The organism is Mangrovimonas xylaniphaga, from assembly GCF_001280435.1.
Taxonomy (GTDB): Bacteria; Bacteroidota; Bacteroidia; order Flavobacteriales; family Flavobacteriaceae; genus Mangrovimonas_A; species Mangrovimonas_A xylaniphaga.
This window is the reverse complement of record NZ_LBIP01000021.1, coordinates 1-57,671: the sequence shown is the minus strand read 5'-3', so window position 1 is coordinate 57,671 and position 57,671 is coordinate 1. Positions and strand designations below refer to the sequence as shown.

General features: G+C 40.3%; 50 protein-coding genes and 1 pseudogene (1 of these 51 running past the window's edge). 34 read left to right on the top strand and 17 right to left on the bottom strand.

Features of this window, described 5'->3' with window-relative positions:
* Nucleotides 1–212 carry the 3' end of a cytochrome d ubiquinol oxidase subunit II gene (gene cydB, locus ZA06_RS14970; RefSeq protein ID WP_053978310.1) on the top strand. The gene continues 826 nt to the left of window position 1, outside the view, so the window shows 212 of its 1,038 coding nt (coding positions 827–1,038); its start codon lies beyond the left edge, outside the window; its stop codon occupies nt 210–212.
* Between the two features lie 74 nt (nt 213–286).
* Here the strand turns inward: cydB and ccsA are convergent, their stop codons facing one another.
* From ccsA to nrfH, 3 genes are all read right to left on the bottom strand, one after another.
* A complete protein-coding gene (ccsA, locus tag ZA06_RS14965; protein WP_053978309.1) occupies nt 287–3,406 on the bottom strand; it encodes a cytochrome c biogenesis protein in 3,120 nt (1,039 codons plus the stop codon).
* A gap of 63 nt (nt 3,407–3,469) precedes the next feature.
* On the bottom strand, nt 3,470–4,966 hold the full coding sequence (gene nrfA / locus ZA06_RS14960) for an ammonia-forming cytochrome c nitrite reductase (RefSeq protein ID WP_053978308.1): 1,497 nt from the start codon (nt 4,964–4,966) through the stop codon (nt 3,470–3,472).
* Nucleotide 4,967: 1 nt separating this feature from the next.
* A complete protein-coding gene (gene nrfH, locus ZA06_RS14955; protein WP_053978307.1) occupies nt 4,968–5,576 on the bottom strand; it encodes a cytochrome c nitrite reductase small subunit in 609 nt (202 codons plus the stop codon).
* A 309-nt stretch (nt 5,577–5,885) separates the two neighbouring features.
* Between nrfH and ZA06_RS14950 the strand changes: the two genes are divergently transcribed.
* From ZA06_RS14950 to ZA06_RS14920, 7 genes are all read left to right on the top strand, one after another.
* The gene (locus tag ZA06_RS14950) at nt 5,886–7,655 is read left to right on the top strand and encodes an AMP-dependent synthetase/ligase (RefSeq protein WP_053978306.1); all 1,770 of its coding nucleotides are present in this window, start codon (nt 5,886–5,888) and stop codon (nt 7,653–7,655) included.
* Between the two features lie 112 nt (nt 7,656–7,767).
* On the top strand, nt 7,768–8,217 hold the full coding sequence (locus ZA06_RS14945; RefSeq protein ID WP_053978305.1) for a MarR family winged helix-turn-helix transcriptional regulator: 450 nt from the start codon (nt 7,768–7,770) through the stop codon (nt 8,215–8,217).
* A 6-nt stretch (nt 8,218–8,223) separates the two neighbouring features.
* Entirely contained in the window at nt 8,224–10,632 is a 2,409-nt protein-coding gene (locus ZA06_RS14940) for a 3-hydroxyacyl-CoA dehydrogenase/enoyl-CoA hydratase family protein (protein WP_053978304.1), read from the top strand.
* Nucleotides 10,633–10,670: 38 nt separating this feature from the next.
* Complete coding sequence (locus ZA06_RS14935; RefSeq protein WP_053978303.1) at nt 10,671–11,018, top strand: four helix bundle protein; 348 nt, start codon at nt 10,671–10,673, stop codon at nt 11,016–11,018.
* Nucleotides 11,019–11,056: 38 nt separating this feature from the next.
* Complete coding sequence (locus ZA06_RS14930; RefSeq protein ID WP_053978302.1) at nt 11,057–12,247, top strand: acetyl-CoA C-acyltransferase; 1,191 nt, start codon at nt 11,057–11,059, stop codon at nt 12,245–12,247.
* 50 nt (nt 12,248–12,297) lie between these two features.
* Nucleotides 12,298–12,666, top strand: a complete 369-nt coding sequence (locus ZA06_RS14925; protein WP_053978301.1) for a four helix bundle protein — start codon at nt 12,298–12,300, stop codon at nt 12,664–12,666.
* Between the two features lie 46 nt (nt 12,667–12,712).
* Complete coding sequence (locus ZA06_RS14920) at nt 12,713–14,521, top strand: acyl-CoA dehydrogenase family protein (protein WP_053978300.1); 1,809 nt, start codon at nt 12,713–12,715, stop codon at nt 14,519–14,521.
* A gap of 95 nt (nt 14,522–14,616) precedes the next feature.
* Here ZA06_RS14920 and ZA06_RS14915 read toward each other — a convergent pair whose 3' ends face one another.
* Together ZA06_RS14915 and ZA06_RS14910 are read right to left on the bottom strand one after the other, a co-directional pair.
* Nucleotides 14,617–15,921: an N-acetylmuramoyl-L-alanine amidase gene (locus ZA06_RS14915; protein WP_168155237.1), complete on the bottom strand. Its 1,305-nt coding sequence runs from the start codon at nt 15,919–15,921 to the stop codon at nt 14,617–14,619.
* Between the two features lie 109 nt (nt 15,922–16,030).
* Nucleotides 16,031–16,405 (bottom strand): BlaI/MecI/CopY family transcriptional regulator, encoded by a 375-nt coding sequence (locus ZA06_RS14910; protein ID WP_053978392.1) that lies wholly within the window; start codon nt 16,403–16,405, stop codon nt 16,031–16,033.
* A 108-nt stretch (nt 16,406–16,513) separates the two neighbouring features.
* Here ZA06_RS14910 and ZA06_RS16955 point away from each other — a divergent pair, with 108 nt between their 5' ends.
* Nucleotides 16,514–17,791, top strand: coding sequence for a DUF6265 family protein (locus ZA06_RS16955; protein ID WP_053978298.1), 1,278 nt, complete (start codon nt 16,514–16,516; stop codon nt 17,789–17,791).
* Nucleotides 17,792–17,794: 3 nt separating this feature from the next.
* Here ZA06_RS16955 and ZA06_RS14900 read toward each other — a convergent pair whose 3' ends face one another.
* A complete protein-coding gene (locus tag ZA06_RS14900; protein WP_053978297.1) occupies nt 17,795–19,594 on the bottom strand; it encodes a glycoside hydrolase family 15 protein in 1,800 nt (599 codons plus the stop codon).
* Nucleotides 19,595–19,686: 92 nt separating this feature from the next.
* On the opposite strand from ZA06_RS14900, the gene ZA06_RS14895 reads away from it, so the two are divergent.
* Nucleotides 19,687–21,897, top strand: coding sequence for a bifunctional alpha,alpha-trehalose-phosphate synthase (UDP-forming)/trehalose-phosphatase (locus ZA06_RS14895; protein WP_053978296.1), 2,211 nt, complete (start codon nt 19,687–19,689; stop codon nt 21,895–21,897).
* A gap of 11 nt (nt 21,898–21,908) precedes the next feature.
* Complete coding sequence (locus tag ZA06_RS14890) at nt 21,909–22,484, top strand: YdeI/OmpD-associated family protein (RefSeq protein ID WP_053978295.1); 576 nt, start codon at nt 21,909–21,911, stop codon at nt 22,482–22,484.
* Here ZA06_RS14890 and ZA06_RS14885 read toward each other — a convergent pair.
* Together ZA06_RS14885 and ZA06_RS14880 are read right to left on the bottom strand one after the other, a co-directional pair.
* The gene (locus tag ZA06_RS14885) at nt 22,481–23,947 is read right to left on the bottom strand and encodes a sigma 54-interacting transcriptional regulator (protein ID WP_053978294.1); all 1,467 of its coding nucleotides are present in this window, start codon (nt 23,945–23,947) and stop codon (nt 22,481–22,483) included. The genes ZA06_RS14890 and ZA06_RS14885 overlap by 4 nt on opposite strands.
* A gap of 39 nt (nt 23,948–23,986) precedes the next feature.
* Nucleotides 23,987–25,114, bottom strand: a complete 1,128-nt coding sequence (locus ZA06_RS14880) for a vWA domain-containing protein (RefSeq protein WP_053978293.1) — start codon at nt 25,112–25,114, stop codon at nt 23,987–23,989.
* 232 nt (nt 25,115–25,346) lie between these two features.
* On the opposite strand from ZA06_RS14880, the gene ZA06_RS14875 reads away from it, so the two are divergent.
* From ZA06_RS14875 to ZA06_RS14840, 8 genes are all read left to right on the top strand, one after another.
* Nucleotides 25,347–27,719 carry a heavy metal translocating P-type ATPase gene (locus ZA06_RS14875; RefSeq protein ID WP_053978292.1) on the top strand — a complete coding sequence of 791 codons (2,373 nt, stop codon included), beginning with the start codon at nt 25,347–25,349 and terminating at the stop codon, nt 27,717–27,719.
* Between the two features lie 63 nt (nt 27,720–27,782).
* Nucleotides 27,783–27,971, top strand: a complete 189-nt coding sequence (gene ccoS / locus ZA06_RS14870; RefSeq protein WP_053978291.1) for a cbb3-type cytochrome oxidase assembly protein CcoS — start codon at nt 27,783–27,785, stop codon at nt 27,969–27,971.
* A gap of 3 nt (nt 27,972–27,974) precedes the next feature.
* Entirely contained in the window at nt 27,975–30,164 is a 2,190-nt protein-coding gene (gene ccoN, locus ZA06_RS14865; RefSeq protein WP_053978290.1) for a cytochrome-c oxidase, cbb3-type subunit I, read from the top strand.
* A 6-nt stretch (nt 30,165–30,170) separates the two neighbouring features.
* A complete protein-coding gene (locus ZA06_RS14860) occupies nt 30,171–30,350 on the top strand; it encodes a cytochrome c oxidase subunit IV (RefSeq protein WP_053978289.1) in 180 nt (59 codons plus the stop codon).
* A gap of 2 nt (nt 30,351–30,352) precedes the next feature.
* Nucleotides 30,353–31,330 (top strand): cbb3-type cytochrome c oxidase N-terminal domain-containing protein, encoded by a 978-nt coding sequence (locus ZA06_RS14855; protein WP_053978288.1) that lies wholly within the window; start codon nt 30,353–30,355, stop codon nt 31,328–31,330.
* 8 nt (nt 31,331–31,338) lie between these two features.
* A complete protein-coding gene (gene ccoG, locus ZA06_RS14850) occupies nt 31,339–32,763 on the top strand; it encodes a cytochrome c oxidase accessory protein CcoG (RefSeq protein ID WP_053978287.1) in 1,425 nt (474 codons plus the stop codon).
* Nucleotides 32,764–32,780: 17 nt separating this feature from the next.
* Nucleotides 32,781–33,224, top strand: a complete 444-nt coding sequence (locus tag ZA06_RS14845) for a FixH family protein (RefSeq protein WP_053978286.1) — start codon at nt 32,781–32,783, stop codon at nt 33,222–33,224.
* Between the two features lies 1 nt (nt 33,225).
* Nucleotides 33,226–33,927: a sulfite exporter TauE/SafE family protein gene (locus ZA06_RS14840; protein WP_053978285.1), complete on the top strand. Its 702-nt coding sequence runs from the start codon at nt 33,226–33,228 to the stop codon at nt 33,925–33,927.
* Between the two features lie 53 nt (nt 33,928–33,980).
* On the opposite strand, the gene ZA06_RS14835 is transcribed toward ZA06_RS14840, so the two are convergent.
* Nucleotides 33,981–34,814 carry a universal stress protein gene (locus tag ZA06_RS14835; RefSeq protein ID WP_053978284.1) on the bottom strand — a complete coding sequence of 278 codons (834 nt, stop codon included), beginning with the start codon at nt 34,812–34,814 and terminating at the stop codon, nt 33,981–33,983.
* A 198-nt stretch (nt 34,815–35,012) separates the two neighbouring features.
* Here ZA06_RS14835 and ZA06_RS14830 point away from each other — a divergent pair, with 198 nt between their 5' ends.
* The 5 genes from ZA06_RS14830 (at nt 35,013) to ZA06_RS14810 (ending at nt 40,836) form a co-directional block, all read left to right on the top strand.
* On the top strand, nt 35,013–35,621 hold the full coding sequence (locus ZA06_RS14830; protein ID WP_053978283.1) for a superoxide dismutase family protein: 609 nt from the start codon (nt 35,013–35,015) through the stop codon (nt 35,619–35,621).
* 316 nt (nt 35,622–35,937) lie between these two features.
* Nucleotides 35,938–37,389 (top strand): MFS transporter, encoded by a 1,452-nt coding sequence (locus ZA06_RS14825; protein WP_053978282.1) that lies wholly within the window; start codon nt 35,938–35,940, stop codon nt 37,387–37,389.
* A 22-nt stretch (nt 37,390–37,411) separates the two neighbouring features.
* Nucleotides 37,412–38,566: an endo-1,4-beta-xylanase gene (locus ZA06_RS14820; protein ID WP_053978281.1), complete on the top strand. Its 1,155-nt coding sequence runs from the start codon at nt 37,412–37,414 to the stop codon at nt 38,564–38,566.
* On the top strand, nt 38,559–39,551 hold the full coding sequence (locus ZA06_RS14815; RefSeq protein WP_053978280.1) for a glycoside hydrolase family 43 protein: 993 nt from the start codon (nt 38,559–38,561) through the stop codon (nt 39,549–39,551). The genes ZA06_RS14820 and ZA06_RS14815 overlap by 8 nt, the downstream gene beginning before the upstream one ends.
* 109 nt (nt 39,552–39,660) lie before the next feature.
* Nucleotides 39,661–40,836 carry an LETM1-related biofilm-associated protein gene (locus ZA06_RS14810; protein ID WP_053978279.1) on the top strand — a complete coding sequence of 392 codons (1,176 nt, stop codon included), beginning with the start codon at nt 39,661–39,663 and terminating at the stop codon, nt 40,834–40,836.
* Nucleotides 40,837–40,845: 9 nt separating this feature from the next.
* On the opposite strand, the gene ZA06_RS14805 is transcribed toward ZA06_RS14810, so the two are convergent.
* Genes ZA06_RS14805 through ZA06_RS14790 form a run of 4 tightly spaced genes read right to left on the bottom strand, consistent with a single transcriptional unit; the run spans nt 40,846 to nt 43,933 of the window.
* Complete coding sequence (locus ZA06_RS14805; RefSeq protein ID WP_053978278.1) at nt 40,846–41,601, bottom strand: LytR/AlgR family response regulator transcription factor; 756 nt, start codon at nt 41,599–41,601, stop codon at nt 40,846–40,848.
* Entirely contained in the window at nt 41,598–41,957 is a 360-nt protein-coding gene (locus ZA06_RS14800; protein ID WP_240472305.1) for a 2TM domain-containing protein, read from the bottom strand. The genes ZA06_RS14805 and ZA06_RS14800 overlap by 4 nt, the downstream gene beginning before the upstream one ends.
* Complete coding sequence (locus tag ZA06_RS14795) at nt 41,948–43,291, bottom strand: histidine kinase (protein WP_053978277.1); 1,344 nt, start codon at nt 43,289–43,291, stop codon at nt 41,948–41,950. The genes ZA06_RS14800 and ZA06_RS14795 overlap by 10 nt, the downstream gene beginning before the upstream one ends.
* A 9-nt stretch (nt 43,292–43,300) precedes the next feature.
* Nucleotides 43,301–43,933 carry a tetratricopeptide repeat protein gene (locus ZA06_RS14790; RefSeq protein WP_053978276.1) on the bottom strand — a complete coding sequence of 211 codons (633 nt, stop codon included), beginning with the start codon at nt 43,931–43,933 and terminating at the stop codon, nt 43,301–43,303.
* Between the two features lie 164 nt (nt 43,934–44,097).
* Between ZA06_RS14790 and ZA06_RS14785 the strand changes: the two genes are divergently transcribed.
* Both ZA06_RS14785 and ZA06_RS14780 read left to right on the top strand, forming a co-directional pair.
* Complete coding sequence (locus ZA06_RS14785) at nt 44,098–44,976, top strand: DUF1684 domain-containing protein (protein ID WP_082332046.1); 879 nt, start codon at nt 44,098–44,100, stop codon at nt 44,974–44,976.
* An 88-nt stretch (nt 44,977–45,064) separates the two neighbouring features.
* Nucleotides 45,065–45,436 carry a protease complex subunit PrcB family protein gene (locus ZA06_RS14780; protein ID WP_168155236.1) on the top strand — a complete coding sequence of 124 codons (372 nt, stop codon included), beginning with the start codon at nt 45,065–45,067 and terminating at the stop codon, nt 45,434–45,436.
* Nucleotides 45,437–45,484: 48 nt separating this feature from the next.
* Here ZA06_RS14780 and ZA06_RS14775 read toward each other — a convergent pair whose 3' ends face one another.
* Complete coding sequence (locus ZA06_RS14775; protein ID WP_053978273.1) at nt 45,485–46,417, bottom strand: peptidylprolyl isomerase; 933 nt, start codon at nt 46,415–46,417, stop codon at nt 45,485–45,487.
* Between the two features lie 185 nt (nt 46,418–46,602).
* Here ZA06_RS14775 and ZA06_RS14770 point away from each other — a divergent pair, with 185 nt between their 5' ends.
* Nucleotides 46,603–47,058 carry a hypothetical protein gene (locus ZA06_RS14770; protein WP_053978272.1) on the top strand — a complete coding sequence of 152 codons (456 nt, stop codon included), beginning with the start codon at nt 46,603–46,605 and terminating at the stop codon, nt 47,056–47,058.
* A gap of 115 nt (nt 47,059–47,173) precedes the next feature.
* On the opposite strand, the gene recQ is transcribed toward ZA06_RS14770, so the two are convergent.
* Nucleotides 47,174–49,375: a DNA helicase RecQ gene (gene recQ / locus ZA06_RS14765; protein WP_053978271.1), complete on the bottom strand. Its 2,202-nt coding sequence runs from the start codon at nt 49,373–49,375 to the stop codon at nt 47,174–47,176.
* 86 nt (nt 49,376–49,461) lie between these two features.
* Here recQ and ZA06_RS14760 point away from each other — a divergent pair, with 86 nt between their 5' ends.
* From ZA06_RS14760 to lptB, 4 genes are all read left to right on the top strand, one after another.
* Entirely contained in the window at nt 49,462–50,427 is a 966-nt protein-coding gene (locus ZA06_RS14760) for a KpsF/GutQ family sugar-phosphate isomerase (RefSeq protein ID WP_053978270.1), read from the top strand.
* Nucleotides 50,427–51,251, top strand: coding sequence for a twin-arginine translocase subunit TatC (gene tatC, locus ZA06_RS14755; RefSeq protein ID WP_053978269.1), 825 nt, complete (start codon nt 50,427–50,429; stop codon nt 51,249–51,251). Before ZA06_RS14760 ends, tatC begins: the two co-directional genes overlap by 1 nt.
* Nucleotides 51,244–51,591 (top strand): carboxymuconolactone decarboxylase family protein, encoded by a 348-nt coding sequence (locus tag ZA06_RS14750; protein WP_053978268.1) that lies wholly within the window; start codon nt 51,244–51,246, stop codon nt 51,589–51,591. Before tatC ends, ZA06_RS14750 begins: the two co-directional genes overlap by 8 nt.
* A 122-nt stretch (nt 51,592–51,713) precedes the next feature.
* A complete protein-coding gene (gene lptB / locus ZA06_RS14745; protein ID WP_053978267.1) occupies nt 51,714–52,454 on the top strand; it encodes an LPS export ABC transporter ATP-binding protein in 741 nt (246 codons plus the stop codon).
* Nucleotides 52,455–52,566: 112 nt separating this feature from the next.
* Here lptB and ZA06_RS14740 read toward each other — a convergent pair whose 3' ends face one another.
* Nucleotides 52,567–53,442 carry a DUF808 domain-containing protein gene (locus ZA06_RS14740; protein ID WP_053978266.1) on the bottom strand — a complete coding sequence of 292 codons (876 nt, stop codon included), beginning with the start codon at nt 53,440–53,442 and terminating at the stop codon, nt 52,567–52,569.
* A gap of 21 nt (nt 53,443–53,463) precedes the next feature.
* Complete coding sequence (locus tag ZA06_RS14735; RefSeq protein WP_053978265.1) at nt 53,464–54,198, bottom strand: CDP-alcohol phosphatidyltransferase family protein; 735 nt, start codon at nt 54,196–54,198, stop codon at nt 53,464–53,466.
* Between the two features lie 350 nt (nt 54,199–54,548).
* On the opposite strand from ZA06_RS14735, the gene ZA06_RS14730 reads away from it, so the two are divergent.
* From ZA06_RS14730 to ZA06_RS14720, 3 genes and pseudogenes are all read left to right on the top strand, one after another.
* Nucleotides 54,549–55,592, top strand: coding sequence for a putative type IX sorting system protein PorV2 (locus ZA06_RS14730; RefSeq protein WP_053978264.1), 1,044 nt, complete (start codon nt 54,549–54,551; stop codon nt 55,590–55,592).
* On the top strand, nt 55,592–57,175 hold the full coding sequence (lnt, locus tag ZA06_RS14725) for an apolipoprotein N-acyltransferase (protein ID WP_053978263.1): 1,584 nt from the start codon (nt 55,592–55,594) through the stop codon (nt 57,173–57,175). The genes ZA06_RS14730 and lnt overlap by 1 nt, the downstream gene beginning before the upstream one ends.
* 275 nt (nt 57,176–57,450) lie before the next feature.
* Nucleotides 57,451–57,671 (top strand): annotated as a pseudogene (locus ZA06_RS14720) (universal stress protein); the annotation flags it as partial.

Sequence of the window (57,671 nt, the reverse complement as noted above, 5' to 3'; positions counted from 1 at the left end):
TTTTGGTGGCCATTGAATTATATCCTAATTTGTTGATGTCCTCCATAGACGACAAATACCATATTGATATTTACAATGCGGCATCCTCTACCAAATCCATGCAAATTATGCTCACCATTGTAGCCATTGGAACTCCTTTGGTGTTGGGATATACCTTATTTGTCTATAGAACATTTAGAGGGAAAGTGACCTTGGATGAGACCAGTTATTGAAACTTTTAATGGGCCCTTCATTTTCTTTACATTTATGTCCCCCCACAGCACTAACCTACTTTATCAATGGAATCCTATGTTAACATGCTACTCTTTTTTCTAGTTTTAAAATACGCTAAACCAGCAACAATAAACATGGAAGCAGCCACCCAAAACACAAACTTTGGAATGGGCAGCGGATCACCTGCGGCGTAACTATGTAATCCCGACAGGTAATAATTCACTCCAAAAGAAGTCATTATAATTGACCAAAATGCAAACATACTAGCTACATTTAGAATATAACTGTTATTGAGTTTTGGAATAAATCTAAGATGCAACACCACTGCGTATACAATGATACTGATGAGTGCCCAAGTTTCCTTGGCGTCCCAAGCCCAATACCGCCCCCAACTTTCATTGGCCCAAATCCCACCTAAAAAAGTCCCCACTGCCAAAACAAACAAACCAATGGTCATGGCCATTTCATTGATGTAGGTAAGTTCCAAAATACGCACATTTACAACTTCAGCGGTTTTCGAGTTTTTAAAAATCATTAGCAATAAGGCCATACAGCCTAATACTGCCGAAAGGGCCAAAGGAGCATAACTACTCACAATAGTAGCCACATGCACCTTAAGCCAATACGATTTTAACACGGGCATAAGGTTTGTAATTTCAGGATTGAGCCAATCTAGATAGCTTACAAATAATAAGGCTCCTGAAAACAAAGTTGCCAAGGGCAATGCAAAATCCGATTTTCGAAACGTCAACAAGCCACACAATAAAAGTACACATGCTACAAACACCATCATTTCGTAACCGTTACTCCAAGGTGCGTGCTGTGCCACGTACCATCTTAAGATGATATTCCCCACAAATATCAAGAAGGCAACCAAAGTCAGGACTACTCCAATATCCCACATCAGGTTGCTCAACTTATTTTGAACAAAAATCCGTACTATGGCCATAACCAAAAGGTAGGCTCCCAAAGTAAAAAACACCTGAAACAGCCAAAAATTCAAATTCAGTTTATTATACCATATTTCTGCATTGATACGTTTTTCCGAAGGAATGATCTCCTTAGCCAATACATTTTGATATGTATCTATATATGACCATTTTTCCACCGCCTCATTTTCATCACCCGTAACCACATCATTAAAGTAAATGGGCAGAATGTTTTTAGCAAACACAGCATCTTCTTCCGGAAAATCAATAAAATTATGATTGGGAGGAAACCATGTATTATTGGGGTCGTTCTTATTGGGGAAAATTTTCAAATAACTTCCTGAAAGCACATTGAACAACACATTGAAACGCTCATCTACTTTCAACACTTCCTTATCCTGTTCATTACGTTCGGCTGGCTTTTTTTGATTAGCCACTTCAACAGCTTCAGAAAGTAAATAATTTCCATTGACATCTACCAAAGACTTGAATGTTACCAAATTTTCGGCATTAGGCTCTAAAAAATGAAATAACCCACCTCCCTTTTCCCTATCAATTTTAATTACAGGAATGTCCTGCCAATCGTTTGGATACACATGCATGGCCATAAAGGCTTGATCGGCCGTTAATACAAAGTCTCCATTTTTGAAATAAGGCTTTCTTGACAATTTCCTCAAAAACTCGGAAGCCAAGGTATTAATTGGTTTGATTCTTCCGTCCAGATCCTGCACCAATAATCGCCCAAACAATTCGGCCTGTTCCTTATCCAGCTGTTGCCGTTCCAAAAGATCCTCTAGATTACTGTTTTTGTTTTCTTGAGCAATTCCGAAACTACATGCTAACAATAACAGCACTAAGACTACCGCTTGCTTTAATTTTTTCAATTTTTGACCAATCACTCTAAAACGTGAATACTTTCCAAACAGGGTAAAACACATTCCCAATCCCATTAACAAGTATCCCAAATAGCTTACCATAGTTCCTGTTCGGTCTTTATTAACCGACAAAACGGTACCTTGCTCATCTGTATCATAACTAGCTTGAAAAAACCGATATCCTTTATGGTCCAGCACATTATTCATAAAAATGCGATACGGAATGACAGCTTCTCCATCCAAAATGGTCAGTTCGCTGGCATAGGCCGATGGACTTGTGGAGCCTGGATAGCGCTCCAATTGAAAATCCTCCAATCGCAAAGCGAAAGGTATTTCCATCGCTCTGGATCCATAAGACAATGAAAGGGATACATCTCCAATTTGCAACGGATGATTGGTTGGCAAAAATCCCTCCCTAAATAATAGGGACGTAGATTTTACCTCATCTCCACTTTTTACTGTTACAAGTACTGCGTCATCTTTATTCTTGTCATTATTCTTTCCTGAAGCAGAACTCTCCAAAACAAATTCTCCGTTTGAATGGAATGTAAGCGGTACAAAAGAAAATCCTTGAGCTCGGTGCAACGTTCTAAAACTTACTTCCTGTAAACTGTCTTTTGGCAATACTCCTGCCTGTTGGCTAGCCATTACAAAAGTGCTCAATTCTTCCTGACTCTTTATTTTCAAACCCTCACCTTCTAAAGAAAACTGAATGGTCGTTGGTTTAGGACTCTCAAACCCAATTGTTTCTTGGTTTGGACCTACCGTTTCTATTTCCCCCTTATGTAGAATAATAGTATTGCGTCCCGATTGTTCATTGGCTACAACAAGTTCCAAAAGAGGCTTTCCTGTATCGGAAGACACAATCTTGGGTTGGGCATCTATCAAAAACTCATCTATTTCCAAACTAAACGGCTGGCCTTCAAAATCGGTTTCAAAAACCTTGATATTTTTTTCCAAGGGGGCAAACTGCACTTGCTTTTCAACCACTTTGGAAGTTATTCCTTCACTGAACTGTACCCTCACAAAATTATTTGTAGAAATGATTGTAGAAGAACTAGCACCTTCCCTAATACGCATAATGCCAGATTCAGAAGTATAACGGGTAATCGCGGCTCCACAAATAATGACAATAAAAGCCAAATGAAATAACAAAATAGCCCATTTCTTTCGATTCCAAAGCTTGTACTTAAAAATGTTAAATACAAAGCAAATGCTCAAACCCAACATTACTAACTCAAACCAATAGGCATCATAAATCAAGTGCCATGCAGTTGGTGTACCAAAATCATTTTCGACAAAGGTGGCTGCAGCCATTGCAACAGCAAACACCAATAACAATATAACCGATACAATTGAAGACGAAAAAAAGCGGTAGAGTTTGTTCATAACAAGAATAAGGCCCATGTCTCACTGTCAAGGCATGGGCCATTTGGAATTTTATTGATTCAATTAATTTTGTGTCACAGCTTGGACCACATCCATTTTGGCCTCACGTTCCTTAGCTTCCTTAAGCCATTGTGGTAACAAATTTTTCTTAAATGTTTCTTTTTCCGCATGCAGTTTTTCCATGTCCAAACCAATGTACTCTTGAGCTTTTTCCTTAGAAGAAATATCCGGCATTTCCACTGGTGAATTATGTCCTAATTCTGCCAATAGTCTTGCCAATTTAACCCTGGCATCTTGCGCTTTCACCAAACCTCCCGAAATCACCCTTGCAGTTTCTACAGGCGAATGGAAAGGTGCTCCATGCGAGGCTGCTGCATAATCCCAACGCCATTGGGCATGGCGAATGTCTGATAAAATGGCTTTCATTTGGTCTTCCGTGGCTCCCAATTCCCAGCACTTACCTGCTTCCACATGAGCTTTAACCAACAAATCTTCCAACTGCAATCTGCTTTGTGCCGATTTTTCTTGGCGCTCATAGACATTGCGAATCAACTTATCCGATTCTTCCCTGTGGCATACTTGACAAGCATTGGCCGTATTGTTTAAAGGCGATTGAATATGATGGTCTGTAAATTTCTGACCTCCTTCACTTTTATAAGGCATGTGGCAATCTGCACAGGAAACCCCTCTATCGTAATGTACTCCTGTAGAAAAAACCTCATACCCTGGATGCTGTGCTTTTAACATGGGGGCCTTGCTAATTTGATGCGTCCAATCGCTAAACTCTATATCGTCATAATACCGTTCCATGTCCTCAACAGCAAAGCCATTTTTCCAAGGAAACACCAAATAGGGTACACCTTCCTTACCCGGAAGATTTTTATTAAAGTAATACTCTACATGGCATTGGGCACATACCAAAGAGCGCATTTCTTGATGAGTAGCCTTGGTGATATCCTGCCCCATGGCATCAAAAGCCTCCACCAAGGCAGGTCTGGAAATTTGCAGTTTCATGGTATTGGGTTCATGGCAATCGGCGCAACCAATAGGATTGACAATTTCAGCACCTTTATCGGCCCACTTTCCAGAATAAAACTCTGCAATACCTTTTTCATTCATCAACCTCGGGACATCTGGACTTTTACAGGTCCAACAAGTTGCAGGCATAGGACCATCACCAGCCCCCTTCGGCCCTCCAGTCCTTAACGTATTATAAATGTCCTCTACGGAATAAAAATGTCCGCGCCCTTGATTGTAATCCTTTGAAAACCCGTATCCGGCCCAAAGCACCACCAATCTTGGATCTTCCTCCAACATATCCCTCATTTTGGAGCCTCCTTGATAAGATGCAAATGAGGTGTCTGATGTTTGAAGAAACGATTGGTACTCCTGTGGATAGTTCTTTCCCCAAACGGCATTTCTAGGCTCATTCTGCCCAATGACCACTTGCGGAACATACTTGTACCTAGCCTCACTTTTTCTATTGATAATACTGGATGCCAATAGCCCCAATAAAAACACCACGATTATTGTTATCACAAAAAGCACCTTGTTTTTCATATCATTTTACTTTTGATTCGTTAATTTCATCAGCAAGCCAAGTAGGAATAATGTTAGTTTCCCTGTCTGTTGGTAAGGGGGCAATATTATATCGTATCGTTGAGTTTCCATGTACTCTGCCGTGTGGGACCTCGCGATGGCAGCTCCAACATTTCCGGTCGGTTCTGTTTCCATTGTGCATTTCTAGCCAACCGTTATATTTTACCTGGGTAACTTGCTGAATGTGACAGCGCAAACAATTGTCCTGCACCACTTCTTCAGATTCTTCTCGCATTTTAATAACTTCAGGTTCGGCACGAGCAGTAAATACCGAAGCATGGTAAAGACCGTCTTTCGCCTTAAAAAAGTAGGCATTGGCCAAATTGTTATGAGGAACATGACAATCATTACAGGAAGCCCATTCGCGATGGGAACTGTGCATCCAACTATTGTACACAGGTGTCATGACATGACAATTCACACAGGCTTGAGGGTCATCAGAAAGGTAGGATACCAATTCAGCCTCTTTGGCCATGAACAAACCCATGCCCAAAACTACCGCAATTAACACCACCGAAAGTGTTCTCCACCTAGAGGATTTCGAAGGTAATATACTGAACTTCTGACTCATACCTAAAATTAGAACAATTTTCTATCATCAACAAACAATCCATTAAATTTAGAAAACTAACCGTGGTTAATTGTTATTTCAGGAAAAATCATAGCCCTTAACCTATTGTAAATAAATAACTAGTAGATATTTACCTTTTAAAGAGCAACAATCCTCTAGCAACTTAACAGGATGTCAAGATTTTTATTAAGTTTGAAAATAAATAGCTTAATTATTGTAAAATTCAAAAATAAAGCAGCGCAAAAGGTTCAATTTGAAAATCTGCATTTATTTTTTATTTTGCGACACTTCAATTTTCTTAAACATTAAATGACAGAAATAACACGACTTTTTGATTTTCCATATTACCAATTGGAACAATACAATCTTGAGGATGCCCTCATTACCAAATATGACGGTACATGGGAGGCCACGTCTACTAAGGATTATTTAGATAAGGCCAATGCAATAAGTAGAGCCCTACTTCGCTTGGGAGTGCAAAAAAATGACAAGATTGCGGTTATTTCCTCCAACAATAGAACCGAATGGAACATTATGGATATTGGTGTGCTACAAGTGGGAGCGCAAAACATCCCCATATATCCTACCATTTCCCCTGAAGATTATGAATATGTATTGAACCATAGTGAAGCCATCTATTGCTTTGTGTCCGATGAAGAGGTTTTGGACAAGGTCAATACTATTAAGCATAACACCAAGGTAAAAAAGGTCTACTCCTTTAACCGAATTAAGGGCTGTAAACACTATTCCGAGTTATTGAAATTAGGTGAGGACGATAGCAACCAAGCTGAAGTTGAGGAACGAAAAAAGGCGGTCCAACCTAATGACTTGGCAACCATAATCTATACTTCCGGTACTACTGGAAGACCTAAAGGCGTCATGCTTTCCCACCATAATATTGTAAGCAATGCCCTAGACTCCATTCCCCGTTTGCCTATATCGGGTAAAGGGACTAAAGTACTGAGCTTTTTACCTATTTGCCACATTTTTGAGCGTGTCTTGATATATATCTACCAATATATGGGAGCCAGCATTTATTATGCGGAAAGTATTGAAAAGATGAGCGACAATATGAAAGAAGTAAAACCTCATTTAATGAGTGTAGTGCCAAGACTTCTGGAAAAAGTGTATGATAAAATCTATGCCAAGGGTCAAGAATTGTCTGGTATCAAGCAAAAGCTCTTTTATTGGGCTATTGAACTGGGAGAACAATGGGAGCCTTACGAAAAAAATGGTGCTTGGTACGAATTTAAGTTAGGCATTGCCCGAAAACTTATTTTCAGTAAGTGGAAAGAAGCCTTGGGAGGTGAACTTGACACCATGGTATCTGGTAGTGCACCTTTGCAACCAAGATTGGCACGTATATTTTGTGCAGCAGGCCTACAGGTTATGGAAGGGTATGGCCTTACTGAAACTTCTCCTGTTATTGCCGTTGGAAAATATGAAGGCCATATGTTTAAAATTGGAACCGTGGGTAAACCAATTGAAAATGTAGAGGTAAAAATTGCTGAAGACGGAGAGATTCTTGTCAAAGGTCCAAATGTTATGATGGGCTACTATAAAGATCCCGAAAAAACGGCCTCTGTAATGACCGGTGACTATTTCCATACGGGAGATAAAGGTGAAATTGATGCAGAAGGCTTCCTGAAAATTACTGGACGTAAAAAAGAAATGTTCAAGACCTCAGGAGGGAAATATGTAATTCCAACCCTTTTGGAAAACGAATTGAAACAATCCCGTTTTGTAGAACAAGTAATGGTGATTGGAGAAGGCGAAAAAATGCCAGCTGCCTTAATTCAATTGAACTTTGATTTTGTGAAAGAATGGGCCAGACGTAAACATAAATCCATTGGAACCACCAATGCTGAAATATGCAGCAACCAAGAGGTTATTGATCGCATTCAAAAAGTGGTTGACCAAAGCAACGAGCAATTTGGGAAATGGGAACAAATTAAACGTTTTGAACTCACTCCAGATGTATGGTCTATCGATGGTGGCCAACTCACCCCTACCCTTAAAATGAAACGGGACGTTATCAAGGACATTTACCAAGACTTATACGATAAAATCTATAATTAATTTCTTACAATTAAAGACACCTTACCACAAGGTGTTTTTTTATGTTAATTTTTTCATTTATTATGCATGCATAATAAATAATTATTATATTTGAGAGAACGAAACACTATTCATGAAAGACAAAACCATAGACTATGTCCTGAGAACCACTTGGTTGGCAGTAAACAAAATGTATAATGATGAAGCTGCAAAATTTGAGACAACTATGGCCACTGGTTTTACCCTATTAAGTATAGACCCAGAAAAAGGAACACCATCTACCTCATTGGGCCCAAAAATGGGTATGGAGGCCACTAGTTTGTCACGCATTTTAAAAACCATGGAAACTCGTGGACTCATAGAACGAAAACCTAACCCCGACGATGGTCGTGGGGTGTTGATTCACCTTACCCCCTTCGGGAAAGAAAAAAGAGAACTGTCCAAAGATCGCGTACTCACATTTAACGACGCCGTAAAAAAACATGTCTCTCCAGAAAAAATGGCCCATTTCTATGAGGTGGCCGAAACGATCAACGACTTAATTTCCAATAAAAAAATATTTAACCAAAACGAAAGATCATAATTTAAAATGAGCAAACGTATCATAAAAAAAGTGGCCGTTATCGGCTCTGGAATTATGGGAAGCGGCATTGCTTGCCACTTCGCCAATATTGGCGTTGAAGTCCTGCTTTTGGACATCGTGCCCAGAGAACTTAACGACACCGAAAAAGCCAAAGGTTTGACGCTAAACGATGCTGTCGTTCGCAACCGTTTGGTAAACGATGCCTTAAGGGCTGCCCTAAAATCGAAGCCATCCCCTATATATCACCAAAGTTTTGCAAACCGCATCCAAACGGGAAATCTTGAAGACGACATTGCTAAAGTGGCCAATGTCGATTGGATTATTGAAGTGGTTGTAGAACGTTTGGACATTAAAAAATCGGTTTTTGAAAACCTTGAAAAACACAGAACTCCTGGAACCTTAATCACGTCCAATACCTCTGGGATTCCTATTCATTTTATGAGTGAAGGCCGAAGTGAAGACTTCCAAAAAAACTTTTGCGGAACGCATTTCTTCAATCCTGCACGCTACCTAAAATTGTTCGAAATCATTCCTGGACCAAAAACTTCGCCTGAAGTCTTGGAATTCCTAAATGGTTATGGAGAACAATACCTAGGAAAAACTTCGGTGATTGCTAAAGATACACCTGCCTTTATAGGTAACCGAATCGGGATTTTTGGCATCATGAGTTTGTTCCACCAAGTTAAGGAACTTGGTTTGACGATTGAAGAAGTTGATAAACTTACCGGACCTGTGATAGGAAGACCTAAATCGGCCACTTTCCGTACGGTAGATGTGGTTGGCCTGGATACCTTAGTACACGTAGCCAATGGTCTTTACGAGAATTGTCCAAATGACGAAGCCCATGAGCTATTCAAACTTCCGGGCTTTATCAGTACCATGATGGAAAACAAATGGTTGGGCAGCAAAACAGGCCAAGGGTTCTACAAAAAAGTAAAAGCCGATGATGGCTCGAGTGAAATCCTTTCCTTGGATTTGGACACTTTGGAATACCGTTCTAAAAAATCGGCAAAATTTGCCACTTTAGAACTTACCAAAACGGTTGATAAAGTTATAGACCGCTTCCCTATTCTGGTATCTGGTAAAGATAAGGCAGGTGAATTCTACAGAAAGAACTTTGCGGCCATGTTTGCCTACGTATCCCATAGAATCCCCGAAATCACCAATGAACTCTATAAAATAGATGACGCCATGAAAGCCGGCTTTGGCTGGGAACATGGTCCGTTTCAAATTTGGGATGCCATAGGCCTTGCCAAGGGAATTGAATTGATGCAACAAGAAGGTTTGGAACCAGCACCTTGGGTTAGCGACATGCTTTCCTCAGGAAGCACTTCCTTCTACACAGTGAAAGATGGTGCCACCTATTGTTACGATATTCCAACCAAATCACAACTCAAGGTTCCTGGTCAGGATGCCTTTATCATTTTGGATAACATCCGGAAATCCAATGAAGTCTTTAAAAACTCGGGCGTGGTGATTGAAGATTTGGGTGACGGTATTTTGAACTGTGAATTCCAAAGTAAAATGAACACCATTGGTGGTGATGTGTTGGCAGGAATCAACAAGGCTATTGATCTAGCAGAAAAGGATTTTGATGGTTTGGTAATTGGTAACCAAGGAGCCAATTTCTCTGTAGGCGCCAACATTGGTATGATTTTTATGATGGCGGTAGAACAGGAATACGACGAATTAAACATGGCCATCAAGTATTTTCAGGATACCATGATGCGCATGCGCTATTCTTCCATTCCAACCATTTCAGCCCCTCACGGCATGACTTTAGGTGGAGGCTGTGAGCTGTCACTTCATGCCGATAAAGTGGTAGCTGCTGCTGAAACTTATATGGGACTTGTAGAATTTGGTGTAGGTGTCATCCCTGGTGGTGGTGGTTCCAAGGAAATGACTTTGAGAGCTTCGGATACCTTCAGAAAAAATGATGTGGAATTGAATGTGCTACAAGAATATTTCATGGCTATTGGTATGGCAAAAGTATCTACTTCTGCCTATGAAGCCTTTGATTTTGGCGTGCTACAAAAAGGTAAAGATGTAGTCGTGGTAAATAAAGACCGACAAATTGCTACTGCTAAAGCCTACGCCCGACTTATGGCAGATCAAGGTTACACGCAACCTATCAAACGCAATGATGTGAAGGTGCTAGGAAAACAAGCTTTGGGTATGTTCTTGGTAGGAATTGACTCCATGCAGGCTGGTCATTACATTTCGGAACACGACAAAAAGATTGCCACCAAACTAGCCTATGTGATGGCAGGAGGCGATTTATCAGAAGCGTCATTGGTTAGCGAACAATATTTATTGGATCTAGAACGTGAAGCCTTCTTAAGTCTTTGTACCGAACGTAAAACGTTAGAACGCATTCAGCATATGCTGAAAACAGGAAAACCATTGCGCAATTAATTGCTCAGTATTGAGATATTAGAATTAAGTAGTTAGACATGCATAACATTCAAGAATTAAAAATTTGGCAGAAAGCAATGGAATTGTCCAAGGCCTCTTACATGCTTTGCTTGGATATGCCTACTGACGAAAAATTTGGATTGACATCTCAAATAAAGCGAAGTGCTATTTCTATTCCTTCAAATATTGCTGAAGGTGCAGGAAGAAATTCCAATAATGAATTTAAACACTTCTTAAGTATTGCGAACGGTTCAACATATGAATTGCAGACACAATTACTTTTAATATCAGAATTAAATTTACTCAACAAGAATAACGTACAACCCCTTATTGAGTTATGTATTGAAATTCAAAAAATGAATTATTCATTTCAGCAAAAGCTCTGAATCTTAATATTAAAATCTCAATACTCAATACTAAAAACATGAAAACCGCATATATAGTAAAAGGATATAGAACCGCTGTAGGGAAAGCCCCTAAAGGAGTTTTCCGTTTTAAAAGGCCCGATGAATTGGCTGCGGAAACCATACAGTACATGATGGACCAACTCCCTGAATTTGACAAAACCCGTATTGACGATGTAATTGTTGGAAACGCTATGCCTGAGGCCGAACAAGGTCTTAATATGGGTCGCTTGATTTCCCTCATGGGATTGAAAATTGAAGACGTACCGGGTGTGACTGTCAACCGCTATTGTGCCTCTGGTATAGAAACCATTGGTATTGCCACGGCAAAAATACAAGCTGGCATGGCCGACTGTATTATTGCCGGTGGAGCCGAAAGTATGAGCTACATCCCTATGGGAGGTTACAAACCGGTACCGGATTATGCTGCTGCCAAAGCTGGACATGAAGATTATTATTGGGGTATGGGGTTAACCGCTGAAGCCGTTGCAAAGCAGTTTAAAGTCTCCAGAACAGATCAGGATGAATTTGCCTTTAACTCCCATATGAAAGCCTTAAAAGCGCAGGCAGAAGACCGCTTTCAGGATCAAATTGTCCCCATTAATGTAGAACAGGTTTATATCGATGAAAATGGCAAAAAGGCCTCAAAAACCTATACTGTTACCAAAGATGAAGGACCAAGAAAGGACACCAATCTAGACGCTTTATCTAGGTTAAGACCTGTATTTGCTGCCGATGGTAGCGTAACAGCAGGGAACTCTTCACAAATGAGCGATGGCGCTGCTTTTGTAATGGTAATGAGTGAAGATTTGGTAAAGGAACTCAACTTGGAGCCTATTGCCCGTTTGGTCAATTACGCCGCTGCCGGTGTCGAACCACGTATTATGGGAATTGGCCCAGTAAAAGCCATTCCAAAAGCGTTGAAACAAGCCGGTCTGAAACAAAAAGACCTCAGCCTTATAGAGCTTAACGAAGCCTTTGCTTCTCAATCCATAGCCGTAATCCGCGAATTGGAATTGAACCCAAACATCGTTAATGTCAATGGTGGAGCCATTGCACTAGGACACCCACTGGGATGTACAGGAGCCAAACTTTCCGTGCAATTGTTTGACGAAATGCGCAAACGTGATATGAAAGGCAAATACGGTGCTGTAACCATGTGTGTGGGAACAGGGCAAGGTGCCTGTGGAATTTTTGAGTTTCTTTCTTAATTAGAAATAAGATTAAAGAGAAAAGACCAAAGAAGACAAAAAATGTGATAATGGAATCAAGAAAAAGGCATAACTATAAAAACCTTAAAATTTGGCAATTAGGATTGGAAATCGCTCAAGACATTTCTGATTTACTTTTAACATTTCCAAATCATGAGCGTTATGATTTATCCTCACAAATGAGTCGCTGTTCTGTATCGATGTCTAGCAATATAGCAGAAGGTTCGGCCAGAACAGATAAATCCTTCAACAATTTCATAGACATTTCATTGGGCTCCTCCTTTGAGTTAGGCACTCAACTCTTAATAGCACATCATAGAAACTATATAAATCAACAAACTTTAATAAACCTAGAAGAAAAAATAGCAGAATTTCAAAAAATGACCATGGGATTTCAAAACGGACTCAACAATCAATAATTCTTGATTCTATATTCTTTTTTCTCTTTTCAAAACATATAAAACTATGGACACACAAACTCAAAACAAAGATATTTTAAGAGGTGGTCAGTTTTTGGTTAAGGAAACCAACTGTGACGACGTGTTTACTCCTGAAGATTTTTCAGAGGAACAACTAATGATGAAGGAAGCGGTTATGGAATTCAACGACCGTGAAATCATTCCCAACAAACCTCGTTTTGAGGCCAAGGATTACGCCCTAACCGAAGAGGTTATGAAAAAAGCTGGAGAACTTGGCTTTTTAGGGGTTGCCGTTCCCGAAGAATATGGTGGACTTGGTATGGGCTTTGTCTCTACCATGCTAACCTGCGATTATATTTCCAGTGGAACAGGTTCCTTCAGTACGGCCTTTGGAGCTCATACTGGGATAGGTACCATGCCTATCACGCTTTATGGAACCGAAGAACAAAAACAAAAATATGTTCCAAGGTTGGCCACTGGGGAATGGTTTGGAGCTTATGCCCTTACGGAACCTGGGGCCGGTAGTGATGCCAATTCAGGAAAAACGACGGCCCAACTTTCAGAAGACGGGAAAAGTTATAAGATCAACGGACAAAAAATGTGGATCTCCAATGCGGGGTTCTGTAATATGTTCATTGTATTTGCACGTATAGAGGACGACAAATACATTACCGGATTTATTGTTGAAAACGACCCTAATAATGGAATTTCCCTAGGGGAAGAAGAGCACAAATTGGGCATCCACGCTTCTTCTACACGTCAAGTGTTTTTTAGTGATACGGTAGTGCCTGTAGAAAATATGCTTGCTGGACGTGGGGAAGGTTTTAAAATCGCCATGAATGCCTTAAACATTGGTCGTATTAAATTGGCTGCCGCTTGTTTGGATTCACAGCGACGCATTACCACCACTGCAGTAAAATATGCCACCGAGCGTAAACAGTTCAAAACGCCTATTGCTAATTTTGGCGCTATTAAATTGAAAATAGCTGAAATGGCCACAAATGCCTATGTAGGCGAATCGGCCTGTTACAGAGCTGCTAAAAATATTGAGGATCGTATTGCCTTAAGAATGGAAGCCGGAAATTCACACCAAGAAGCCGAGCTTAAAGGTGTCGAGGAATATGCCATAGAATGTTCTATTTTAAAGGTTTCCGTATCGGAAGATGTGCAAAACTGTGCCGATGAAGGGATCCAAATTTTTGGAGGTATGGGATTCTCTAAAGACACGCCAATGGAAGCTGCTTGGAGAGATGCCCGTATTGCCCGCATTTATGAAGGAACCAACGAAATCAACCGAATGTTATCGGTGGGTATGCTGATTAAAAAAGCCATGAAAGGCCATGTGGACTTATTAGGACCTGCTATGAAGGTACAAGAGGAACTTATGGGTATTCCTTCGTTTGACACACCAGATTATTCAGAATTGCTTTCAGAAGAAAAGGCCATGATTGCCAAACTGAAAAAGGTATTCTTGATGGTTGCTGGAGCTGCGGTTCAAAAATTTGGGCCAGATTTGGAAGCACATCAACAATTGCTGTTGGCGGCATCTGATATTTTGATTGAAATCTATATGGCGGAATCGGCTATTTTAAGAGCTGAGAAAAATGCCAAACGCTTTGGCGAAGAAGCCCAAGCTTCACAAATTGCCATGGCCAAACTGTATTTGTACCACGCCGTAACAACGATAGAGCAAAATGGCCGTGAAGGTATTATATCCTTTGCACAAGGAGATGAGCAACGCATGATGTTAATGGGACTGAAACGTTTCACCAAATACGCAAACTACCCAGACATTGTTACGTTACGCAATAGCATCGCCGAAAAGGTAACTGCCGAAAATAAATACTGCTTCTAAATATAATCTGACTAATTCAAAATTTTAAGTTTACAGAAGCAGAAAAGCCAATTCATTAATTTGAATTGGCTTTTTTATTCTCTGTTGTTCAGAACCTATTTTTCGTCCCTAATTTCAAGCAACCCTTCATATAAGGATGCTGCAATGTGTTCTTGATTATCTGAATCCAACAACATAGCCTTATCTCCTTCATTGCTTAAAAAGCCCAGCTCAAAAAGTACACCTGGATGATTGATATTTTTTAGAATAAGAATACTCCCTGTCTGTATATCACCTTTATCGAACAACGCTCCCAACTGATGTTCCAATAAGGTCTTCCCATATTTATGAGACGCCTCTGCATATTTACTATTTCGGTCAAAAATGACTCCGACCCCATTCTTGGAAGGATCACTAGCAGAATTACAATGTAAACTTATAACCAAATCTGGTTGTTGTTCATTGATAAATTGGGCTCTTTCCCCTAGCGTTAAAAATTCATCTGAATTCCTAGTTTCAATAATTTTCACTTTACTACTGCTTTTAGAAGCCAGCAATTGTGAAATTTTGAGCACTACGTCCTTTTCCATTAAAGTCCCAGGATCATGTCCGCCATGACCTGCGTCTACAACAACTACTAATTGGTCCTTTCTTTCTGTAAATGAACTGAACACAAATAATCCTGTGGATAGCACTATGGCTAAGGCAATTTTAACTGTTCGATTTGCGATTGATGATTTTGATTGATGTAACATATGAAGTCTATTTTTGGTTTGATTAAAATTAAAGCCGCTCGCGAAGGGATGCCCTTTCAATGCGCTGTTAAAATGAATAATTGCCTGAGAATAGTTAAGAGTATCAATCCCCGATTCAACTACACTCCTATCTGCCAAGTATTCGTGGTTTTGGATAATAGCCTTTTTGTACAACCATACAAATGGGTTGAACCAAAAAAAGCAGAGCACTATTTCGGTAAAGAGTACATCCAAAGTGTGTAGCTGCTTCCAATGGGCCATTTCATGCTTTACAACACTACTCTTGTAAATGTCATCTTCTAAACTTTTAGCATCAACAAACAAATAATTAAAAAAACTAAAAGCTTCATCCTGCCCTGCAGTGGGCACCAACTTTAAATCCTCTATAAGGCCAGAATGCTGTTTTGTAAGCTTCAGAATATGCCTTAAATTTTTTAGAAACCTAAAAACAAAACATCCCGTAATGAGTATATATACAACCAAGAGTCCTTTAATAGCCGTATTTGGTTTTAGCGTAATGTGTTCAACTGTCTGAACAGAAAGAATTTCGTTGGTCTGCAAACTATAATTTGAAGGTTCCAAAGTAACCTCAGCTAAATTAGGCACACTATCAAACATCTCAATTTCAAGTAAAGGCGCCAACAAGCAAAGTGACAAGGAGCTCAAAAGGAAAAAGCGGTTAAACACAAAGCTTTTATGATACTTCAATAGCAATGAAAAAATGCAAAATGAAGCTCCTAAACCTACTATTGAATAGAGTACATAATACAACATCCTATTGTTTTTTTTGATTGATTTTCTCTTGAAGCATCTCTTGCAACTCTTCTAATTCCTGAATACTCAAATCAGTATTTTTTGTAAAGAACGAAGCAAACTGCGAAGAAGAATTATTAAAAAAGTGCTTGATCATGCCTTTCATCTGCCCGGAAAAATAGTCGTTCTTTTGAAGTATGGGATAATACTCCTTATCACGTCCCAACCTATTGAAACCTATATAATCCTTATCGCACATACGTTTCAACAGGGTTGAAATGGTTGTATAGGCAGGGCGAGGTTCTGGAAATTGCTCTACGATATCTTTCATGAAGCCCTTTTTGAGGCTCCATAGATATTTCATGATTTGCAATTCCGATTTGTTCAATTGTTTTATATCCACAATTATAGTTTTAATACTACAAATGTAGTAATATAATTTACACTTGCAAGTTTTCACCTACTTAATTCATAAACTTTATATCTTTAGCCTAAATACAAAGTCATGAAGCGCTATTCTATATTATCCCTTTTATTGTGTATTACAACCACAATTTATGCACAACCCAATACCGATGTATTTCTGTTTGATCTTGACCAATCCTCGGGTAAATTGGAACTTTCCAATATCCAAAATATTTCCAACAAAGAAGGTTATGACAACCAACCGTCGTTTCTAGATAACTACACCCTAGTCTTTTCGTCCACTAGAAATGGTCAAACCGATATAGCCCAATACAATTTGAAAACAGGTGAGACAACTTGGCTTTGTAACACCGAAGGCAGTAAATACTCCCCCATTAAAATCCCTGGTCAAAAGGCCGTATCGGCCATCAATTTGGGATTGGATAACAGCCAAAAACTGTATAGTTACAACTTGAATGATGACTCCTCGGAAGTTCTTATAGATAATTTACTGATTGGCTATCATGTATGGAAAGACAAAAACACCTTGGTTTTAGCTGTTTTAGAGCCAGACATGCTTTCGTTGGTGGAATACAACCTAAAACATCACAAAGCAGATACTATCCAAAGGAATATTGGACGTTCCCTACTCAACATTCCCAACTCCAATTTAATAAGTTACATTTCCAAAGAAACTCCACAATGGGAAATCCGTTCGTTTAATCCAAAAACAAACAAATCCTCTCTTATTGTCCAAACTCTTCCCGAAAGTGAAGATCTTGTTTGGTTAGAAGATGGTAGTATCCTAATGGCCAAAAACGAGGACATCTATCTCCTAAATCCTAAACAAGGAAAAGAATGGGTTCAAATTGCAAGTTTAAAAGAGTTAAACCTTCACAACATTACCAGAATGGCGGTTAGTCCAGACGGTACAAAGCTGGCGGTTGTAGCAGAAAATGCTGCCACACTTCTCGAACCCAAACTAGATAATATTGCATGGATTTCTGGCAACTGGAAAGGCGAAGCCCTTGGTGGACAAACTGAAGAAAACTGGAGCGAACCCTCGGGAGGCTCCATGATGGCCACTTTCAAGCTTATCAACGAAGGTAAAGTCTCCTTTTATGAAATTGAAATCATCCGTGAAGTCAATAACACCTTGATTCTTCAACTAAAACATTTTAAAAATGATTTAACCGGCTGGGAAGAAAAGGACGAAACGGTAGATTTCTCCTTAAAAGAAATCACCCCTACAAAAGTTGTTTTTGAAGGGATGACCTTTGAAAAAATTAGCGACACCGAAATGAATGTCTATGTTGATATCCACAACAAATCTGGAGAAGTGGAAACTGTGAAATTCAATTATAAAAAATCCAACTAAGGCTTAACGCATCTTATCCAATACGCGCTCATCATCGGTAACATTAGACAAGTTGATGGCGGTTTCTATCAAGGCTAAATGCGAGTAGGCCTGAGGGAAATTACCCAACAAACGTTTGGTTTTAAAATCGATATCCTCACTGAACAATCCTAAATGGTTACTGTAGGACAATAATCTATCAAACCATTGTTTTGCTTTTTGCACCTCTCCTATTTTGTACAAACTATTGATGAACCAAAACGTACAAATGGTAAAAGAGGACGATGGCAAGCCAAAATCGTCCATGTTTTTATAGCGATACAGCAACCCATCATTACTCAAATCGCGCTCAATAGCATTTACAGTACTGATGTATTTCGGGTCCCTTGCGTCAATAAAACCATAAGGCTCCATCAACAACACGGACGCATCTAGATCGTGAGAACCATAAGACTGTGTAAAAGCCTTGGCTTCTTCACTCCAAGCCTTATCCATGATGTCCTGTTTAATTTCGGAGGCTATCTTTTTCCATTTGGTGACTTTGTTCTGTTTGTTCAAGAGTTCAGCCACCTTGATGGCCTTGTCTACGGCCACCCAACACAGCACTTTGGAAAAAGTAAAATGCCTGTCTTCTGCCCTAAATTCCCAAATCCCCTTATCGGCTTCTTTCCAGTGACGGTTCACCACCCAAACAATTCCTTTGGTAATAGTCCAAATCTCCTCGGTATGCTCTATATCCATAGAAAAATTGACAAACTGTTGGTGAATCACATCCATCAAGATCCCGTAAATATCATTCTGCTTCTGCTTATAAGCGGCATTACCCACACGTACCGGAGTGGAATTTTTATATCCGCTTAAATGCCCCAGAGTAACTTCGGTGAGCATTTTCTCCTTGTTGATGCCGTACATAATCTGGAGCTTCTCATCCTTATCTGGAATCAAATCCATAATGAACTTCAAATACCGCTTAGCAATATTTTTATGCCCTAATTTGGATACCACTTTTATCACCATGGAAGCATCCCTAATCCAACAAAACCTATAATCCCAATTACGGACTTCTCCTATAGTTTCTGGTAAGGACGTAGTAGCAGCCGCCAACACAGCTCCCGTTTTGTCGTAGGTCAACAATTTCAAGGTTAAGGCGCTTCTAGCAATTTCCTTTTGGTAACGTTTGTATTTTGGAGTCCGGTCCATCCAATTCAACCAATATACTTTGGTGCGCTGATGTTCCAAATACATACTCTCTACCGTAGTTTCAAATACCTTTTCATTATATCCCACCAAAAAATAGCCATCTTCTGTAAGCTCTATTGGCTCTCCGTTGACGATCTTTTCCTTATCAAAATTGGAATATAAAAACAAGGTGTCAAACTTATCTCCATAAGTTAAACTCACAATAAAATGTTCCTTAATGTACATTTCGGTGACACCTTTGGCATATTCCAATTTGGGGTTGTACAGCACTCTAAACGTTGGTTTCCCCGAAATATATTGAATGTATCTAATGATCTCCGGTGGCGACTGATAGCCTCCATGAGCCTTGTAATAACGTGGCATAAAATCATGCACTTCAAATACATCATTGCCACTACTAAAGGCGGTTACCAAAATTGTAGTATTCTCAATATATTTTTGGGTAATTGTATAGGATTCATCCACCAAAATCTCGAAACTTCCCCCAATACTTTCATCCAATAATTTCGCGAATACCGAAGAGGAATCGAATTCCGGAAGGCAACACCATTCTATAGCTCCTGTTTTAGAGACCAATGCAGCGCTTCTGCAATTCCCTATGATACCGTAGTCTAAGTTGTTCATTAATTCTTTTTTCTTTTTTGATATGGAAAACGTTCAATTTTTCATTAAATTAACAAAATTCACAGTATAAACAATTTTATAAATCAAAATTCATGAGTAAAACCATCATCGTATCCAATAGACTACCACTGCAGGTTAAAATAGAACAGAATTCCCTGAACATTGTCCCGAGCGTAGGAGGACTTGCTACAGGAATGAAATCGGTTCATGCAGATGGCAATGGCATATGGATAGGATGGTCTGGATTGACCGAAGAGGAATTGGACGAGGACCTCTCAAAAGAAGTCGATAAAGCCATTAAGAAAGAAAAATGTGTGGCCGTTCCGCTAAACGAAGAAGATGTTGAGAATTTCTATTATGGATTCAGCAACAAAACCCTTTGGCCTCTTTTCCACTACTTTATGGAATACACCGAATTTGAAAAAGACCAATGGGACTCCTACATCGAAGTGAACCAGAAATTTGCCGATGTGGTAGTGGAGAACCTTGAAGATGGCGATACGGTTTGGGTACACGATTATCAATTGTTACTGCTGCCTGAACTGATCAGGGACAAAAAACCCAATACTACCATTGGGTTCTTTTTGCACATCCCCTATCCTTCCTATGAAATTTTCAGAACCTTCCCTTGGCGTGAAGAACTTTTAAAAGGCATGTTGGGAGCCGATTTACTAGGCTTTCACACGTATGACTATGAACGCCACTTTTTGAGTTCGGTAAAACGTATTTTACGTTTAGATGTGAAATTCAATAAAATCACCTATGGCGATCGTACGGTGAAGGTAGACTCCTTCCCAATGGGAATTGACTATGCCAAATTTCACGATGCAGCCCTTAGGCACAACCAAATGGGACCCGACGAAAAATCGGAATTGCAACGCCGGTTGGATGACCATATCGAACAATCCCCTGACGCAAAAATGATTCTGTCCATAGACCGATTGGACTATACCAAAGGAATTCCAAACAGATTACGTGCCTTTGAATATTTCCTAAACAAATACCCCGAATTCAAGGAAAAAGTACGGTTAATCATGTTGGCCGTTCCCTCCCGATCCAATGTCCCACAATACCAACGTTTAAAACGGGAAACCGATGAGTTGGTAGGGCGTATCAATGGTGAGTTTTCTACGGTAAGCTGGACGCCAATTTGGTACTTTTACAGAGCCATGCCTTTTGAAAATTTAATCGACCTATACACGTCTTCCGATGTGGCCATTATTACCCCACTCCGTGACGGGATGAATTTGGTAGCCAAAGAATACATTGCCACAAGAGTGAATGAAGATGGCGTGTTGATTTTAAGTGAAATGGCAGGAGCTTCCAAAGAAATGAACGAAGCCTTGCTCATCAACCCCAATAACTTCGAGGACATCGCCAACACCTTAAAACAGGCTTTGGAAATGCCTTTGGAAGAACAGCACAAACGCACCAAAATTCTTCAAAAAAGACTCAAACGCTACACCGTAGAAAAGTGGGCGGATGAATTTATGAAGTCTCTTAATGCAACCAAGGTAACCGAATCCGTTGCCGTGGCACAGCGCCTTGATGACAACTTACAAAAAGAGATGTTCGCCGATTATAAAAAAGCAAAAAAGAGACTCCTGTTCTTGGATTATGATGGCACCTTGGTTGGCTTTAAGGACAATCCGAAAGATGCCAGTCCAGATGACCAATTATATGCGCTTTTGGATAAATTAAGTGAACAAGAAAATACAGACTTGGTAATCATAAGTGGACGGGACCAAAATACCTTCAACAAATGGTTTGGAAATAAAAATTACAATCTTATTACAGACCACGGGGTTTGGCTCAAACGTCCCGATAAAAACTGGGAAGCCCTGGAGCATCTTAAAAACGATTGGATGGAAAACGTAAGGCCAATCTTGGAAACCTTTGTAGACCGTACCCCGGGAACCTTTATTGAAACCAAACAATACTCTTTGGCATGGCACTATCGAAAAGCCGATCCTGAATTGGCACAAATTCGTACTATGGAATTGAACACCGTCCTTACAGGATTGATTTCCAACGACAACCTCAGCGTACTTTCTGGAAACAAAGTCATCGAAATAAAAAGCAGTAATGTAAATAAAGGGCGTGCTTGCTTACGATTGATTCCAGAAGACACCTACGACTTTGTTTTTGCCATTGGAGATGACTGGACCGATGAATATATGTTTGAGGAATTGCCAAAATCGGCATATACTGTGAAGGTAGCTTCCAAAACCACCAAAGCCAAATACTACATCAAGGATACCGACGAAGTAAGGGTACTGCTAGAAAAGTTTATAGCCAATTAAGTCCTTTGCACATGTCCCATATTCCGGAACTCTATTTTAAAACCCATGAAGCATGGCGGGAATGGCTCTTGAGCAACCACTCCCAACACAAAGGTGTTTACCTTATTTTTTATAAGGTAGGACATGACAATGATAGTATGCGTTGGGAAGAAGCTGTGAAAGTGGCCATTTGTTTTGGTTGGATTGATTCCACGGTAAAAAGTTTGGGAGATGGCAAACGACGACAATACTTCACCCCAAGAAATCCTAAAAGTGTATGGAGTGCCGTGAACAAACGCTACATCGAAGAGCTTTTGGAAGCCGACCTAATGCATGAAAGTGGCCTAAAAACTATAGCAATTGCCAAGGACAATGGCAGTTGGACAAGTTTGGACGATGTTGAGAATGGTATCATCCCCGAAGATCTTCAAGAAGCTTTCAACCAACATCCCAAGGCTTTTAAGAATTACCAAAGCTTTGCACCTTCCTATAGAAAAAGCTATTTATATTGGTTGAACCAAGCCAAACGTGAAGCCACTAGGGCCAAACGTATTTCAGAAATCGTGCAGCTATGTGGAGATAATATTAAAAGTCGTGGCGGCTATTAAATCCCTCCGAAAAAACTACCATAAGGATCTTTAAATTGTATGCCTTCGGTGAAACGGTATTTACTCAATTGTTTAAATTCAACCAAAGCCCATAGTACAAACTCCTTCACAAAATACGTATCGGATTCTGGGATATCTGGAGCATATTCTTCCAACAAAGCGCCCAATGGCTGGATGCTATCTAATAACTGTTGGTAATCCCTATCGGGCACATCGTCCAATAATTCAAAACCTTCCTTTTGATTAAAAAACCAAGAAACAATATCATCATAAGGTGTGGCATCGCCTTCCTTTTTCAGTTTTTCAATCTTAGGGAACAGTTCCACAAACAACGATTTTACGGCATCCCCTATTAAATTATAAGCCACAACAGAAGCTCCTTCCTGCTCTCCTTCATACACCAATTCTACTTTCCCCGTGATCGACGGGATGATTCCCATAAAATCTCCCATACGTACGGTGGTGCTTTCATCTTCACATTGCAAGGCGCGACGTTCGGCTGTACTCAATAAATTTTCATAGGCCGTAATTCCCAATCTGGCACTCACGCCACTTTTGGCATCTATAAACTCACTTTCCCGTGCTTCAAAAGCCACTTGCTCCAACAAATCCTTTGCCAATTCAGGCACTATAATTTTTTCAGCTTGTCTGGCATCCAATTTGGCTTCCTGTTGGGTAATGAGTTTTGCGGTTTCCAAATCTTGTGGGTAATGGGTTAAAATCTGGGAACCAATACGGTCTTTAAGTGGGGTTACAATGCTACCTCTATTGGTGTAATCCTCTGGATTTGCCGTGAACACAAATTGGATATCCAAAGGCAAACGCAATTTAAATCCGCGAATCTGAATATCGCCTTCCTGCAAAATATTGAACAACGCCACCTGTATTCTGGCCTGTAGATCGGGCAATTCATTGATTACAAAAATACACCGATTGGCCCTAGGAATCATCCCGTAATGAATTACACGATCATCGGCATAACTCAATTTAAGATTGGCCGCTTTTATAGGATCTACATCACCAATAATATCGGCAACCGTAACGTCTGGCGTTGCCAATTTTTCGGCAAAGCGTTCACTGCGATGCAACCAAACAATAGGTGTATCATCACCTTTCTCTTTGATTAATTCTGTAGCATATCTAGACAAAGGTCTTTGGGGATCGTCATTGATTTCGGAACCTTCCACTACCGGAATATATTCATCCAACAAATTTACCATCAGCCGCGCCAATCTTGTTTTAGCCTGTCCTCGCAATCCTAATAAATTAATGTTATGTCGGGATAAAATGGCACGCTCCAATTCAGGAATTACGGTATGCTCATATCCGTGGACGCCTTCAAAAGTTTCCTCGTCCTCTTTAAGCTTTTCTATTAGATTATTCCGCAACTCATCTTTAATCGACTGGTATTTATACCCTGCCTTTTTTAAAGCTCCTAAAGTGGTAATGGCTGATATATTCATAGGTTTGATATCTAGTTTTGGTTTATCGAAAAGTCCCTGTTACCCTTTGATGCGTTTTTTTCTATTGGTTTCGTAATCTTCAAAAATCATTTCGCCCAAACCTTTCAGTCCTGTATAAAAGGCCTTTCCTTGGTTGGCGTAGGTAAACTCACGAACAAATTGCATTAAATAAGCATCTTGGGCAATCATAAAAGTAGTGATTGGAATATGAAGCCGTCTTGCCTGTTGTGCCATGGCATAGCACTTATTGACTATAAAATCGTCCAAGCCGTAACTGTTTTTATAATATTCGCCATTGGGCAAACGCAAACAACTAGGTTTTCCATCGGTGATCATAAAGATTTGCTTATTGGTATTGCGCTTACGCCTTAGTAAATCCATGGCCAATTGTAATCCAGCCACGGTATTGGTATGGTATGGGCCAACCTGTAGATAGGGCAAGTCCTTAATTTGGATTTGCCACGCATCGTTACCAAACACCAAAATATCCAAGGTATCCTTTGGGTAACGGGTCGTGATCAATTCTGCTAAGGCCATGGCCACTTTTTTGGCTGGAGTAATGCGGTCCTCTCCATATAAAATCATGCTATGGCTAATATCAATCATCAAAACCGTACTCATTTGGGACTTGTGAAGGGTTTCCTCCACTACCAAATCGTCCTCAGACAACCTGAAATTTCCAAGGCCATGATTGATTTGGGCATTCTTTAAACTTTCGGTCATGGACACACGGTCTAAAGCATCCCCAAATTGGTACTCTCTATAGTCGCCAGTATGCTCATCGCCAATCCCTGGGCTTTTACTTCTATGGTTTCCTTGGCCACTGCGTTTGATCTTTCCAAAAATTTGGTCCAAGGCCGCTCTTCTAATCGCACGTTCTGTTTTGGAGGTAATCCCCAAGCCTCCTTCTCCATCAGGACGCAATTCTTCGCGGATATAGCCTTTCTTTTTAAGGTCTTCAATAAAATCGTCTATGGAATAATCTTCTGTCGTGAGATTGTATTCCTTATCCAATTCCCGTAACCAATCAATAGCTTCATCAAAATCGCCCGAAGTATGGGTAATCAATTCCATAAAGATATCCAGGAGCTTATCAAAAATAGATTGCTCCGGTGCCTCATAATTTCTAAAGACAAATCCCTTAAAAAAATAGCCCTTTGTTTTCATAGCCCTATAAAATTACAATTTTTTGGAACGCCATCCGAATGTTATCGCAGTCCATCCCAAAACGCTTTGCAAAGAGCCGACTCAAGGCTCCCTTTCAAAAAAATACCACACAACACATTGACAAACAATTAGTTAACTCCAATCATCGGTGCTTCAGGATCAAAGCTGATAATTATCATATTATATTTTTTCTTATCTTTTAACCTTTGTTTAACAGATTAAACAAAAATTCATGGAGGGTCTAACCTGCTATCATTGTGGTGATTATTGCAATTCCAACACGATTACTTTGGACGAAAAAGTATTCTGTTGCAATGGGTGTAAGACCGTTTATGAGATTTTTTCGGATAATGGACTGACTTGTTACTACGATTTCCAATCTTCTCCGGGAGCGACTCCAAAAATCCAACAGCACAAATACGATTTCCTTTCAGAAGCATCCATTATTGATGAGCTTACCGATTTTAATGATGGTAATGTACAGATTACAACTCTGTATATTCCTCATGTGCATTGTAGTTCCTGTATCTGGATTCTTGAAAACCTCAACAAGCTCAACCGTCATATAAGCAGCTCTCAGGTTAATTTTGGAAAAAAGACCGTGACCGTAACCTATAATAGTGACGCCTGCTCCCTAAAGGAATTGGTATTGCTATTAAGCAGTATTGGTTATGAACCCTATATAAGTCTGGACGATTTTAAAAACAATAAAAAGCAGATTGACCGCTCCTTAATTTACAAATTGGGAATTGCTGGTTTTGCCTTTGGAAACGTCATGTTCCTGTCCTTCCCTGAATATTTTGAAGTTGGGGAATTTTGGCTGGAACAGTACAAAGTAGTCTTTAGGTGGTTGATGTTTGCCTTTTCCCTTCCCGTGGTATTCTATGCAGCACAAGACTATTTTGTGTCTGCCTACAAAGGGCTGCGCTCAAAATTATTGAACATTGATGTGCCAATTGCCCTAGGAATTGCCGTCCTATTTATAAGAAGTACCATTGAAATTATCTTCGATTTGGGCAGCGGCTTTTTCGACAGCCTTACCGGCTTGGTGTTCTTTTTATTGGTTGGGAAGTTCTTTCAACAAAAAACCTACTCTTTCCTTTCTTTTGAGCGCGACTACAAATCGTACTTCCCTATTGCCGTTACCAAATTGGAAAATGGCCAAGAAAGCAATATTCAGGTTTACGACATCAAAAAAGGAGACCGTTTACTCATTAGAAATGAAGAGTTGATCCCTGTAGATGGGATTTTATTGAAAGGTGATGCCGCCATCGACTACAGTTTTGTGACGGGAGAATCCAAAAAAGTAAAAAAGGTTTCGGGTGATAAGCTTTTTGCCGGAGGTAAGCAGACTTCTGGTGTTATAGAAATGGAAGCCGTAAAACCAGTAGAACAAAGTTACCTAACACAATTGTGGAGCAATGAGGTGTTTCAACAGGATAAAGAGCACCGCTTTACCACATTGACCAATACCATAAGTAAACACTTTACCATTGCCGTATTAAGCATTGCCCTTATTGCTACCGTGATTTGGTTAGTCGTCAACCCTAGCAAAGCCATGAATGTTTTTACGGCAGTACTCATCATTGCCTGTCCTTGTGCCATTGCTTTGGCCGCACCATTTACCTTAGGCAATATTTTACGAATTTTTGGCAAACATAAATTCTATCTCAAAAATGCATCGGTGATTGAGCAATTGGCTGACATCAACCTGATTATTTTTGACAAAACTGGCACCATTACCTCCAACAAACAGACTCAAGCGGTGTATGATGGTATGCCCTTGACGAATCAAGAGGAAGAACTTTTAAAAAGTACCGTTCGTAATTCCAACCACCCCTTAAGTCGTAATCTGTACCAATTACTAAAGGAACATGATATTTTACCTTTGGGCCATTTTGAAGAGCACCCAGGACAAGGTATTGAAGGTAGATTTCATAGCGACCTTATTAAAATAGGTTCGGCAAATTTTGTCGGAAAAATTGAAACCTCGTCTGTTCTGGAAACGAGTGTACACATTAGCACCAACAATGTCTACAAAGGAAAATACACTTTTTATAACAATTATCGAAAAGGGCTAACGCAACTTTTTAATCTGTTAAAAAAAGAAAACGATTTAGTAATTCTTTCTGGAGATAACGATGGTGAAAGTGATAATCTTAAAAAGTTATTGCCCGCCAAAACAAAATTGATCTTTAACCAAAAACCAGACGACAAACTGGAGTACATCAAACACCACCAAAGCGAAGGTGCCAAAATACTAATGGTTGGAGATGGTTTGAATGATGCTGGAGCCTTGGCCCAAAGTAATGTAGGGATTGCCATTTCAGAAAATGTGAATGTATTTTCCCCTGCTTGCGATGCCATTTTGGATGCTTCAAAGTTCAACTATTTGCACCAGTATATTCAAACCTCAAAAAAAGCCATTCAAATCATCAAGTGGAGCTTTATGCTATCGCTGGTATACAATCTTATAGGACTCTTTTTCGCCGTAACCGGTCAATTATCACCAGTTATCGCAGCCATCTTAATGCCCTTGAGTTCTATTAGCATCGTGGTATTCACCACCATTGCTACCAATATGTTGGGCAAAAAACTAAATTAAAAATTACTGGACTATGAAACTAAGCAAATTAAACCCTAAATTTAAGTATCAATTCAACACATTATGAGTGTTTTATACCTATTACTAAGTATCAGCATTGTGGTTGCCGTGGTGTTTTTCTTCGCCTTTGTTATGGCCGTAAGAAAAGGACAGTACGACGATAGCTATACACCCTCCATACGCATGCTCTTTGAAGACGAGCTTGTAAAAGATGTACAAAAACCTTCAGTTAAACACAAAAAGACCAATTAAATTATGGAAGTAGAACAATTTTATTACGACAATAAAATCGTCAAGAAATTCCTCACAGCAACCATGCTTTGGGGTGTTGTTGGAATGCTCGTAGGACTCCTGCTGGCGTTCATGTTTATTTTCCCAAACCTAACCGAGGGCATTCCTTGGCTGAGCTTCGGGCGTTTGCGTCCGTTGCATACCAATGCCGTTATTTTTGCCTTTGTTGGAAACGCCATTTTCGCTGGGGTCTACTACTCCTCCCAACGACTTCTTAAGGCTAGAATGTTCAATGATACACTGAGCAACATCAACTTTTGGGGCTGGCAGTTAATTATTGTTTCCGCTGCGCTCTCTCTGCCTTTAGGTTTCACGACTTCCAAAGAATACGCCGAATTGGAATGGCCTATCGACATTGCCATTGCCGTAGTTTGGGTGGTTTTTGGATGGAACCTTATCGGAACCATTTTAAAACGTAGACAACGTCATATGTATGTAGCCATTTGGTTCTACTTGGCCACTTTTGTAACGGTTGCGGTTCTGCATATCTTTAACAGTTTGGAACTACCTGTAAGCGGACTGAAAAGTTACTCGGTTTACGCAGGAGTACAGGATGCTTTGGTGCAGTGGTGGTATGGCCACAATGCGGTAGCATTCTTCTTGACCACGCCGTTTTTGGGATTGATGTATTATTTTGTTCCCAAAGCTGCCGATAGACCAATTTACTCCTACCGCTTATCCATCATCCACTTCTGGTCCCTGATTTTCATTTATATCTGGGCCGGACCTCACCACTTATTGTATACGGCGCTTCCTGAATGGGCGCAAAACCTTGGGGTTGCCTTTTCCGTGATGCTTATCATGCCGTCTTGGGGAGGGATGATCAACGGACTTCTTACTTTGAGAGGTGCTTGGGATAAAGTACGTATTGACCCGGTATTGAAATTTATGGTAGTGGCTATTACTGGTTATGGTATGGCTACTTTTGAAGGGCCTACCCTTTCTTTAAAAAGTGTGAATGCTGTGGCCCACTTTACAGACTGGATCATTGCCCACGTACACGTAGGAGCCTTAGCTTGGAACGGATTTATGGCCTACGGAATGATTTACTGGTTGATACCGCGTTTGTACAAAACCAAATTATATTCTGTTGGATTGGCCAACTTACACTTTTGGATAGGTACTTTAGGGATCATCATGTATGCACTTCCAATGTATGTGGCTGGATTTACCCAAGCCAGTATGTGGAAACAATTCAACCCAGACGGAACCTTGGTATATGGTAACTTCTTGGAAACTGTAACCGAAATCATGCCAATGTACTTAATGCGTGCCATTGGAGGAACCATGTATGTAATCGGTATCTTGATTTTGGTATACAATATTATTGCAACCATCAGAACTTCTAATGCATCCGTTACCGATGAATTGGCAGAAGCACCAGCACTTCAACCAGTCGCTAAGCACCGTGTTGCCGGTGAAGGCTACCATACTTGGTTAGAGCGTAAGCCGGTTAAATTGACCATCTACGCCACAATCGCCATCCTTATAGGGGGTATTGTGCAGATTGTACCAACCATTATGGTAAAATCCAATATTCCAACTATTAGCAGTATCCAACCTTATACGCCTTTGGAATTGGAAGGTCGCGATATTTACATCCGTGAAGGTTGTGTGAGTTGCCACTCTCAAATGGTACGTCCGTTTAGAAGTGAGGTAGAACGTTATGGTGAATACTCCAAAGCAGGGGAATTTGTCTACGACCACCCATTCTTATGGGGAAGTAAACGTACGGGGCCAGACTTACACCGTTTGGGTCAAAAGTATTCCGACAACTGGCACTTAAACCACATGTACGATCCACAAAGTACTTCATCAGGATCTATCATGCCAAGATACCCTTGGTTGATTAAAGATGAACTGGACAAGTCACAAACAGAAGCCAAAATGCGTACTATGGTGAAATTGGGAGTGCCTTATACCGATGAGGATATTGCCAATGCCCAACAACAAATGTTGGAGCAAGGAACTCAAATTGAGAAGAACTTGTATTCCGATCCAGACTTCGCTGAAACCTATGAAGCCGATAAAAAATCTGGAGGTGCTGATTTCGTTGAAATGCGCAATCGTGAAATTGTGGCCCTTATTGCCTACCTACAGCGTTTAGGTACAGACATTAAAGTAAAACAGGATGTTTCATCTAGTTCAAACTAAGGCCTTATGTTAAAATTTATAAAACATCATATGGACAGTATTGAAGGGATAGAAATCTACCCCATCATTTCACTACTGATATTTTTCATCTTTTTTGTACTTCTTTTTTGGTGGGTATTTACCGCCAAAAAAGAGTACATCTCTAGAATGAGTAACCTTCCATTAGACAACCAAAATATCGATTAATTATGAGAAAATTAATTCCATCCTGGATACGAGTACCTGTCATCTTCTTTTTTATAGTAGGACTCATAGAATATAATATAGACTCCCATGGCAAGCCTGCCATTTTAGAACAGCCAGCCCTATTGCTATTTGTCATATTTGTGCTTTTGTTGCTCATAGGTATTGAAGGGATTGTAAGTTCTATGGACAATATCCTTTACCAAAGTTTGGACGAAGAAGGTAAAAAGCGTTATGATGAAGCCCAAGCCAAAGACCCAAAATTTGTTGCTTGGATCAAGCGTACCTACCTTAAACTTTTGGGTTCCAAACCTATTGAATTGGAGCACGAAATCATTTTGGACCACAACTACGATGGCATTCAAGAACTTGACAACGACCTTCCACCATGGTGGCTATATGGGTTTTATGCAACCATTATTTTTGCCTTCGTATACTTATTTAAATATGAAGTATTCAATGCCGATGGACAGTATGACGAACTAAAAACAGAATACGCCGAAGCTAAGGCTGCCATTGAAGAATACAAAAAAACAGCCAAGGATTTGGTGGATGCCAATACTGTTGAAGTTCTGACCGATGCAAAAGACCTAGGTGCTGGAAAAGCCATTTTCGACGCCAACTGTGTGGCTTGTCACAAAGCCGATGGTGGTGGAGGAATAGGTCCTAACCTAACCGATAATTATTGGATTTTGGGTGGGGGAATCAAGAATGTATTCCATACCATTTCGGAAGGTGGTCGTAACGGAAAAGGGATGATTGCCTGGAAGCAAAGTTTAAAACCTTCGCAAATTGCACAAGTAGCCAGCTATGTGTTGCAATTCCAAGGTACCACGCCTGCCGAACCTAAAGAACCACAAGGTGATTTATGGGCTCCGGAAGGACAAACCGCTCCTACAGAAGCCCCAGAAGCTCCTGCTACCCCAAACGAACCTGAAGCAGAAACAGTAGTAGATTCTACTGCCACTGCCTCAGTGCAATAACCTAAATTATGGATACTCCGGAACAAGAAACATTTAGAGATTCTATTGGCACTGTCACTAAGGAAGGGAAACGCGCATGGGTATACCCTAAAAAACCAAGTGGACCTTATTACGACAAACGTAAATTGGTAAGCTATGCTTTGTTGGCGTTTCTATTCTTGGCACCCTTTATTAAAATTAATGGCAACCAGTTTTTACTGTTCAATGTGCTGGAAAGGCGCTTCAACATTTTCTCGTTCCCATTTTGGCCACAGGATTTCTATTTGTTCGTGATTGCTATGGTGATTGGCATTTTGTTCATCACCTTGTTCACGGTAGGTTTCGGACGTATCTTTTGCGGGTGGATCTGTCCACAGACCATTTTTATGGAAATGGTCTTCCGCCGTATTGAATATTGGATTGATGGTGATCGCGGCAAACAAATGCGCTTGGACAGACAACCTTGGAATGCCGAAAAAATTAGAAAGCGTGCTTTAAAATGGAGCATCTTTTTATTGATTTCCTTCCTTATTGCCAATGTATTTTTAGCCTATCTTATTGGTGGCGACAAGCTTCTTTCCAATATTATGGACGGTCCTTTCGAGCATTTGGGCACCTTGTTTCCGTTGCTCATTTTTACGGGAGTATTCTATTTTATATTTGCTTGGTTCAGGGAACAAGTATGTATCATTGCCTGTCCTTATGGAAGGTTACAAGGCGTACTTTTGGATACCAAATCCATTGTGGTGGCTTACGACGATAAACGTGGTGAAGGCGAAAACGGAAGAAAAAAATTCAGAAAGAATGAAGACCGTCAAGCCCTTGGACATGGCGATTGTATCGATTGTTTGCAATGCGTGCATGTATGTCCTACCGGAATAGACATTAGAAACGGGACACAGTTGGAATGCGTAAACTGTACTGCATGTATTGATGAATGCGACCATATCATGGAAAGTATCAACCTTCCAAAAGGATTGATTAGATATGCCAGTGAAGATGAAATTGAGAAGAAGGAAAAGTTCAAACTTACCCTTCGTATGAAAGGCTATATTGCGGTTCTTACCATATTGATTGGATTCTTAATCGGTCTTTTGGCATTGCGAAGCGATGTAGAAGCGACCATTTTAAGATTACCAGGACAATTATATGAACATAAGGATGATAATATTATCAGCAATGTCTTCACCTATAAATTGGTAAACAAAACATCTAAGGACATTGAAAACATAAGTTTCAAACTAAGAAATTATGAAGGCACCATTAATTTGGTGTCGGCCAAGGATAAGTTTGATGTGCCCGGACAGGACCTTTCAGAAGGAACATTGTTTATTGAAATTAAACAAGGAGATTTAAAAGGAGACAAAAACAAATTGACCATTGATGTTTACAGCAACGATGAATTGATTGAAACAACAACGGTTAATTTTTTAGGTCCTAGAAGTTATAAATAATCTAAAAACTATAAGCTATGAAATTTAATTGGGGAACAGGTATTGTAATTGCCTTTATAGCTTTTATGAGCTTTATACTCTACTTTGTGGTGATAATGAGTAAAAATAGAAATGACCACCATTTAGTAACCGAAGATTACTACCAACAGGAATTGGAATTCCAACATGATATTGACAAACTCAACAATGCCAAAAATTTGGAAGAAAACTTGCGTTGGCAAAAAACAGATAGTGGAATGCTCATCAGTTTTCCTGAAAGTTTGGAAACCCAAAAAATCGCGGGAAATATAGAATTGTACCGCCCTTCCAACAAGCATTTGGATTATAAAACAGCCATTGAGCTTACGGACCATACGGTCTTGATTCCTAATGACCGCCTTTTGGAAGGACGTTGGGACATAAGAATAGACTGGACTTATAACAACACACCTTATTTGTACAAACAGCAAATAGTTTACTAAAATGCTCTGGACGGCCTTTATATTGGGATTATTGGGAAGTTTACACTGTGTAGGCATGTGCGGGCCCATTGCCTTTATGCTGCCTGTAGACCGCTCTAATACCACAAAAAAAGTGGGGCAAATTGCTATTTACCACTTGGGCCGAATTTTGGCCTATAGTATTATGGGCTTTGTTTTTGGACTCATTGGAAAAAGCCTCTATCTCTTCGGGATCCAACAACAGCTCTCAATTGCCATCGGGATTTTGATGATCTTGGCGATCTTACTTCCCCAAGGGAAATTCAGTACCTCCCGACTTACGGCTCCCATTTTTAAGGTCATTTCAAAAATTAAACAAAATCTAGGCAATGCGCTACAAAAAAGAACTGCCGACACCTTTTTAACCATCGGCTTTCTAAATGGATTTTTACCCTGCGGATTAGTATACATGGCCATCTTTGGGGCCATTGCCAACCAAAACATGTTAGAGGGGAGTTTGTATATGGCGCTTTTTGGTTTAGGTACGGTTCCTTTAATGACCTCTGCCATTTATCTAGGAAAGTTCCTCAGTTCAGAAGTAAAACAACGCATTCAAAAAGCCATTCCGGTATTCGTGGTTATTATCGGTCTAATGTTTATCCTTAGGGGCTTAGGCTTGGGCATCCCTTACCTTTCTCCAGCACCGTCTACTCCTATGGCCAGTAGCCATATAGAGTGTCACTAAACAAAAAAAAGGGTTGGAACATTCCAACCCTTTTCGTTTTCTTTTATCTAAACTTAGATCTTGAAAGTCAACACAGGCAATGATGCATGGTTGGCAATATCTTCAGAGATACTTCCTTCAAAGAAATGTAAAAAGCCAGTTCTACCATGTGTAGCCACAGCAATTAAATCGGCGTTGATTTTGTTGGCATAATTAAATACCCCTCCTTCAACGGTATAATCATTAACAACAGCTACGTTGTCTTTTTGATCTAAATTACCATCGGTCTTGTTCAAGAAGTTGGTGATCTTCTCTTCGATTTCATCAGAATTTCTAAAACTGTCTGAAGGCAAGTTCACATAAAGAATATGAGGAGTCACTTTCATAGCTTTGAAAAGGGACATGGCCTTTTTATACACGCCATAAGTTTTGCTAGAGAAATCGCAAGCAAACACGGCATTGTTAAATTCTACATTGGCCAATTTTTCCTTCACAACCAATACAGGTACATCAGAATGTCTTACCACCTTCTCGGTATTGGATCCTACAAAGATTTCAGAGAAACCACTAGCTCCCTTAGATCCCATAACGATTAAGTCTACACTATGGCTTGCGGCCACTTCTGCCAATTCACTAAATACTTTAAAGTGCTTTACTACAGGGGTCACTGTTAAACCTTCCAAATAAGGTTTGTCCAAGAAAGTTTCAAATTTCTTTTCGGCTATCTTTAAGAAAAATACGGCCTTTTCTCCCTGCTCAAGGTCTCCTGTATTTAAAACCGCCTCAGAAATTTCAAGCATGTGCATTACCAATATTTCACTATCATGCTCTCTGGCTATGGCTGCCGCTGCTTCCAATGCATATTCAGAATATTCAGAGAAGTCAACGGGAACGATAATTTTTTTCATTGTAATAAGTAGTTTAGGTTATGTTTTTTCCAAGGATAAAATTACGATTTTTATTCAGCTTTTACGTACAATGACCATGAAATTAACATCGAAAACCTTATTTATTTACAATCAAAACTGTGGTTCCTAGGCTTCAAATAAATTTTAGTATTCTTCATATAATCCTTAACTTTCGGTAAAATTCAAACCAAATTAACAATGAAAGCATCAATCTTAATAGTTCCTATATTGGCAGTTAGCCTTTTTATGGGATGTAAAAACGATCATAAAAAAACAATGGAAGGTACTGAGCAAGAAAGTACCGAAACGGTAACCACACCGGAGAAAACAGAGATGGATAATCACGCTGCCGAAACAAAAAAAATTAAGGTGAGATTGGAGCCAAAAAGTAAAAGCAATGTTTCTGGAAATGTCCTTTTTAAGGAAGTTGATGGGATTGTATCCATGGTAGCCGTATTCGACGGATTGAGCGAGGGGGAACATGCCATCCACTTACATGAAAAAGCAGACTGCTCTGCAGAGGATGGGACTTCAAGTGGTGGTCACTGGAACCCAACGGCACAACCTCATGGCAAATGGGGCAGCTCCGAAGGTTACCATAAAGGGGATATTGGCAACTTTACAGCCGATGCCAAAGGCCATGGTACCATTTCTTTTAGTACCGATGAATGGTGTATTGGTTGTGGCGATCCTTCCAAAGACATTTTAGGAAAAGCCGTAATTGTACATCAAGGTACAGACGATTTCACCACACAACCTACAGGTAACGCTGGTGGTCGTGTAAGCTGTGGCGGTATTATTGAGTAAGAAAATAATGTTCACCAATAGAAGTGAATTTCCACTTTTAACAACATAAAAAAGATGTCCTGAATGGGCATCTTTTTTTTATGCCCATAAAACTCCCAAAAACTGCTCGAAACCACCTGTTTTACTAGCAAATTCCATTATCCATAAATTCTTTCACAATCGGTTGCGTTTTTCATGAAAATTACCCTATTTTTTTTGTAGATTGCAAAGAGATTATTTCTGCAAGCCGAAAATTGAAAAGGCAGCAACAGATGGATTCGCTGAAGTAATAATCCACAAAAACTAACTTCTAACCCATAATTAAACTACTTGTAGAATGACTTCAGATTCTCAAAAGCTCTCCGTAATGGAAAAGGTTGGCTTCGCCTTGGGAGATTTGGCCGCCAATCTTGTATTTCAAACCTTAATTACTTACCTAGCCTTTTTCTACACCGATATTTACGGCTTGGACAACAACCATGCCTCGGTAATCATGCTCACTGTTGGCCTTGTGGCCGCCTTTGTTTTCAACCCTATCATTGGGGCCGTGGCCGACAGAACTCAATCCCGCTGGGGAAAATTCAGACCTTGGATCCTTTATACCGCGGTTCCCTTGGGTGTTGTGGCGCTTTTGGCCTTTACAACTCCCGACTTCTCTTATAAAGGTAAAGTTATTTGGGCCGTAGTAACCTATACCCTACTCCTTTTATTATATGCCGCCAACAACTTGCCATATTCGGCCTTGAGCGGTGTGATTACCGGAGATATGAAGGAACGCAACAGTATGTCAGCCTATCGTTTTGTAGCTGTTATGTTTGCGCAGTTCTTTGTACAGGTGCTCATGCTCCCCATTATCATGTATGTGGGGGAAGGCGATAAGGCTGCCGGGATAGAAACTGTAATGACCTGGTTGGCCATTATTGGAACAGTAATGCTACTCATCACTTTTGCCTCAACCAAGGAACGTATTGTCCCTAAACCTGAGCAACAGGCAAGTTTAAAGGAAGACCTATCCGATTTGTTTCAAAACAGACCTTGGGTCATCATGCTATCCTTAACCATTTTGATTTTTATCACTTTGGCCATGAAAGGTGGCTCGTATGTGTATTATTTCAACAATTATGTCGATCAGACAACCTTGACCGAATACATCAGTCCTATTTTGGATATGATGTCCAACATGGGGATCAATTTCTTTGGTTCCGATCCTGTATCCGCAGGCTTTGGATTGTTCAATGCTGGGGGCATTATCTTTATGATAATAGGAATTACCATCTCCAAAAAACTGGCTGACAAATATGGTAAACGGGATGTATTTGGCATCGCTCTATTCATCTCAACCCTATTTATCATTGCCTTTTACTTTTTTCATCCCAAAAGTGTCGGCTTGATGTTTTGGTCGCAAATCCTCCATGGCTTTTTCTATGGCATCACCATTCCTATCCTTTGGGCCATGATAGCCGATGTAGCCGATTACTCGGAATGGCGTACCAATAGACGTGCCACTGCCATCATTTTTTCTGCCATGATGGTGGGCCTTAAAGCCGGTTTAAGTATTGGTGGTGCCTTGGTAACCTGGATTTTGGGAAGATATGGCTATATTAACAAGGATATGGTACCTGCAGGTCAGGAAATCATACAACCCGAAAGTGTGGCACAAGGAGCGAAAATGTTGGTAAGTATCTATCCTGCCATTCCATTTTTGATAGGCGCTGCCATCTTGTTTTTCTATGTCATCAATAAGCAAATGGAGACCCAAATTGAAAACGACCTAAAAGCACGTAGATAATCAATTTCAAATTACAAGGATTATGAAACTTAAATATCTTCTTCTTTCTCTTCTGATTGTAGGCTGCAAGGCAAAAGAATCTAAAGATACCAAGATTGAAAAGCCTCAAGAAATCACTTCTTTGAAGGAAGCTTTAAAAAGTGATTTTTATATTGGCACAGCACTTAATGTGAATCAAATCCATGAACGGAATGCGGCCACCGATAGTGTAATCAAAACCCATTTCAATGCCATTGTTGCAGAAAACTGTATGAAATCGGGACTGATCCACCCTGAAAAAAACACCTACTTTTGGGAGGATGCCGATGCCTTCGTCAATTTTGGAATGCAGAACAACATGTTCATTACAGGGCATACCCTGGCATGGCATTCGCAAACACCTCCATGGCTGTTTGTAGACGACCAAGGGAATGATGTCACTAGAGAAGAATTGATTGCACGTATGACAGATCATATTACCACCCTCATGACCCGTTACAAAGGCAAAGTAAAAGGTTGGGATGTGGTAAATGAAGCCCTCAATGAAGATGGTACAATGCGAGAGAGTAAATTCTACACCATCATCGGGCCAGATTGGGTGGAAATTATGTTTGGCATTGCGCAGAAAGTAGATCCTGATACGGAGCTTTACTACAACGACTACAACCTTTCCAATCCTGAAAAACGCCAAGGCACTGTCAATTTGGTAAAATCCATTCAGGAAAAAGGGATTAAAGTGACTGGAATAGGTATGCAAAGCCACGTGTCTATGGACAACCCCGACTTAAAAGTATATGAAGAAAGTATTGAAGCCTTTTCAAAATTGGGCACCGTGATGATTACCGAATTTGATCTTTCGGTGTTAAAATGGCCCAACAGACAAATGACGGCAGATATTTCGGAACGTGCTGCCTATATGGAGAAAATGGATCCTTTTAAAACAGGATTGCCAGATTCTATGTCCATGGCCCAACAGGAACGTTTCCAAAAAGTGTTCAATATATGGAAGAAACACAGCAAAAGCATTACAAGGGTAACCACTTGGGGCGTTAACGATGGGAATTCTTGGAAAAATGACTTCCCAATTCCTGGAAGAACCGATTACCCTCTGTTATTTGATAGAAATAACAAGGCAAAGCCTATTGTAACCGACCTTATTAAACAGGCTAATACCACAAACACCACAGCTCATGAATAAAATAGCCAGACATCTCGTAAAACATATTTACACAGCCGATCCTTCGGCTCATGTATTCAACGGAAAACTATACATCTATCCTTCACACGACATTGATGCAGGTGAAGCCTTTGACGATTTAGGAAGTCACTTTGATATGGAAGATTACCATGTATTTTCAATGGACGCTCCTGATAGCGAAGCTGTAGATCATGGGGTGGCTTTGCACGTAAAAGATGTGCAATGGGCAGAAAAACAAATGTGGGCACCAGATGCCGCCGAAAAGGACGGCACCTATTACCTTTATTTTCCGGCCAAAGACCGTGAAGGGATTTTTAGAATTGGTGTGGCCGTAAGCAACTCACCAACGGGACCTTTCACCCCACAGCCAGATGCCATCAAAGGCAGCTTTTCCATAGATCCTGCCGTATTTAAAGATAAAGATGGGGAACACTACATGTATTTTGGAGGTCTTTGGGGTGGACAATTGCAGCGTTGGAGAACAGATCATTTCAATGCCGATGAACCAGAAAGTCCTTTTGCCCATATCCCACAAGATCACGAACCTGCTCTCTGCCCTAAAGTGGCCAAACTAACCGGTGACCTATTGGAATTTGCCGAAATGCCAAAGGATTTGCTCATCTTGGATAAACTTGGTGAGCCACTAAAAGCAGGTGACCACAATCGTCGATTTTTCGAAGCCGCTTGGATGCACTATCACAACGGAAACTATTATTTTTCTTATTCTACTGGAGATACTCACATGCTGTGCTATGCTATTGGCGACAATCCCTATGGTCCATTTACCTATGCCGGAGTCATCTTAACACCTGTGGTTGGTTGGACGACTCACCATAGCATCTGCAAGTTTGAAGACAAATGGTATTTGTTCCATCACGACAGTAAATTATCGGATGGTGTCACCCATTTAAGGAGCATTAAAATGGTAGAATTACAGCACAGACCAGATGGTACTATTGAAACCCTGGATGGTATGATGGAATAATTCCATTCATTTCAGAAAAGTAAGACAGCATAAGCTAATTTGATTTGGAAGTCACTTCGGATTTAAGATTAAAAAGTATCTTTACACCTTAAATTTTTCAGAAAAGCCTATGAACCCGTCTGCCAATGGTTGGATTAAAAAATGTCTTAAGGAAGTTTCCAAAAACGACACCTTCCTTAACCATGGTGACTATCAATTTTATGAGTCCTTAAAACATTGTGGGTTTATTTATGGTAGCAATGTAGAAGTAGTACTCAATGGCATTTACAATAGGGATTTCTCCCACGAAGAGCTTGGAAAAGTCAACCTTTTATTGGCCTTTTATTATGTGCACCACCTTCAAAAAGAACCTCAAAACTTTATTGATAGTGTAGTTGGATTTTACAATACCATTGCTGCTTACAAAAGTTCCTTTTTTGAAGATTTATTGGGTGAAAAAACCTCATCTGAACTACTGGAGAGCATCATCGACAAACGCGTGCATATCGATGATAATATCATCACCAAAAACTTCAATTATTTTATTACGAACGCCTTGTTGTTTGTAGATGTTTTGGCTTACCAAAAATTCCTTAGTACCCACAACATTACAGAAGCGTATATCAAGCAAATGGAAGCTTGTATAGAAACCATCGTGGTAACGGTGTTTGATTATAAAGCTGAAAAATCGCAATATGATAGAAGTTTGATTAAGTTACTCAAGGCTTCTTTACGCTACCAAAACAAAGAAGCGTTGAGTTATGAAGATGTCATTAACTGTATGGAAAGCCCACTCTCAAAATTTTACATTACCGATGTGGTTTGTATGGCCTTTTGGAGTGATAAGGTTATTGATACGGAAGAACAGAAGTTTTTAAAACGTTTCGGAAAGGATCTGCAATTGCCCGATACGGTCATTCAACAATCTGTGAAAGATATCGATTTGTTTTACAAAACCAACAAGGATAAAATAGCCCTATTGAATTCCAAAAACATTGTGCAGAGCTTTTACGACAATTCCAGCAGAATGGTCAGCAAGCTTATAAAACGCAACAGCAAACGCTTGTTGAAGGAATTGAAACAGAGCAAGGAATTAATGGTCCTACTTACCAAATCAACCACCCGACCACTTACTGATGAAGAACAGAAAAAGGTGACCGATCAACTTTTGGACATCATCAAAACCATCCCAAGTTTGGCCATTTTTTTATTACCCGGCGGTATGTTGCTCTTGCCTATTTTTATAAAATTCATTCCTAAAATGCTCCCATCGGCTTTTGATGATAACCGAGTCGAAGAGGATTAATTAGAACAACTATTCCAACCAATCCTTAAAATCCCTAACACGTTCTCGGGCCACAATAACCTCATGTTCCCTAAAGCTCCCCAACTTGATCTGCAATCTGGAATTGGTATAACTAATCATGTCCTGTATGGCATTGATGTTGACAAAAAACTTTCGGTTGATCCTGAAAAACAGGTCGGGGTCCAACTCCTGTTCCAGTTGCTCCAAGGTGGTATCCAATAAATAATTGCGTCCTTCCGCCGTATGGGCATAGGTCCCTTTGTTTTCACTATAAAAACATTCAATGCTCTCCGTGCTTATCAATTTTAAATGTTGGCCAACTTTCACTGAAAAACGCTTTTTATAATCACGTTCTATAGGATTCACCAACAGCTTTTTGATGGCTTCAAAATCCAAACTCATCAAGCCTTGTTGGGGCAAACGCTGTTGGTATTTTTCCACAGCTTTTTTTAGCTCTGCTTCGTCAATAGGTTTCAGAAGGTAATCAATACTGTTCAACTTAAAAGCCCTAAGGGCATATTCATCGTAGGCCGTTGTGAATATAATGGGTGAGGTAATGGATACAGCTTCAAAGATTTCAAAGGACAATCCATCACTCAACTGGATATCCAAAAAAATCAAATCCGGATGTGGATTGGATTGAAACCAAGTAATAGATTCTTCCACGGAATGTAACAAGGTATCTACCTTCACCCCTATATTGTCCAACATACGCTGCAGGCGTCTTGCCGAGGGTTTTTCGTCCTCAATTATCAGTGTGTTCATTGCCATTTTTGCTGATCTTTTTCCATAAACTCCCTTATTTTTCGTTCTTCCCAATGCTTGCCAAACAAGAGGTCGGGGCCAAATACTCCAAAGGCATGGAAGCCTAAGCCTATTCCCCAGAAAATGGCCGTAGCAAAGGTGCCAAAATTCCAGATATTTCCGTGACTTGAAATAGCAATGGTAATGATGATGAATAAATTGACGATTACATAGGACGCCAAATGCCAATAAAATCCAACCAGTTTTTCAACTTTTTTCTTTGCTCTTAAATAAGCTTCTTCCTTGTAGATATAAGTATCCTCCAAGCGCGGCGGAAACTTATCGTTGTTTTGATACGGTTCCATGATCAGCTCCATTTTTGTTGATTTTCTTCTTCTTTCATAAACTCCTTAATCTTCCTACTTTCCCAATTTTGGCCCAAAATACCATCGTTGACAAAGACATTGTATGCTTGAAAAATAAGGCCCATGCCCCATCCCAAAAGTGGGAACCAAAACCAATGGAAGCCCCAAAAGGTTTTGTAGTTGATAAAGATTAAAAAAGGAATTACGAGTAGGTAAGAGATCAAACTGTAATAAAATCCCTTTAGGTTGTCTACATGTTTTCTGGCTCGCAAATAGCTGTCGTCAAATTGCGAAGCGGGTTGTAATGATGGTCTCATAACGGATATTTTTTTGGACAGCATGGGAATAGCCACTGAGAACTTTCCCTGCTGTTGGTGAATACTAACGGTTTTACTGGTAAGCAATTCGTAGCGTTGTTTTATGTTTTCAAGCCCTACACCGCTACCTCGCTTAACTATTTGTTTGGGCTGTAAATTATTCTCCACTATAAGCGCTCCTTCACGCTCATAAATAGTGATGTATAGTGGTTTTGAACTGGTAACCATATTGTGCTTCACAGCATTTTCCAAGAGCAATTGCAAGGACAGCGGCACTACTTTGTATTCGGGATTGGAAGCCCTTTCCGGAATATCAAACACAATGCTGTCTTCAAAACGCATCTTCAACAAAGTCATATAGGTTCTGGCGAAGTCCAACTCCTCATCAACAGTTACCAAATCTTTGTTCTTTTGCTCCAACACATAGCGATACACTTTGGAAAGCGAGGTGGTAAACTGTTGGGCACTCTCTGGATTTTCCTCAATCAAACTGGTAAGCACATTCAAACTGTTGAACAAAAAATGGGGATCCAACTGGTTTTTTAGCGCATCGAATTTTGCACTGGCCGTTCCTGCAATAACTTGCTGCTCCTTGATCTTATTCTTTTGGTACCGATTGTAGAAAAAGATCACATGAAAAATAGCGATAACGGTCAAGGTGATCCACAGTCCAAATTTATAGGCTTCAAGTGTTTCCTGTTCCCAAAAGCTTCCAAAGGAATGTCCATTGAATACCATGGCCGTCAAGGCTCTTAACACAAACAAACCAATTAAGGTGATGATAGTAGCCCCCAATACACCTACTACAATTCGCTTGAGGTAATGCTTCCATTGAAAGCGCTCCAAATATTGAAAAAAATACATATTGGAGTAGCCCAATACAAAGGCGTACAATTGGTAAAACACAAAGTCAATGACATAATCGGTGATGCTTTTATTGGTAAATCCACCGTAAAGTAAATTGCCAAATACAAATATCGCACAGCCAATACCAAAGGCGATAAAGAAAGATTTCATTGACTTGCTCATGATGTTATGCTAGTGTTTTTCTTGACAGGATTCTGCCAGCAATTGTTCCAACCTTTGCTGCCCCCAATTGGGATGAAAAGGCGTCTCAGGTTTAAAGGTAGCAAAAAGTTCCAAGGCATGGTTTAGGTCCTTACAAAATGGTGAGGTATCCTGCCCAAAATATTTGGCACTGCCTATCTCCCACTCTGCCTTCCCATAAACCGCCCTAGGATTATCGGGTGCCAATTGTTTGGCTTTGGCATACAGTTCACTAATCTTTGCTGAGTATTTCATACCATAAGTCATCCCGTCAAACACCACCCAATTGGTCAACAAATGGGCCTGAAGCACTAAAATCTCTGGATTGTCCTTACTGATACTCTTGGCTGTATTTAAGTGCTCTTGTGCCTTGTCCAATTGCGCCTTTAACACAACAGCATCCTTTTCCTCCCAACTTTTTAAGCTGTTTATTTGGGCAATATAATAGTGGGGTAACCATTGGTCTGGTTCGGCATTGGCTATGCGTTCAAACAGGTTTTCGGCCTCAGTCCATTGATTGGCCTCCCATAAACTAAAGGCCTTTTGCATGCCCTTTTCAAAATTGGATTGTGCCTGGGTGAGACTTCCCAAAAGCAACAAAATGATGTAAAAAAAATGTTTCATGATGCTAAGTTTTAATGTTGAAACAAATATCCTGCACTTAAGGAAGCTTTTAAAAATAAGCTTACCGAACTGTAACTTTTAAAAGCTGAATTGTGAGCTTCTTCCAATTTCCCAAAAGTGAGTATCTTTAAATTTCATAACTTTCAAATCTAAAATCTCAATTCATGCGAATCCTTCTCTTCCTTTTATGTGCAGCTTTAATGTCTTGCGGACATACGTCCTCAGAAAAGAAAATTGACCAAACCTATAAAGAAGAGATTGCTGAATTTTGGAAGTCTAAAAATGAGGTAAGAAAGGACAACTATCTACAGTTATCTGGCTTGTTAAAACTTATAGATAGTAGTACTGTTTTTGGCCTGAATACCTCCAACCAACCTTCCACCAAAAAGGAAGCCCTGCAAACCATCTTTGGCAATTATACACAACTAGGTGATAGTCTCATATTCACTCCAGCTGAAACCAAAATTATTACGGTAGAGGCCGATACCATATCAGCTAGACTCCCCATGGTTTTTGATAGCTACGGAAGCTCACAAATGCTACATCAAGAGCATATAAAATGGCAAATTATTACCCGAGGGGGTAACCGCTATATTCGGGTTTGGGATGCAAAGAATCCGGCCATAGACGCTTTTAAAGGTTTTGAAACCTTCCCTTTAAATCCAAATTTTATCCTAGAAGGGCAATTTACCTATTACGACCAAACCCAAACTAAAGATGTAGCATCCAAATTAGGCTATATGCATGCCACAGATTTTGCCGGTTTTGTAAGTTTTGAATTTGAAGATAAAGAATACAAACTCGACACCGAAGCCGATGGTTTTATCATGTTAGGCGATGCCACTTCCGGCAATACCACTTATGGTGGCGGACGCTACTATGTCTTGGAAATACCAAGTACCAATGGTCCTGTTACTATTGATTTCAATAGGCTATACAATCCGCCTTGCGCCTATTGCGCCTTTACCACTTGCTTGATACCACCAAGTCAAAACCAATTGCCGTTCGAAATTTTAGCAGGAGAAACAACCAATAGATTATAATATCATGAAAAATACATGCTTCCTTATATGCACCATCGTGTTTACCTTAGTGAACTGTGGTTCAAAACCAAATAAAACAACCCAGAACATGGAATCTTTTACAATTGGGGAAGGCAGCCTCTATGGAAATGGAGACGAAGGCATTCCCAAGCAACAGATCATTATTAATACCGAAGCAGAATGGCATGCTCTAAAGGAACAAATGGATAGTGTAAATACTGTATCACAGCAATTTACTCATAAGGATGTTGATTTTAAAACCCATCAAGTTATTGCGGTATTTGAAAATGTGAAGACCACAGGAGGGTACCATATCGACCTCAATTTGGAAACTTCCAAAACCCAACGCACTATTACCGTGACCACCAAAGCGCCGGAAGGCATGGCCACCACCGTCATGACCCAACCCTTTAAAATCATGGCCATTCCACGAATGGAAACCCCCATAATATTTCAATAAAAAAAGCACCTCAATGAGGTGCTTTCCCTTTTTATATATAAGACTGGATTACTTTACATCCATCAATTCTACGTCGAATACCAAAGTAGCGTCACCAGGAATCACACCTCCAGCACCACGACTTCCATACCCCAAATCGCTAGGGATTACAAATCGTGCTTTGTCTCCTACTTGCAACAGACCGATACCTTCATCCCATCCAGCAATCACCTGACCAACACCAACGGTAAATTCCAAAGGTTGGTTGCGCTTATAGGAAGAATCGAACACGGTACCATCAGCCAATTGACCTTTATAGTGTACGGCAACAGTCTTTCCTTTTTCCGCTTTTTTACCAGCTCCCTTCTGGATGATTTGGTAACGCAAACCGCTAGCAGTTTCTTCAAAACCAGCAGCCAACTTATCCAACTCTGCTCTCTTAGCTTCACGCTCGGCAGCAATACGCTTTTCACGAGACCCTTCAAAAGTTCTAAAAGCTTCAATAGCATTAAAGTTTTCAGCAGCTTCACCTATACGGATAATTTCAACCGCATCCATAACATCTCCTTGGGAAATAGCATCAACCACATCCTGACCTTCTACCACTTTTCCAAATACGGTATGCATATTGTCCAACCAAGGAGTCTCTACATGCGTGATAAAAAACTGGCTACCATTGGTTCCAGGACCGGCATTGGCCATAGACAATACACCAGGACCATCGTGCTTCAAGTCTGGGTGGAATTCATCGTCAAATTTATACCCTGGACTTCCAGTTCCTGTTCCTTGAGGACATCCTCCTTGAATCATAAAGTCTGGAATTACTCTGTGAAATTTCAACCCATTATAATAAGGTGTTCCCTGTGGCTTTGCCGAATTTTCCAAATTTCCTTCTGCCAAGGCCACAAAGTTTCCAACCGTTCCCGGTACTTTTTCAAATTCTAAAGCAACCAATATGTCGCCTTTGCTTGTATTAAATTTTGCGTATAAACCGTCTTGCATTGTCTTTGTATTTTGTTTCGATGTGCAAAGATACTAAACTATGGTTGAAGCAGAAAGCTTCCCTAAAGAAGATGCATTGTCTTAAAGGTGAAAAACGCTTTAGAAAAACAGACGGCATTTAGCACTAATACTTTTTGGAAAGGCCTTTTTGAAAACCTAGATTTGCAATGATCTAACAGATACCTATGAAATTTTCATTTACCAAACTAAAAGCGGCCTTTGGAGACTCCAAAAACATGGAAAAATTGCACGCTGACGGTTATACCCAAAACATTATCAACGATATCAAAGACGAGCCTTTTGCAGTTGGCGCAGAGAACGTGTGCTATGCGGGCATTACCGAATTGGGAGGCTACCATTTTTTACAGACCATTATCGTTGGAAGTTTTCATATCAAAACCATCAAAGGGGCACGATTGACCATTAATGGGAAAGATTTTAAAATGGTCATGACTTCTGACATGGAAGAATTGGAATCTGAGCATTCAGACGTTTCCAATCGAAGCATCACACGCATCGATTTTGCCATTGAAAAGGAAGATATGGCTAAATTCAAAAAATCTAACATCAAAAGTTTGTTGTTGGAAGCCAAAAAACACCGCATCCCTTTTGATATCTATAAACCTTCAAAAGAAGCTTAAAACTATATCGTCATTGACTACGTCGAATTTGCGATTTCAGAATGAAGTGAAACAAAATGAAAAAACAAAAAGGGAGCCAATGGCTCCCTTTTACTATAATTTAAAGGCATGCTATTTAATTAGCTACCTCACTAATAAACTTGATACGATACAAACGTAGTTCCTCATCGTCGTAATCTCCATCAAACTCCTCGATGGCATCGGATATTTTATCGGTTTCAGAATCCATAAAATACTCATGGATTTCCTCTTGTTGGTCTTCATCCAAGATTTCGTCAATCCAATAATCGATATTCAGTTTGGTCCCCGAATATACAATGGCTTCCATCTCCTTGATAAACTCGCCCATGCTCATTCCTTTGGAAGCAGCAATGTCATCCAACGGCAACTTTCTATCCACATTTTGAATGATAAAAAGTTTTAAAGCCGAATTGGTTCCGGTACTCTTCACCACCATATCGTCAGGACGGATGATATCGTTTTCTTCCACATAACGGGCAATCAATTCGATAAAGTCCTTTCCATATTTCTTGGCCTTTCCTTCTCCAACGCCATGAACATAGCTAAGTTCTTCAATAGTCATAGGATACTTAAGGGCCATATCCTCCAAAGAAGGGTCTTGGAAAATCACAAAAGGTGGCACGCCCAATTTTTTGGCATTGCGCTTACGCAAGTCCTTGAGCATTCCCATAAGTTTTTCATCGGCCACCGCTCCTCCAGATTTGGCAGCAGTTACAATACTTTCATCGGTAGTTTCATCAAACACATGGTCTTCCGTCATCATAAAAGAGATAGGCTCCTTTAAATAAGCCTTCCCTGCTTTGGACAAACGCATCACGCCATAGGTTTCGATGTCCTTTCTTAAATAACCGGCTACCAACAATTGGCGTATCAAGGCCATCCAATAACGTTTGTCGTGATGGCTTCCAATACCAAAAAATGGCTGGTCATCGGTTTTATGTGACGCAATTAAAGCGTTGGAACGCCCAAGCAACACATGTACCAAATCCTTGGCCTTATATTTTTCATTGGTCTTTTTAACAGTTTCCAAAACAGTCACCACGTCCTCTTGGGCCTCGTGCTGTTTCTTAGGGTGGCGTACATTGTCATCCATGTCGCCTCCTTCACCAGTGGCATTATCAAATTCTTCCCCGAAATAATGAAGAATGAATTTACGGCGCGACACCGAACTTTCAGCAAAGGCAACGACCTCTTGCAATAAGGCATGCCCAATTTCCTGTTCGGCTACTGGTTTCCCAGCCATAAATTTCTCTAGCTTTTCAATATCTTTATAGGCATAAAACGCCAAACAATGGCCTTCGCCACCATCACGTCCTGCCCTACCGGTTTCCTGATAATAACTTTCAATACTTTTTGGCATGTCATGATGAATCACAAAACGTACATCTGGTTTGTCAATCCCCATGCCAAAGGCAATAGTAGCCACTACCACATCCACATCTTCCATCAAGAACATGTCTTGGTGCTTAACCCTTGTTTTAGGATCCAGCCCTGCGTGATACGGCACTGCCTTAATCCCATTTACTTGAAGTACCTGCGCTAATTCCTCTACTCGCTTTCTGCTCAAACAATACACAATCCCCGATTTACCTTCGTTCTGTTTGATAAATCGAATGATGTCCGCATCCACTTGTTTAGTCTTAGGGCGTACTTCGTAATACAGGTTTGGACGGTTAAAGGAAGCCTTAAACAGATTGGCATCCGTAATGTCCAAACTTTTCAGGATGTCCTCCTGTACCTTAGGCGTGGCCGTAGCAGTCAACCCTATGATAGGAATGTTCTCCCCTATACGTTTAATAATGTGTCTTAAATTGCGATATTCTGGTCTAAAATCGTGACCCCATTCACTGATACAGTGGGCCTCATCTACCGCCATAAAGGAAATAGGCACCGAGCGTAAAAACTCCACGGTTTCTTCCTTGGTCAACGACTCTGGTGCTACATACAATAATTTGGTAATGCCGTTAGTGATATCTGATTTAACACGGCGAACTTCGGTTTTGTTTAGTGAAGAATTCAGTACATGGGCAATGCCTTCATTGTCCGAAATCCCCCTGATAGCGTCAACTTGGTTCTTCATTAACGCAATTAATGGCGACACTATAATAGCTGTTCCATCCTTGATAAGGGCTGGAAGTTGATAGCAAAGCGACTTCCCTCCTCCGGTGGGCATGATTACAAACGTATTATGCCCTTCAACAATACTTTGAATTACAGGCTCTTGCAATCCTTTGAATTTAGAAAATCCAAAGTACTGCTTCAGCGCTGAATGCAAGTCAATTTCTTTGATACTCATTAATCCCTATTAGTATTTTATATACATTTGCATAGATTAAAGATATGAATTTCTTTAACCGCTTCAAACCATAAAATTAATAAATTTTGAACATAAAAAACGACATCCTTAAAACCGCGAAAAGAACCATTGATTTAGAGAGGGATGCTATAGATAACTTAGGCCAGCTGCTGAATGACGACTTTGCAGATGCTGTGTCTTTAATATACAATTCCAAGGGTCGTGTCATCATCACTGGAATAGGAAAAAGTGCCATTATTGCCAATAAAATTGTTGCCACCTTAAACTCCACCGGAACCCCTTCGGTATTTATGCATGCTGCCGATGCCATCCATGGTGATTTGGGGTTGATTTTGGAAGACGATATTGTAATTTGTATTTCAAAAAGCGGGAATACTCCAGAAATTAAGGTCTTGGTGCCACTGATAAAAAATGCCAAAAACAAAATGATTGCCATTACGGGCAACGAAAACTCCTTTTTGGGGCAACAGGCCGATTACATTTTAAATGCCTATGTAGAACATGAAGCCTGTCCTAACAATTTGGCCCCAACAACCAGTACCACAGCCCAATTGGTAATTGGCGATGCCTTGGCTATTTGTTTATTGGAATTACGTGAATTTACCAGCAAGGACTTTGCCAAATACCACCCAGGTGGTGCTTTGGGAAAACGTCTATATTTAAGGGTTAGCGACCTTGCGTCCTTAAACCAAAAACCACAAGTAACCCCTGAGACCAATGTAAAACAGGTGATTATTGAAATCTCTGAGAAAATGTTGGGAGTCACTGCAGTAGTGGAAAACAACAGCATTCTTGGAATCATCACGGATGGGGATTTAAGACGTATGCTTACCAAAAATGAGTCCTTCATGCACCTTACTGCCAAAGACATCATGAGTCAAAACCCAAAGCGTATCGATTCTGATGCCATGGCTGTAGATGCTATGGAACTTATGGAAGCCAATGGCATTTCACAATTATTGGTGGAAGAAGAAGGCAAATATGCTGGGGTGGTACATTTACATGACTTGATTAAAGAAGGAATTATCTAATGGCGAAAAAGAACGTAAACGAAATGTCGTTCCTGGATCACCTTGAAGATCTAAGATGGCATTTAATAAGGATTACCTTGGCCATTCTATTGGGAGGAGTTGTGGCTTTTTTAATGAGTGATTTCATTTTTGACACCATCATCTTTGGTCCAAAAAAAATGAGTTTCCCTACCTACAAATACCTTTGTCAAATCTCCCAATTTATAGGAATAGACACCACCTTTTGTGCGGAGGAGCTTCCTTTTAGGATACAAAACCGCACCATGGGCGGACAGTTTTCTGCGCATATCTGGACCTCCATTTATGCAGGTTTGGTCATTGCCTTTCCTTATATAGTATACCAGTTGTGGCATTTTATAAGCCCGGGGTTGCACCCTAACGAACGCAAACATTCCCGTGGCTTTATTGTCATTACTTCCTTGCTGTTCTTTTTGGGAGTACTGTTTGGATACTATGTGGTAACGCCCTTGTCCATCAACTTCCTTGGGACCTACAACGTCAGCGCCGAGATTTCCAACGAAATAGATGTTAGCTCCTATGTGGCATTGGTAAGATCCTCTTCCATTGCCTCTGGTTTTGTATTTGAGTTACCCATCATCATCTACTTTTTAACAAAGGTAGGTCTGGTAACGCCACAGTTCTTAAAGAAATACCGCAAGTTTGCCTTGGTGTTGGTATTGATCCTTTCAGCCATCATCACGCCTCCAGACATTGCGAGTCAAATTATTGTGGCCATCCCAATTTTGCTCCTGTACCAAGTGAGCATCTATATTTCGGCAATTGTTATTAGAAACCAGAAAAAACAAACCACACATCATGGCTGATTTAGTAAACGAATTTAACGACTACCGCAGTCGTATGAACGATAGGATCTTGGCCGACAACAACAAGATCATCAAACGGATTTTCAATTTGGATACCAATGCCTATGCGGAAGGTGCTTTGGATGTAAAAACCAAAGAACTATTGGGCTTAGTGGCTTCTGCTGTTTTGCGCTGCGACGACTGTATCAAATACCATTTGCAAACTGCCTATAACGAAGGTTTGAGCAAAGAGGAAGTAAGCGAAGCCTTGGGCATTGCCACTTTGGTTGGGGGTACCATTGTCATTCCACATTTGCGTCGCGCCTACGAATTTTGGGAAGCTTTGGAAAACCAAGAATAAGGATTTTTCATCTCTAAAATTCATAGTCCGCCAACATATGTTGGCACTTGGTGATGCGTTATATAATAAAATTAAAAATTGTAAGTTTGCCTTCTTAGAAGCAACGACGAAAAAATAAGCCTGTGAAATTAAAAGCCGAACATTTAATGAAGTCCTATAGCGGACGTAAGGTTGTAAAAGATGTTTCCTTGGAAGTGAACCAAGGGGAAATTGTTGGATTATTGGGACCTAACGGTGCTGGTAAAACCACTTCCTTCTACATGATTGTTGGGCTGATCAAACCAAATGGCGGGACCATTTATTTGGACAACACCGAAATTACCCACTACCCTATGTACAAAAGGGCACAAAACGGGATTGGCTATTTGGCGCAGGAAGCTTCGGTATTCCGAAAGTTAAGTATTGAAGACAATATTTTAAGCGTGCTGCAATTGACCAAAATGAGCAAAAAGGAACAGTTGCACAAAATGGAATCGCTGATTGATGAATTCAGCTTGGGGCATATCCGTAAAAACCGTGGGGACCTACTTTCGGGTGGAGAACGCCGCCGTACGGAAATTGCTCGCGCCCTGGCTACCAATCCTAATTTCATATTATTGGATGAGCCTTTTGCCGGAGTAGACCCTGTAGCGGTAGAGGACATTCAGCGTATCGTGGCTCAATTGACCAGAAAAAACATCGGAATTCTTATTACCGATCACAACGTACAGGAAACTTTGGCCATTACAGACCGTACCTATTTAATGTTTGAAGGAAGCATCCTAAAAGCAGGAGAACCGGAAGAATTGGCTTCCGATGAAATGGTTCGTAAAGTATATCTAGGACAAAACTTCGAATTGCGTAAAAAGAAATTGCACTTTTAAGGACTTACTATGTTGTCATTGACTGCGTCGAATCTTCGATTTCAGAAGGAGGTGAAACGTAATCAGTATCTTGCATGCTTCATTCATCCCAATGACCAAAAAACGTATTAGGTTACTTTTTCTTAAACAACTTCTTAATTACCAACACCACTGCAAGTACAAGGGCACCAATGACCATCCCCATTACAAACTCGCGCAGCATTCCCGGCCAAGACGCCAATATATGATGGTCGTGAAACCAAGGAACATTATGGGCAAAGATCCCTCCTGCCACAATCAACAAGGCCAAGGTACCAATTACCGAAAGTCCTTTAACAACTAGGGGTAACGCTCGTACCAAACCACGTCCCAAATGATACGTAGCATTGGTTTCGCCATTGCTAAGTGATATCAATTTCAAACCAAAATCGTCCATACGCACAATAAGGGCAACAATTCCATACACGCCAACCGTGGCCAAAATAGCCACTACGGATACCACGGCAATTTGCACCAACAACTCCGATTCCATCACATTCCCCAAAGCAATGATGACAATTTCAACAGAAAGGATAAAATCCGTAAGAATAGCCGATTTCACCTTTTTCTGTTCTTGAGCCAAAACTTCTTTTGGAGATTTGGCTGCATCAGAGCCTTCTTCTTTATGATGGGCATGCGGTACAAAAAACTCGTAGACCTTTTCGGCACCTTCATAAGCCAAATATAATCCTCCCAAAATCAAAATAACGGTAATCGCCACAGGCACAAAAGCACTGAGCAAAAAGGCAATGGGCAAAATAATGAGCTTGTTTAAAAAGGAACCTTTCGTTATGGCCCATAACACAGGAAGTTCTCTGGACGACACGAACCCAGAGGCCTTTTCGGCATTCACCGCCAAATCGTCCCCCAAAATTCCAGCAGTCTTTTTTGTGGTAATCTTACTCATTACCACAACGTCATCCATTAACGCAGAAATATCATCCAATAAGGCAAAAAAACCTGAGGCCATACATGTAAATCTTTAAAATAATTAAGCGTTTTTGCTAAACACCGACAATAGAATATATAAGGCAATCACTATGGGGATTGCTACAAACTGCAACAACAGTAACAGTACTAAACTAATCAGCAGAAAGCTATAGCGTACTTTATTAGCAGCGAAGCTCCAGTCCTTCGTTTTCAAAGCAAACAATCGAATGGACGAATTGAGCATATAGCAACTAAATACAGAAAACAGAATCAAAAACCAAGGATTCAGAATCAATTGGCTTAGCCATGCAGTGCTTTGAAATTCCAGCATTAAGGGTAGAGATAGAATCAATAACGCATTCGCCGGAGTTGGTAAGCCTTTAAAGGCAGTTTGTTGTTCGGTATCAATATTGAATTTCGCCAAGCGATAGGCAGACCCCAAGGTTACCAACAGGCCTACCAGAGCCAATGGCGCAAAGGCTACCCCATTAAAATCGGTCACGGCATTCCATTCTGCAGGCTGCTCCGAAGCCAAGGATATAGACAGTAATTTGTACATCACCAAACCTGGAACCAAACCACTGGTAACCATATCGGCCAAAGAATCCAACTGCAGTCCCAATTCACTGCTTACGCCTAGTTTTCGAGCTAAAAAGCCATCAAAAAAGTCGAAGAAAATCCCCAAGAACACACAAAAGGCCCCAGCTACAAAATTACCGTGTACCACAAAAAGCACGCCTACACAGCCGCTAAATAAATTCAATAAAGTAAATAAATTGGGTATATGCCGCTTCATATTCTTGGCTTAGTTTTGTGTAAAAATAGCAACTATTTTGAAATGTTTCTAAGGAAATAATTTCCGCTTTTATGGATTTTGTAGCCTAATAAGCAATATTCATAAGAAACAAACACACAAACCTTCACATATCAATGCCTTACAATATAACATTTCCTTGAAAACATAATCCTACAGACCGTGCTACAGCTGCCGAAATTTTAAGGAACAAAAAAAGAACCTCCTAAACTTATCTACTCTATATAACTCCCACACAATAAGTGTGGACATTTGTTGTTTAATAGGTTAAAAATATTGTGCATCTTTGTAAAAATTTTTTGCTATTGAAAAACTATATCGGGCTTTTTTTGATGTTGGTTTCCTTTGGAGCCCTTGGGCAAACCGCTAGAAAATACTCCAATGAATTTATGAATATCGGGGTTGATGCCGCAGCGCTGGGTATGAGTAATACGGTGGTGTCCTTCACTTCCGATGTAAACTCTGGATATTGGAACCCCGCAGGATTGACCGCTTTGGAAGACAACCAATTGGCCCTGATGCACTCCAGTTATTTTGCCAATATTGCCAATTACAACTATATGGCCTTTGCCATGCCCCTCGACACCGAAAGTGCTGTTGGAATTTCCCTGATTCGTTTTGGGGTTGACGACATTTTGGATACTACTCAATTAATAGACGATCAAGGAAATATCAATTACGACCGTATCAAACGCTTTTCTACGGCCGACTACGGAGTCACCTTTTCCTATGCCCGTAACCTGAAACTTAAAGGCTTCAGTTACGGTATCAATGCAAAAGTCATCCGTCGTATCATTGGCGATTTTGCCTCCTCTTGGGGATTTGGCCTCGATGCAGGACTACAGTTCCAAACAGACAAAGATTGGAAGTTTGGGATAATGGCTCGCGACATAACTACTACTTATAACGCTTGGGCTATCGATAAGGACAAGTTCAACGATATTAGTGAGGCTGTGGAAGGTCAAAACCAAAGTCTTCCGGAAACAACCGAAATCACCATCCCTAAATTACAGGTGGGCGTTTCCAAAAAGTTCGTCTTTCACTACGACTATTCTTTGGTAACGGCTTTAGATTTGAATGTGCGTTTTGCAGAAAACAACGATATCATCTCCTCCTCCTTTGCCAGTATCAATCCTGCTTTTGGATTTGAATTTGGCTACACCGATTTGGTGTTTCTAAGGGGAGGTCTTGGGAATTTCCAAAACGAAACTCAGTTTGACGATTCCCAAACCACGACATTCCAACCCAATTTTGGAGTAGGCTTTAAATACCGAGGCATACAAATAGACTATGCCTTTACCGATATAGGCGACCAAAGTGCCGCCTTATATTCCAATGTATTTTCCCTAAAACTCGATTTTAGTATCTTTAGATAGTGCAAAAACCAATTCTTGCCATAAGCTCCGGACTACTCTTGGCCCTCTCATGGCCCACCTATGGCATGCCTTTGTTATTATTTGTGGCCTTTGTGCCATTATTGGTATTGGAGCATTCTCTAAGAAATTCCTCTTCAAAAGGCAAGCGATTAAAGTTGATGGGCTATGCCTATCTTAGTTTTGTTATTTGGAATTTTATCACAACCAATTGGTTGCGTTTTGCCGATGTTTTTGGAGCCAGTTTTGCCATTTTGGTCAATTCTTTATTGATGACCATGGTCATCCTACTCTACCACACCATCGCCAAACGCAGTTCGCAGAATAAGGCGCTTCTATTTTTGATAACCTTATGGATCTGTTTCGAAAAATTACATTTGGGCTGGGAATTCTCTTGGCCGTGGCTGAACCTTGGTAATGCCTTTTCCCAACACCCTTCTTGGATCCAATGGTATGAATATACGGGAACCTTCGGAGGCACCCTTTGGGTATGGCTTGGCAACCTGATTACCTTTAAAGCCTATTTGGCCTACCAAGAAAAAGGTAGAAAAGCCCTAAAAAAACCTGCAATAGGACTGGCTACACTCATCCTTTTACCAATTGGAATATCTCTCGTTCGCTACTTTACCTTTTCATATGAAGGAACCGCTGTGGAAGTGATGGCCTTGCAGCCCAATATCGACCCTTATAGTGAAAAATACCATACAGCCAACGACAGTATCGCCCAGTTACTTTTAAAGTTGACGGATAAGAACATTACAGACAAGACTACTTTGATATTGGCCCCCGAAACGGTATTTGCCGATAATGTACGTTTAAAGCAGTTCCCAAATGCACGTTTCAAATCGGTATTGGATGGCTATGTAAAACAGCATCCCCAGGTTAATTTCTTGACGGGTATATCTTTTATAGATGTCTTCGGGAATCCTGCCAAAGTGCGCTCTGAAACCAACCAATTAAGGGACGATCTTTGGTATGACGACTACAACTCAGCCATCATGCTCAATGCATCAGACAGTGTACAATTTTACAACAAGTCCAAATTGGTAGTGGGAATTGAAAATTTCCCTTATCAGGAAATCCTAAAACCCTTGATTGGCGATGTCATGATCGATTTGGGAGGAACCGTAGCCATGAAAACCACACAAAAGGAGCGCTCGGTATTTACCACCTCCGATGGTAACACCAAGACTGCCCCTATCATTTGCTACGAATCGGTATATGGTGAGTTTGTCACAGGCTATGTCCGAAATGGCGCCAACCTCCTGGCCATCATTACTAATGATGCCTGGTGGGGAGAAACCCAAGGTCACAAACAGCATTTAAGCTATGCCCGCCTTCGCGCCATCGAAACCCGTCGTCCTGTGGTACGCAGTGCCAATACAGGGATTTCGGCCATAATAAATGCCAAAGGAGATATCGAGGCTACCCTACCCTATAATACCCAAGGCGCACTCACCGGAACCATCACCACCAACAATACACAAACCTTTTACACAAAGGCAGGCGACTATATTGCGCGTATCAGTTTGTTTGTTATGATTGGATTGTTTTTGATCACTATGTTCAGAAGACCTAGAATATAAAAAATGTTTAAGCAATGTCAACTCCAAGCATTACAAGAAGATTATTCACAAATTGTTAAAAACCTGTTTTACAACATATTGAAAATCATATGCATAACTATTCACATAAAACCCGATAAGACATTTTTTTATAACTATCTTAGTGTCAGTTAATAGCAGTATCTTCAAAAAGCCTTTCCGTTATTCATTTTATAGAGGTTGATTAGTGTTCGGAAGGGCTTTCTTGTTTTAGCATTGCATTCACTTAATTTCTTCCGTCTACTAGACAGCGAATCCTGGATTTCATCAAAGATTATGAATTCGATAATTACACCTTGAACATCTATAACGACTCCTCAGTAGAAAATGGCATTCTTAATTTCTCCAAGGAAATCAATGCCGATTTAATTGGAATCAGCACACACGGCAGACAAGGAATTGCCCATTTCTTTAATGGTTCGATCAGTGAAGATTTGGTCAACCACGCAAAACGCCCCGTAATTACTTTCAAAATATA

Bases quoted from the DNA above. Each gene is read 5' to 3' on its own strand.
- ccsA (WP_053978309.1), bottom strand. From the start codon at position 3,406: ATGAACAAACTCTACCGCTTTTTTTCGTCTTCAATTGTATCGGTTATA.
- nrfA (WP_053978308.1), bottom strand. From the start codon at position 4,966: ATGAAAAACAAGGTGCTTTTTGTGATAACAATAATCGTGGTGTTTTTA.
- nrfH (WP_053978307.1), bottom strand. From the start codon at position 5,576: ATGAGTCAGAAGTTCAGTATATTACCTTCGAAATCCTCTAGGTGGAGA.
- ZA06_RS14950 (WP_053978306.1), top strand. From the start codon at position 5,886: ATGACAGAAATAACACGACTTTTTGATTTTCCATATTACCAATTGGAA.
- ZA06_RS14945 (WP_053978305.1), top strand. From the start codon at position 7,768: ATGAAAGACAAAACCATAGACTATGTCCTGAGAACCACTTGGTTGGCA.
- ZA06_RS14940 (WP_053978304.1), top strand. From the start codon at position 8,224: ATGAGCAAACGTATCATAAAAAAAGTGGCCGTTATCGGCTCTGGAATT.
- ZA06_RS14935 (WP_053978303.1), top strand. From the start codon at position 10,671: ATGCATAACATTCAAGAATTAAAAATTTGGCAGAAAGCAATGGAATTG.
- ZA06_RS14930 (WP_053978302.1), top strand. From the start codon at position 11,057: ATGAAAACCGCATATATAGTAAAAGGATATAGAACCGCTGTAGGGAAA.
- ZA06_RS14925 (WP_053978301.1), top strand. From the start codon at position 12,298: ATGGAATCAAGAAAAAGGCATAACTATAAAAACCTTAAAATTTGGCAA.
- ZA06_RS14920 (WP_053978300.1), top strand. From the start codon at position 12,713: ATGGACACACAAACTCAAAACAAAGATATTTTAAGAGGTGGTCAGTTT.
- ZA06_RS16955 (WP_053978298.1), top strand. From the start codon at position 16,514: ATGAAGCGCTATTCTATATTATCCCTTTTATTGTGTATTACAACCACA.
- ZA06_RS14900 (WP_053978297.1), bottom strand. From the start codon at position 19,594: ATGAACAACTTAGACTACGGTATCATAGGGAATTGCAGAAGCGCTGCA.
- ZA06_RS14895 (WP_053978296.1), top strand. From the start codon at position 19,687: ATGAGTAAAACCATCATCGTATCCAATAGACTACCACTGCAGGTTAAA.
- ZA06_RS14890 (WP_053978295.1), top strand. From the start codon at position 21,909: ATGTCCCATATTCCGGAACTCTATTTTAAAACCCATGAAGCATGGCGG.
- ZA06_RS14885 (WP_053978294.1), bottom strand. From the start codon at position 23,947: ATGAATATATCAGCCATTACCACTTTAGGAGCTTTAAAAAAGGCAGGG.
- ZA06_RS14880 (WP_053978293.1), bottom strand. From the start codon at position 25,114: ATGAAAACAAAGGGCTATTTTTTTAAGGGATTTGTCTTTAGAAATTAT.
- ZA06_RS14875 (WP_053978292.1), top strand. From the start codon at position 25,347: ATGGAGGGTCTAACCTGCTATCATTGTGGTGATTATTGCAATTCCAAC.
- ccoS (WP_053978291.1), top strand. From the start codon at position 27,783: ATGAGTGTTTTATACCTATTACTAAGTATCAGCATTGTGGTTGCCGTG.
- ccoN (WP_053978290.1), top strand. From the start codon at position 27,975: ATGGAAGTAGAACAATTTTATTACGACAATAAAATCGTCAAGAAATTC.
- ZA06_RS14860 (WP_053978289.1), top strand. From the start codon at position 30,171: ATGTTAAAATTTATAAAACATCATATGGACAGTATTGAAGGGATAGAA.
- ZA06_RS14855 (WP_053978288.1), top strand. From the start codon at position 30,353: ATGAGAAAATTAATTCCATCCTGGATACGAGTACCTGTCATCTTCTTT.
- ccoG (WP_053978287.1), top strand. From the start codon at position 31,339: ATGGATACTCCGGAACAAGAAACATTTAGAGATTCTATTGGCACTGTC.
- ZA06_RS14845 (WP_053978286.1), top strand. From the start codon at position 32,781: ATGAAATTTAATTGGGGAACAGGTATTGTAATTGCCTTTATAGCTTTT.
- ZA06_RS14840 (WP_053978285.1), top strand. From the start codon at position 33,226: ATGCTCTGGACGGCCTTTATATTGGGATTATTGGGAAGTTTACACTGT.
- ZA06_RS14835 (WP_053978284.1), bottom strand. From the start codon at position 34,814: ATGAAAAAAATTATCGTTCCCGTTGACTTCTCTGAATATTCTGAATAT.
- ZA06_RS14830 (WP_053978283.1), top strand. From the start codon at position 35,013: ATGAAAGCATCAATCTTAATAGTTCCTATATTGGCAGTTAGCCTTTTT.
- ZA06_RS14825 (WP_053978282.1), top strand. From the start codon at position 35,938: ATGACTTCAGATTCTCAAAAGCTCTCCGTAATGGAAAAGGTTGGCTTC.
- ZA06_RS14820 (WP_053978281.1), top strand. From the start codon at position 37,412: ATGAAACTTAAATATCTTCTTCTTTCTCTTCTGATTGTAGGCTGCAAG.
- ZA06_RS14815 (WP_053978280.1), top strand. From the start codon at position 38,559: ATGAATAAAATAGCCAGACATCTCGTAAAACATATTTACACAGCCGAT.
- ZA06_RS14810 (WP_053978279.1), top strand. From the start codon at position 39,661: ATGAACCCGTCTGCCAATGGTTGGATTAAAAAATGTCTTAAGGAAGTT.
- ZA06_RS14805 (WP_053978278.1), bottom strand. From the start codon at position 41,601: ATGAACACACTGATAATTGAGGACGAAAAACCCTCGGCAAGACGCCTG.
- ZA06_RS14800 (WP_240472305.1), bottom strand. From the start codon at position 41,957: ATGGAGCTGATCATGGAACCGTATCAAAACAACGATAAGTTTCCGCCG.
- ZA06_RS14795 (WP_053978277.1), bottom strand. From the start codon at position 43,291: ATGAGCAAGTCAATGAAATCTTTCTTTATCGCCTTTGGTATTGGCTGT.
- ZA06_RS14790 (WP_053978276.1), bottom strand. From the start codon at position 43,933: ATGAAACATTTTTTTTACATCATTTTGTTGCTTTTGGGAAGTCTCACC.
- ZA06_RS14785 (WP_082332046.1), top strand. From the start codon at position 44,098: ATGCGAATCCTTCTCTTCCTTTTATGTGCAGCTTTAATGTCTTGCGGA.
- ZA06_RS14780 (WP_168155236.1), top strand. From the start codon at position 45,065: ATGGAATCTTTTACAATTGGGGAAGGCAGCCTCTATGGAAATGGAGAC.
- ZA06_RS14775 (WP_053978273.1), bottom strand. From the start codon at position 46,417: ATGCAAGACGGTTTATACGCAAAATTTAATACAAGCAAAGGCGACATA.
- ZA06_RS14770 (WP_053978272.1), top strand. From the start codon at position 46,603: ATGAAATTTTCATTTACCAAACTAAAAGCGGCCTTTGGAGACTCCAAA.
- recQ (WP_053978271.1), bottom strand. From the start codon at position 49,375: ATGAGTATCAAAGAAATTGACTTGCATTCAGCGCTGAAGCAGTACTTT.
- tatC (WP_053978269.1), top strand. From the start codon at position 50,427: ATGGCGAAAAAGAACGTAAACGAAATGTCGTTCCTGGATCACCTTGAA.
- ZA06_RS14750 (WP_053978268.1), top strand. From the start codon at position 51,244: ATGGCTGATTTAGTAAACGAATTTAACGACTACCGCAGTCGTATGAAC.
- ZA06_RS14740 (WP_053978266.1), bottom strand. From the start codon at position 53,442: ATGGCCTCAGGTTTTTTTGCCTTATTGGATGATATTTCTGCGTTAATG.
- ZA06_RS14735 (WP_053978265.1), bottom strand. From the start codon at position 54,198: ATGAAGCGGCATATACCCAATTTATTTACTTTATTGAATTTATTTAGC.
- ZA06_RS14730 (WP_053978264.1), top strand. From the start codon at position 54,549: ATGTTGGTTTCCTTTGGAGCCCTTGGGCAAACCGCTAGAAAATACTCC.